The 57,671-nt window shown below is 70.1% G+C and carries 52 protein-coding genes and 1 pseudogene (1 of these 53 running past the window's edge); 36 read left to right on the plus strand and 17 right to left on the minus strand.

The annotated features are described in order from the left end of the window. The first annotated feature begins 231 nt into the window (after nt 1–231). The 6 genes from CW359_RS03425 to CW359_RS03450 all read left to right on the plus strand — a co-directional run bounded on the left by CW359_RS03425 (nt 232) and on the right by CW359_RS03450 (nt 6,976). Nucleotides 232–1,401 (plus strand): DUF4190 domain-containing protein, encoded by a 1,170-nt coding sequence (locus tag CW359_RS03425; RefSeq protein ID WP_232838206.1) that lies wholly within the window; start codon nt 232–234, stop codon nt 1,399–1,401. Between the two features lie 142 nt (nt 1,402–1,543). Beyond that, the gene (locus tag CW359_RS03430) at nt 1,544–2,296 is read left to right on the plus strand and encodes a GntR family transcriptional regulator (RefSeq protein WP_105968231.1); all 753 of its coding nucleotides are present in this window, start codon (nt 1,544–1,546) and stop codon (nt 2,294–2,296) included. Nucleotides 2,297–2,643: 347 nt separating this feature from the next. Next, nucleotides 2,644–2,826: an SPOR domain-containing protein gene (locus tag CW359_RS03435; protein ID WP_105968232.1), complete on the plus strand. Its 183-nt coding sequence runs from the start codon at nt 2,644–2,646 to the stop codon at nt 2,824–2,826. 115 nt (nt 2,827–2,941) lie between these two features. Beyond that, on the plus strand, nt 2,942–3,364 hold the full coding sequence (locus CW359_RS03440; RefSeq protein ID WP_105968233.1) for a (deoxy)nucleoside triphosphate pyrophosphohydrolase: 423 nt from the start codon (nt 2,942–2,944) through the stop codon (nt 3,362–3,364). A 157-nt stretch (nt 3,365–3,521) separates the two neighbouring features. Next, on the plus strand, nt 3,522–3,929 hold the full coding sequence (locus tag CW359_RS03445) for an ATP-binding protein (RefSeq protein ID WP_232838207.1): 408 nt from the start codon (nt 3,522–3,524) through the stop codon (nt 3,927–3,929). 308 nt (nt 3,930–4,237) lie between these two features. Next, nucleotides 4,238–6,976, plus strand: a complete 2,739-nt coding sequence (locus tag CW359_RS03450) for a SpoIIE family protein phosphatase (RefSeq protein WP_105968235.1) — start codon at nt 4,238–4,240, stop codon at nt 6,974–6,976. Between the two features lie 171 nt (nt 6,977–7,147). Here CW359_RS03450 and CW359_RS03455 read toward each other — a convergent pair whose 3' ends face one another. Beyond that, complete coding sequence (locus tag CW359_RS03455) at nt 7,148–8,647, minus strand: coiled-coil domain-containing protein (RefSeq protein ID WP_105968236.1); 1,500 nt, start codon at nt 8,645–8,647, stop codon at nt 7,148–7,150. Between the two features lie 110 nt (nt 8,648–8,757). Between CW359_RS03455 and CW359_RS03460 the strand changes: the two genes are divergently transcribed. Together CW359_RS03460 and CW359_RS03465 are read left to right on the plus strand one after the other, a co-directional pair. Continuing rightward, the gene (locus CW359_RS03460) at nt 8,758–9,063 is read left to right on the plus strand and encodes a hypothetical protein (protein WP_105968237.1); all 306 of its coding nucleotides are present in this window, start codon (nt 8,758–8,760) and stop codon (nt 9,061–9,063) included. Further along, complete coding sequence (locus CW359_RS03465) at nt 9,060–10,085, plus strand: phosphotransferase family protein (RefSeq protein ID WP_105968238.1); 1,026 nt, start codon at nt 9,060–9,062, stop codon at nt 10,083–10,085. Before CW359_RS03460 ends, CW359_RS03465 begins: the two co-directional genes overlap by 4 nt. Here CW359_RS03465 and CW359_RS03470 read toward each other — a convergent pair. From CW359_RS03470 to CW359_RS03485, 4 genes are read right to left on the minus strand one after another with little or no spacing between them, the layout of a single operon-like run. Next, complete coding sequence (locus CW359_RS03470; protein WP_105968239.1) at nt 10,060–10,836, minus strand: succinate dehydrogenase/fumarate reductase iron-sulfur subunit; 777 nt, start codon at nt 10,834–10,836, stop codon at nt 10,060–10,062. The genes CW359_RS03465 and CW359_RS03470 overlap by 26 nt on opposite strands. Beyond that, a complete protein-coding gene (locus CW359_RS03475) occupies nt 10,833–12,761 on the minus strand; it encodes a fumarate reductase/succinate dehydrogenase flavoprotein subunit (protein WP_105968240.1) in 1,929 nt (642 codons plus the stop codon). The genes CW359_RS03470 and CW359_RS03475 overlap by 4 nt, the downstream gene beginning before the upstream one ends. Beyond that, nucleotides 12,761–13,603, minus strand: coding sequence for a hypothetical protein (locus CW359_RS03480; protein ID WP_105968241.1), 843 nt, complete (start codon nt 13,601–13,603; stop codon nt 12,761–12,763). The genes CW359_RS03475 and CW359_RS03480 overlap by 1 nt, the downstream gene beginning before the upstream one ends. Before the next feature lie 20 nt (nt 13,604–13,623). Then, nucleotides 13,624–13,914: a hypothetical protein gene (locus tag CW359_RS03485; protein WP_105968242.1), complete on the minus strand. Its 291-nt coding sequence runs from the start codon at nt 13,912–13,914 to the stop codon at nt 13,624–13,626. 281 nt (nt 13,915–14,195) lie between these two features. Between CW359_RS03485 and CW359_RS03490 the strand changes: the two genes are divergently transcribed. From CW359_RS03490 to CW359_RS03530, 9 genes are all read left to right on the plus strand, one after another. Further along, nucleotides 14,196–16,466: an ABC transporter family substrate-binding protein gene (locus tag CW359_RS03490; protein WP_105968243.1), complete on the plus strand. Its 2,271-nt coding sequence runs from the start codon at nt 14,196–14,198 to the stop codon at nt 16,464–16,466. A gap of 107 nt (nt 16,467–16,573) precedes the next feature. Further along, entirely contained in the window at nt 16,574–17,176 is a 603-nt protein-coding gene (locus CW359_RS03495; protein ID WP_232838208.1) for a hypothetical protein, read from the plus strand. Between the two features lie 153 nt (nt 17,177–17,329). Next, the gene (typA, locus tag CW359_RS03500; RefSeq protein WP_105968244.1) at nt 17,330–19,237 is read left to right on the plus strand and encodes a translational GTPase TypA; all 1,908 of its coding nucleotides are present in this window, start codon (nt 17,330–17,332) and stop codon (nt 19,235–19,237) included. 385 nt (nt 19,238–19,622) lie between these two features. Then, a complete protein-coding gene (locus tag CW359_RS03505) occupies nt 19,623–20,669 on the plus strand; it encodes an ABC transporter permease (RefSeq protein ID WP_105968245.1) in 1,047 nt (348 codons plus the stop codon). Nucleotides 20,670–20,769: 100 nt separating this feature from the next. Continuing rightward, nucleotides 20,770–22,563, plus strand: a complete 1,794-nt coding sequence (locus tag CW359_RS03510; protein ID WP_198655072.1) for an ABC transporter substrate-binding protein — start codon at nt 20,770–20,772, stop codon at nt 22,561–22,563. Nucleotides 22,564–22,674: 111 nt separating this feature from the next. Then, nucleotides 22,675–23,652, plus strand: a complete 978-nt coding sequence (locus CW359_RS03515; protein ID WP_105968246.1) for an ABC transporter permease — start codon at nt 22,675–22,677, stop codon at nt 23,650–23,652. Between the two features lie 16 nt (nt 23,653–23,668). Next, a complete protein-coding gene (locus CW359_RS03520; RefSeq protein ID WP_105968247.1) occupies nt 23,669–24,730 on the plus strand; it encodes an ABC transporter ATP-binding protein in 1,062 nt (353 codons plus the stop codon). Nucleotides 24,731–24,743: 13 nt separating this feature from the next. Further along, entirely contained in the window at nt 24,744–25,862 is a 1,119-nt protein-coding gene (locus tag CW359_RS03525) for an ABC transporter ATP-binding protein (RefSeq protein WP_105968248.1), read from the plus strand. A gap of 141 nt (nt 25,863–26,003) precedes the next feature. After that, nucleotides 26,004–26,381: a VOC family protein gene (locus CW359_RS03530; protein ID WP_105968249.1), complete on the plus strand. Its 378-nt coding sequence runs from the start codon at nt 26,004–26,006 to the stop codon at nt 26,379–26,381. 13 nt (nt 26,382–26,394) lie between these two features. Here the strand turns inward: CW359_RS03530 and CW359_RS03535 are convergent, their stop codons facing one another. The 5 genes from CW359_RS03535 to CW359_RS03555 form a co-directional block, all read right to left on the minus strand. Then, on the minus strand, nt 26,395–26,979 hold the full coding sequence (locus tag CW359_RS03535; RefSeq protein WP_105968250.1) for a Uma2 family endonuclease: 585 nt from the start codon (nt 26,977–26,979) through the stop codon (nt 26,395–26,397). 30 nt (nt 26,980–27,009) lie between these two features. After that, nucleotides 27,010–28,059 carry an ABC transporter ATP-binding protein gene (locus CW359_RS03540; protein ID WP_105968341.1) on the minus strand — a complete coding sequence of 350 codons (1,050 nt, stop codon included), beginning with the start codon at nt 28,057–28,059 and terminating at the stop codon, nt 27,010–27,012. 19 nt (nt 28,060–28,078) lie between these two features. Further along, a complete protein-coding gene (locus tag CW359_RS03545; RefSeq protein ID WP_105968251.1) occupies nt 28,079–29,062 on the minus strand; it encodes an ABC transporter permease in 984 nt (327 codons plus the stop codon). Nucleotides 29,063–29,218: 156 nt separating this feature from the next. After that, nucleotides 29,219–31,000, minus strand: a complete 1,782-nt coding sequence (locus CW359_RS03550) for an ABC transporter substrate-binding protein (RefSeq protein ID WP_105968252.1) — start codon at nt 30,998–31,000, stop codon at nt 29,219–29,221. Between the two features lie 87 nt (nt 31,001–31,087). Further along, complete coding sequence (locus tag CW359_RS03555; RefSeq protein ID WP_408647447.1) at nt 31,088–32,116, minus strand: ABC transporter permease; 1,029 nt, start codon at nt 32,114–32,116, stop codon at nt 31,088–31,090. Nucleotides 32,117–32,374: 258 nt separating this feature from the next. Here CW359_RS03555 and CW359_RS03560 point away from each other — a divergent pair, with 258 nt between their 5' ends. The 5 genes from CW359_RS03560 to CW359_RS03580 all read left to right on the plus strand — a co-directional run bounded on the left by CW359_RS03560 (nt 32,375) and on the right by CW359_RS03580 (nt 38,021). After that, nucleotides 32,375–34,024: a peptide ABC transporter substrate-binding protein gene (locus tag CW359_RS03560; RefSeq protein WP_105968254.1), complete on the plus strand. Its 1,650-nt coding sequence runs from the start codon at nt 32,375–32,377 to the stop codon at nt 34,022–34,024. A 63-nt stretch (nt 34,025–34,087) separates the two neighbouring features. Next, on the plus strand, nt 34,088–35,011 hold the full coding sequence (locus tag CW359_RS03565; protein ID WP_105968255.1) for an ABC transporter permease: 924 nt from the start codon (nt 34,088–34,090) through the stop codon (nt 35,009–35,011). Further along, entirely contained in the window at nt 35,004–35,978 is a 975-nt protein-coding gene (locus CW359_RS03570; RefSeq protein WP_105968256.1) for an ABC transporter permease, read from the plus strand. The genes CW359_RS03565 and CW359_RS03570 overlap by 8 nt, the downstream gene beginning before the upstream one ends. A gap of 8 nt (nt 35,979–35,986) precedes the next feature. Then, on the plus strand, nt 35,987–36,970 hold the full coding sequence (locus tag CW359_RS03575) for an ABC transporter ATP-binding protein (RefSeq protein ID WP_105968342.1): 984 nt from the start codon (nt 35,987–35,989) through the stop codon (nt 36,968–36,970). After that, complete coding sequence (locus CW359_RS03580; protein WP_105968257.1) at nt 36,963–38,021, plus strand: ABC transporter ATP-binding protein; 1,059 nt, start codon at nt 36,963–36,965, stop codon at nt 38,019–38,021. The genes CW359_RS03575 and CW359_RS03580 overlap by 8 nt, the downstream gene beginning before the upstream one ends. Before the next feature lie 155 nt (nt 38,022–38,176). Here CW359_RS03580 and CW359_RS03585 read toward each other — a convergent pair whose 3' ends face one another. Then, complete coding sequence (locus tag CW359_RS03585; protein ID WP_105968258.1) at nt 38,177–40,300, minus strand: S9 family peptidase; 2,124 nt, start codon at nt 40,298–40,300, stop codon at nt 38,177–38,179. A 174-nt stretch (nt 40,301–40,474) separates the two neighbouring features. Here CW359_RS03585 and CW359_RS03590 point away from each other — a divergent pair, with 174 nt between their 5' ends. Next, on the plus strand, nt 40,475–40,669 hold the full coding sequence (locus tag CW359_RS03590) for a hypothetical protein (RefSeq protein ID WP_006375723.1): 195 nt from the start codon (nt 40,475–40,477) through the stop codon (nt 40,667–40,669). Between the two features lie 85 nt (nt 40,670–40,754). Here CW359_RS03590 and CW359_RS03595 read toward each other — a convergent pair whose 3' ends face one another. Together CW359_RS03595 and CW359_RS03600 are read right to left on the minus strand one after the other, a co-directional pair. After that, nucleotides 40,755–40,967: a DUF397 domain-containing protein gene (locus tag CW359_RS03595; RefSeq protein ID WP_105968259.1), complete on the minus strand. Its 213-nt coding sequence runs from the start codon at nt 40,965–40,967 to the stop codon at nt 40,755–40,757. After that, nucleotides 40,964–41,839 carry a helix-turn-helix domain-containing protein gene (locus CW359_RS03600; protein ID WP_105968260.1) on the minus strand — a complete coding sequence of 292 codons (876 nt, stop codon included), beginning with the start codon at nt 41,837–41,839 and terminating at the stop codon, nt 40,964–40,966. Before CW359_RS03600 ends, CW359_RS03595 begins: the two co-directional genes overlap by 4 nt. A 204-nt stretch (nt 41,840–42,043) precedes the next feature. On the opposite strand from CW359_RS03600, the gene CW359_RS03605 reads away from it, so the two are divergent. The 9 genes and pseudogenes from CW359_RS03605 (at nt 42,044) to CW359_RS03645 (ending at nt 50,697) form a co-directional block, all read left to right on the plus strand. Then, nucleotides 42,044–42,259: a hypothetical protein gene (locus tag CW359_RS03605; protein ID WP_198655073.1), complete on the plus strand. Its 216-nt coding sequence runs from the start codon at nt 42,044–42,046 to the stop codon at nt 42,257–42,259. 47 nt (nt 42,260–42,306) lie between these two features. Then, nucleotides 42,307–42,909, plus strand: coding sequence for a Uma2 family endonuclease (locus CW359_RS03610; protein WP_105968261.1), 603 nt, complete (start codon nt 42,307–42,309; stop codon nt 42,907–42,909). A gap of 41 nt (nt 42,910–42,950) precedes the next feature. Next, entirely contained in the window at nt 42,951–43,844 is an 894-nt protein-coding gene (gene mshB / locus CW359_RS03615) for an N-acetyl-1-D-myo-inositol-2-amino-2-deoxy-alpha-D-glucopyranoside deacetylase (protein WP_105968262.1), read from the plus strand. Further along, nucleotides 43,841–44,344: a DUF6113 family protein gene (locus CW359_RS03620; RefSeq protein WP_232838209.1), complete on the plus strand. Its 504-nt coding sequence runs from the start codon at nt 43,841–43,843 to the stop codon at nt 44,342–44,344. Before mshB ends, CW359_RS03620 begins: the two co-directional genes overlap by 4 nt. Nucleotides 44,345–44,500: 156 nt before the next feature. Next, complete coding sequence (locus tag CW359_RS03625; RefSeq protein WP_105968264.1) at nt 44,501–47,071, plus strand: hypothetical protein; 2,571 nt, start codon at nt 44,501–44,503, stop codon at nt 47,069–47,071. Nucleotides 47,072–47,245: 174 nt separating this feature from the next. Then, nucleotides 47,246–48,157: an ABC transporter ATP-binding protein gene (locus tag CW359_RS03630; protein ID WP_105968265.1), complete on the plus strand. Its 912-nt coding sequence runs from the start codon at nt 47,246–47,248 to the stop codon at nt 48,155–48,157. Then, complete coding sequence (locus CW359_RS03635) at nt 48,154–48,915, plus strand: ABC transporter permease (RefSeq protein WP_105968266.1); 762 nt, start codon at nt 48,154–48,156, stop codon at nt 48,913–48,915. Before CW359_RS03630 ends, CW359_RS03635 begins: the two co-directional genes overlap by 4 nt. Next, nucleotides 48,912–50,083: pseudogene (locus CW359_RS03640) on the plus strand (sensor histidine kinase). Before CW359_RS03635 ends, CW359_RS03640 begins: the two are co-directional and overlap by 4 nt. Beyond that, nucleotides 50,080–50,697 carry a response regulator transcription factor gene (locus tag CW359_RS03645; RefSeq protein WP_105968267.1) on the plus strand — a complete coding sequence of 206 codons (618 nt, stop codon included), beginning with the start codon at nt 50,080–50,082 and terminating at the stop codon, nt 50,695–50,697. The pseudogene CW359_RS03640 and the gene CW359_RS03645 overlap by 4 nt, the downstream one beginning before the upstream one ends. Before the next feature lie 162 nt (nt 50,698–50,859). Here CW359_RS03645 and CW359_RS03650 read toward each other — a convergent pair whose 3' ends face one another. After that, a complete protein-coding gene (locus tag CW359_RS03650; protein ID WP_105968268.1) occupies nt 50,860–51,723 on the minus strand; it encodes a transglutaminase-like and tetratricopeptide repeat-containing protein in 864 nt (287 codons plus the stop codon). Nucleotides 51,724–51,740: 17 nt separating this feature from the next. Next, nucleotides 51,741–52,745 (minus strand): GNAT family N-acetyltransferase, encoded by a 1,005-nt coding sequence (locus CW359_RS03655; RefSeq protein ID WP_105968269.1) that lies wholly within the window; start codon nt 52,743–52,745, stop codon nt 51,741–51,743. Nucleotides 52,746–52,886: 141 nt separating this feature from the next. On the opposite strand from CW359_RS03655, the gene fdxA reads away from it, so the two are divergent. Together fdxA and CW359_RS03665 are read left to right on the plus strand one after the other, a co-directional pair. Continuing rightward, nucleotides 52,887–53,207 carry a ferredoxin gene (gene fdxA, locus CW359_RS03660; protein WP_003985062.1) on the plus strand — a complete coding sequence of 107 codons (321 nt, stop codon included), beginning with the start codon at nt 52,887–52,889 and terminating at the stop codon, nt 53,205–53,207. Nucleotides 53,208–53,320: 113 nt separating this feature from the next. Further along, complete coding sequence (locus CW359_RS03665) at nt 53,321–54,415, plus strand: bifunctional succinyldiaminopimelate transaminase/glutamate-prephenate aminotransferase (protein WP_105968270.1); 1,095 nt, start codon at nt 53,321–53,323, stop codon at nt 54,413–54,415. 104 nt (nt 54,416–54,519) lie between these two features. Here the strand turns inward: CW359_RS03665 and CW359_RS03670 are convergent, their stop codons facing one another. Both CW359_RS03670 and CW359_RS03675 read right to left on the minus strand, forming a co-directional pair. Beyond that, nucleotides 54,520–54,807, minus strand: a complete 288-nt coding sequence (locus CW359_RS03670) for an ATP-binding protein (protein ID WP_105968271.1) — start codon at nt 54,805–54,807, stop codon at nt 54,520–54,522. A gap of 319 nt (nt 54,808–55,126) precedes the next feature. Continuing rightward, nucleotides 55,127–56,089, minus strand: coding sequence for a VldE C-terminal domain-containing protein (locus tag CW359_RS03675; RefSeq protein ID WP_105968272.1), 963 nt, complete (start codon nt 56,087–56,089; stop codon nt 55,127–55,129). Between the two features lie 86 nt (nt 56,090–56,175). Between CW359_RS03675 and dapE the strand changes: the two genes are divergently transcribed. Together dapE and CW359_RS03685 are read left to right on the plus strand one after the other, a co-directional pair. Further along, complete coding sequence (dapE, locus tag CW359_RS03680) at nt 56,176–57,255, plus strand: succinyl-diaminopimelate desuccinylase (RefSeq protein ID WP_105968273.1); 1,080 nt, start codon at nt 56,176–56,178, stop codon at nt 57,253–57,255. A 105-nt stretch (nt 57,256–57,360) separates the two neighbouring features. Continuing rightward, on the plus strand, nt 57,361–57,671 hold the 5' portion of the coding sequence (locus CW359_RS03685) for an LOG family protein (protein WP_105968274.1). It continues 448 nt past the right edge of the window; only the first 311 of its 759 coding nucleotides appear in the window; the start codon lies at nt 57,361–57,363; the stop codon falls past the right edge of the window.

Raw genomic sequence — 57,671 nt, forward strand, 5'->3', positions numbered from 1 at the left:
ATCCTTCTGGGGGCAGCGCCCCCAGACCCCCGCTGGCGGCCTGACCGGCCTCGTCCTCAACCGCCGGACGGGCTGGGTATGTCAGCCCGTCCGGCGTTTGAGGACAAGCGGGGGTCCGGGGGCGGCAGCCCCCGGGGACGGGAATGGGTAGGGGCGGCGGGGGCGAAACTCCCCTACCATGCGCCAAGTCGCACGCCAGTTCTCACCACCCCGACGAGGAGCCCGCAGCTCGTGGCCATACCCCCGCCCCCTGGACCCGGCCAGCCGCCCCAGTACCCCCTGTACGCCCAAGGCCCCTACGCCACCTGGAACCAGGGCTACTCCCCGTACAACCAGCCCACCCCGGTCAACGGCGTCGCCATCGCCTCCCTCGCGCTCGGGCTCCTCTGCTTCATCCCCGCCGTCGGCCTCGTCCTCGGCGTCATCGCCCTCCTCCAGATCCGCAAGAACGGCGAGCGCGGCAAGGGCATGGCCATCGCCGGGTCCGTCGCCTCGACCCTCGGGCTCGCCCTCTGGGCGCTACTCCTCGGCACCGGCGGCCTCTCCGCCGCCTGGGACGGGTTCAAGGACGCCGCCGAGGACAGCAACAGCACCTTCTCCCTCGAAAAGGGCGACTGCTTCGACTCCCTGGACGGCTCTCTGGAGGGTTACGCGTACGACGTCGACATCGTCCCCTGCTCCCGCCCCCACGACGGCGAGGTCTTCGCCGGCTTCCAGCTCCCCGCCGGCTCCTATCCGGGCGACGACCGCGTCACCGAGGTCGCCGACGAGAAGTGCTACGCCCTTGAGGACAGTTACGCGATGGACTCCTGGGCCGTGCCCGTGGACGTCGACGTCTACTACCTCACTCCGACCCGCCAGAGCTGGCGCCTCGGCGACCGCGAGGTCACCTGCGTGTTCGGCAGCGTCGACACGGACGGCACCCTCACCGGCTCGCTGCGCGCGGACGAGACCACCCTGAACGCCGACCAGTTGGCGTACCTGAAGGCGGCCAAGGTCCTCAACACGGCGATGGACGCGGAGCCCTTGGACGAGTACGTCGAGGACGACCTGCCGGGGAACAAGGCGTGGGCGGGACAGGTCACGGACGCGCTCGACGAGCAGATCGAGCTGCTCACCGCACACCCGTTCACCGGCACCGCCGCGTCACGCGTCGACGCCCTCCTGAAGGAACTCCGCAGCGCCCGCACGGAGTGGGCCAAGGCGGCCGTGGCCCCCGACGTGGACACCTTCTACGACCACTACGACACCGGCTACACCCTGCTCGACCCCGACCACACGGTCAGCGTGCGCAGGGCCCTGGGCCTTGAGACGATCCGTCCCGAGTACGAATCGGAGGGCACCGGCGGCGAGGGCGACAGCGGCGAGAGCGGCAGCGAGGACGCCGACATCCAGGTGTGACGGCGGCCCCGGCGGTAGCCGTTCGCGGTATGCCCCCGCCACCGTAAGTCATCACATCGAGTGATTCCCTGGCCTTCGCTTGCATGTCGCAACCCATGGTTGCCAGGCTGTTGCTGTCTGTACAACCTGATGGGAGCGGCCCGTGACATTCGGTGAGCAGCCGGCCTACCTGCGTGTCGCGGGAGATCTGCGACAGAAGATCGTCGACGGTTCGCTGCCACCGCACACCCGCCTCCCCTCCCAGGCCAGGATCCGGGAGGAGTACGGCGTCTCGGACACCGTCGCGCTGGAGGCGCGCAAGGTGCTGATGGCCGAGGGGCTCGTCGAGGGCCGCTCCGGCTCGGGCACATATGTGCGAGAGCGCCCCGTGCCGCGCCGTATCGCCCGCTCCGGCTTCCGGCCGCACGGCGGTGCGACGCCCTTCCGGCAGGAGCAGTCCGACGCGGAGGCGCGCGGCACCTGGGAGTCCAGCAGCGCGCAGACCGCCGCCGGCGGCGCCATCGCCGAGCGGCTCTCCCTGCTCCCCGGCGACCGCGTGATGTGCACGAAGTACGTCTTCAGAGACGCCGGCGAGGTGATGATGCTGTCCACCTCCTGGGAGCCCCTCGCCGTCACCGGCCGTACGCCGGTGATGCTGCCCGAGGAGGGCCCGCTCGGCGGCATGGGCGTCGTCGAGCGCATGGCGGCCATCGACGTGATCGTGGACAACGTGACGGAGGAGGTCGGCGCCCGCCCCGGCCTCGCCGAGGAACTGCAGGCCCTGGGCGGCGTCCCCGGTCACGTGGTGCTCGTCGTGCACCGCACGTACTACGCCTCGGGGCGCCCGGTCGAGACGGCCGACGTCGTGATCCCCGCGGACCGCTACCAGGTGGCGTACCACCTGCCCGTGAAGTAACCCGTACGCGGGGGCGGTTGACCTTTCGAACGCTCCCCCTCCGCACCGCCGCCCCGCCTGCCGCCGCCAACCGCCGCCGCCCGCCCGGCCGTTGGATTCTGGCCGTTCTCGCAGGTCGCCCCGAGGGGTGCGGCGGGGCGCGTTGTGCCGCTGACCGGACACACCATGCCCTTTCGACGGCGCGTTCGATGCCGTGCGCCCCCTGAGTGCTGGCCGGTTGCGTACCTCTTTGTGAAATTCCGTGTTCGCTGCGTAAAGGTTAGGCGTAGGCTCGGGCATATGCGGATTGCGGTTTCCTTAGCGGGCGGGGCGCGGCGCAAGCCGGGGGCGGGAAGTGGAGGGGCTCCATGAGCGACGGGACGATCACTCTTCCCTGGCTCGTCATAAGGCAGGACGACAACGGCAATCGCTACCGCGTGGGCAGGTACGCGACCCGCGCGGAGGCCCAGAAGATCGCCGACAGCCTCGACGACCGCGGCCACAAACAGCTCTACTGGGTCGAGCGGATCGGGCAGAACGGAACCAGGTGAGCCGACGGCCTCGGCGGCCCGGCAGGCCGGCGGGCAGGTTGGCTGGCCGGACGGTCGGGCGGGCGGGCCGGACGACCCCGCTCCCGTAGGCTCCCGCTCCCGTAGGCTCCCGCCCATGACCGAACGGACACGGCCGGCCACGCGGATCGTCGTGGTCGGCGCCGCCCTGCTGCGCGACGGACACCTCCTCGCCGCCCGCCGCAGCGCGCCCCCCGAGCTGGCCGGCCGCTGGGAACTGCCCGGCGGCAAGGTCGAACCCGGCGAGGCTCCCGAGGACGCCCTCGTACGCGAACTGCGCGAGGAGTTGGGCGTGGACGCGGAACCCGTCGAGCGCGTCCCGGGGGAGTGGCCCGTCAGGGCGCCGTACGTCCTCCAGGTCTGGACGGCGCGGCTGGCGGCCGGTTCGCCCGAGCCCAAGTCCCTCCAGGATCATGACGAACTGCGCTGGCTGACCCCGGCCGAGGTCTGGGACGTGGACTGGCTGGATCAGGACGTACCGGCGGTCCGGGAGGCGGTCGCCCGGCTGGGCGGCTCGTGAGGCGTGGGAGGCGCCCGGTGTGCGCGCTCCCTACGCCGTTCGTGCCACAGTGCGCCCTCGGAGGCGGTACTCGGCGCCGAATATCGGGTATGTGCCCATTAACCCCACGAAACCGGACACCCCATCAAGCCGGACATGGGTGGGTCGCTGCTGGGAAGTGATCGGCGTGATCGACACCGAAGGCGACTGTGCCGAGTGGAGCTTTCCCGCGGAGCCCGGCGCCGTGCGCGGAGCCCGTACGGTCGTGCGCGGGCAGCTGCGCGGCTGGGGGCTCGACGACCTCGGCGACATCGCCGCCCTGCTGGTCAGCGAGCTGGTCACCAACTCCCTGCGGCACGCCACGGGACCCATCGGCGTACGCCTGGTGCGGCCCGACGAGACCTCCGCCACGCTCCTCGTCGAGGTCTCCGATCCGCTGCCCGACCCGCCCTGCGAGCGCGTCGCCCGGCCCGACGAGGAGGGTGGCCGGGGGCTCCAGCTGGTCGCCGGCTCCGCCTGCCGCTGGGGCACCCGCCCCGCCGTCGCGGGCAAGACGGTGTGGTTCGAGCTGTCGGTGCCGGGCTGAACCCTGGCCCGGATGAACCCCGCGCACGGACGGTGACAGTGCGTGCGCCGTGGTGAACAACCCCTGTACGTCCGCCCCCGCGCTGTCGACCATGTGGTTCAGGCCACTGGCAGTTGTCGTCGATCGGGGTTCGACCGGTGTTCCCCTGGTTAGAAGACTGGGAGTGTTGTCGCGGGCCGGTCCGAAAAGCATCGGGATCGTCCCGTGATCGTGAACACCGTGTTGTGGGGCGCCGTAGTGCTGGATACTGCGGGCAGCCGCCCCCGGTGACCGGTGCCGGACGCGGTGAGCTGGAGGGGACGGTTCGCGTGAGCGAGATACCAGCGAAGGCCACGGAGTCCAAGGACCCGTCGGGCGGCGCGAGTGCGAGTGTCGTGGGTGATGCCGCGGCCGGTGCGCCACGTCGTGCGACGGGCGTCGGGGGTCCGGTCGACGGTGACGCGATACGCGATGCGACACGTGAAACCACGCGTGACACCATGGGCGGGCCGGTGCGCGACGCGACACGTGACACCGTGCTGGACCACGCGCGTGACGTGACAGGTGACCCCATGTGGCAGAGCAGCCCACCCGGCTCGATCTACGACTACATCAAGGTGGCGTCGTTCTCCATCGGCCCCGACGGCCTCGTCGACCAGTGGAGCCTGCGCGCCGAGAAGATCTTCGGCATCCCCGCCGCGCGGGCCGTGGGCATGGACCCCATCGAGGCCTTCATCGACCCCGATCTGCGTGAGCGCGGCCAGCGGAAGATGGCGGAGATCCTCGACGGCCGCGAGTGGACCGGGGTCGTGCCCTTCCGGGTCCGCGAGCCCGCGCCGGACGCGGAGGGACCCCGGGAGGGGCTCGCCGAGGTCTATGTGATGCCGACGCGGACCGAGGAGGGCGAGAAGGCCGCCGTCTGCATCGTCGTCGACGTCCGGACGCTGCGTCAGATCGAGACCGACCTGGCCGCCTCGCAGGCGATATTCGGACAATCTCCGTTCGGCTTCCTGCTCATCGACACCGACCTCCGCATCCGCCGCGCCAACCAGCGCTTCGCCTCGATCTACGGCGGCACGGTCGACGACCACCGGGGACGTGGCGTCTACGACTACCTGCGCTCTCCCGAGGCCGAGCGGGTCTCCGCGACTCTCCGTCGCGTCCTGGAGACCGGCGACTCGATCACCGACATGCACATCACCGGCCTGGTGCCCGGTTCCGACGAGCGCCGGCACTGGTCGGTCAACCTGTATCGCGTGCACAGCGGCACCGGCCGCCCCATCGGTGTCGCCTGGCTCGCCCTCGACATCACCGCCCGCCGCGCCGCCGCCCGCGAGGCCGCCGCGGCACGGCGCAATCTCGCCCTTCTGAACGAGGCAGGCTCCCGCATCGGGAACTCCCTGGACCTGGAGACGACCGCACGCGAACTCCTCGACGTCGTCGTCCCCGGCTTCTGCGACCTCGCGACCGTCGACCTGTACCAGGGGCTGCTGGCCGGCGACGAGACCCCGCCCGGGCTCGCCGACGGCAGCGCCGAACTGCGCCGCGTCGCCTACGCGAGCGCCGTCTCCGACGCGCCCTTCGCGAGCGGCAAGGCACCCGTCGCCGTCGGCGCGGTCCACCACTTCGCGTTCAACTCGCCCTGGGCGGACGCCCTGCGCACCGCCCGCCCGCAACTCGTCCCCGCCGAGGACAACGGCGCCATCCAGTCCACCCTGGCCGTCCCGATGGTCGCCCACGACACCGTCGTCGGCCTCGCCCAGTTCTCCCGTACGAAGGGCAGCGAGCCGTTCGGGGAGCGGGACCGGGCGCTGGCCTGGGAGTTGGCGGCGCGGGCCGCTGTCTGTATCGACAACGCCCGCCTGTACCGGCGCGAGCACGAACGCGCCCTGATCCTCCAGCGCTCCCTGCTCCCCCCGGGCGACCCGGAGGCCTCGGGCCTGGACATCGCCTGCCGCTACCTCCCCGGTAACGCGGCGACCGAGGTGGGCGGCGACTGGTTCGACGTCATCGAACTCCCCGGACACCGCACCGCGTTGGTGGTCGGCGACGTGATGGGCCGGGGCCTGCGCGCAGCCGTGGCGATGGGCGAACTCCGTACGGCGGTCCGCACCCTGGCCCTCCTGGACCTCGAACCGGCGGAGGTTCTGTCGGCGTTGGACGAGATCGCGCGCGGCCTCGGCACCCCCGGCGGCGTCCAGCAGGCCACCCGCACCGCCCGCCAGCCCCGCGACGCCGACCTCTCCGAGGTGTACCTCGCGACCTGCATCTACGCCGTCTACGACTCGGTGACCCGCAGGTGCACCTTCGCCAACGCGGGCCATCTGCCGCCGGTCCTGCTCGAACCGGGCGAGGACGCGATGATGCTCGACGTCCCGCCGGGCATGCCGCTCGGCGTCGGCGGGGAGCCCTTCGAGGAGGTGGAGGTCGAACTACCCGAAGGCTCGCTGTTGGCGCTCTACACGGATGGACTGGTCGAATCGCGCGACCACCCGCTGGACGAGGGCCTGCAAGCGTTCGTCGGCGCGCTCAGCGACCCCTCGCAGCCGCTGGAGGACGTCTGCGACCACGTCCTGAGCACCCTCGACACCCACCACGGCGAGGACGACATCGCCCTGCTGATGGCACGTGTACAGGGTCTGCCCGCCGAGTCGGTGGGCGACTGGGTCCTGCCGCGCGAGCCGCGCAGCGTGGGCCGGGCGCGTGAGCACACCCGTACCCAGCTCACCGCCTGGGGCCTCGAACCCCTCATCGACACCACGGAGTTGCTGGTCAGCGAGCTGGTCACCAACGCTTTGCGGTACGGCGAGGGCGAGATCAGGCTCCGCCTCCTCCTGGACCGGATGCTGGTGTGCGAGGTCTGGGACGCGGGGCTCGTCCAGCCGCGCCGGCGTCGCGCGCGCGACACGGACGAGGGTGGGCGGGGCCTCCAGTTGGTCGGCCTCCTGAGCGCGGCGTGGGGCTCCCGCAGGACCCCCCGGGGGAAGACGGTGTGGTTCGAGCTGCCGCTGCCCGACGCGGGGACTGTCCTCACGGACCCGGCGGAGGCGTTGCTGAGCCTGTTCTGATCTGACGGACGGGCTCTTACGGAGTTCACGGAGAGTTCTTACCGGGGCGTCGGCGCCTGCTGTCCTGCCCCTGTGGGTTGTTGTGCGGCTGCCGGTCGGTGGGGGCTTGTCGCGCAGTTCCTCGCGCCCCTGGAGGGCAGCGCCCCTTTCGGGGCGCTGCCCTCCAGGGCGTCAGCCTCGCCTTGCTCGTGTTGCCGGGCCGCCGTACGAGCCCGGGGCGCCGCCTGTCAGGGCCTCGCCCTGGGCGTCCGGGAGGTCGCCCAGGAGGATGCCGCCGAGGACCGCTCCGGCTACGCCGTTCGTGTGTTCGGGGCGGCCTCCGTAGGGGTTGCCGTGGGCGCGGATGTCCTGTTCGGCCAGTTCCCGGGACCGCCGGGCGAACGTGTCGGCCTCCGCCGGGGTCCGGTCCAGCAGTCGGCGGGCCTCCGCCAGCCGGGTGCGGGCCTCGGCGCCCACCGCGCCCCGGTGGGTGCCGACGACACCGTCCGCGTCGGCGGTGGCGGCGCGCGCGACGAGGCGGACGGCGTCGGGTACCGACCCGAGCGGTGCACACACCTCGGCGACCCGGCGCAGCGCCTCCAGCGGGTCGTGGGGCCCGGCGGCGGCCTCTTCCCGTACGGCGGCCAGCGGGCCGGCGGCCACCCCCGGAGCCGTGCTCTCCACGACCGCCGCCTCCGCCTCGTCCAGCGCCTCCGGCAGTGCCTGCGCGGCGGCGGCCAGCGCGGACGCGAGCCGGTCGACGCCGTCCACGAAGACCTCGGCCTGGGCGATGGCGCCCTCGGCGGCCCGCAGTTGCCGTACGGCCTTGTCCGTCTCGCCCGTGTCGGCGTACTGGCGGGCCCTGTTGAGGCCGGTCGTGGCGAACACCAGTCTGTCCTTGGCCTGTTCGACGTTTCCGGCGGCGGCGAGGGACGCGCTGGGCGCGTATCGCTCGGCCAGGTCCGTCAGGGTCGCCCCGGCACTCGCCGTACGGCCGGTCAGTTCCCGGAAGCGCACCTCGGCGTGTCTGAGCGCGCCGCTCATGTCCCGTTCCAGCGCGCGGAGTTGGTCGAAACCGGCGGCCTCCGCGTCCAGGCGGCGGCCCGCGTCCACGCACCGCGCGACGATCTCGTCGAGGGTGTCCCGGGAGGCCGCCGCCGGGTTGTCGTCGTAGGTCTGGCGCAGTTGGAAGGCGGTCGTCAGCTCGGCCTCCGCGTATCGCAGGGCCGCCGTGAAGGGCGCGACCGCATCGGTCCCGAACAGGCCCTCCACGAAAGCGAGTTCCTCACGGCTGGTGCGTACGCAGTCGTCGGTGGTGACCAGCGACTTGCGGGCCTGCCGGTCGAGTTCGGGGGCGGGCGGCGCCGTCCCGTCCGTCACGGGGGCGGGCTGGGCCGCCGTACCGCTGCGGCGTCTGCGGCGGGTGTAGCCGTACGCGGCCACGGCGGTCGCCGCGCCCGCCGCGACGAGGGGCAGGACCAGATCGCCGCTGGAGGTCTCGTCCTCCGGAGCCGCGGCGGGCGCGCTGTCGGCCGCGGACACGGTCACCTCGTGGTCCTGGTGCCCGGCCGTCACTCCGGGCAGCACCAGCCACATCACGCCGATCGCCCCGCCCAGCGCGGCATGCGCCAGACGCACGGGTATGTGGGAGGCGGCTCGCAGCGGCCTGGCCCGGGAGCGGGAGGGCGTCACATTTGCGAGCGTATGGGGGTGATCGCGCTACCGCGACCGGGATGGGGCAGGAGTGGCCGGAGAGGGAGAGTGGGTAGGGTTTCGCGGATACGTGTTCGAAGGGGGCGGGGATGCACGGGTACCTGTCGGTGGCTGTGGTGCTGATCGCGGGCAGTCTGTTCGTGAGCGGTGGGGTGGCTGTGCGAACCGGCCGGCTTCTGCCCTGGCTGCGGCGCCGTTGCGTGCGCCCCGCGATGTGGGGCTACGGAGCGATGTTCACCAGTGCCGGCCTCGCCGCGCAGACGACGTACGGGGTCTGGGACGTGCTCGGCGGCTCGCCGATCCTCGAAACCGCCGTCCCCCTGGCCTGCGTGCTGCTGATGATCGCGGGCTTCTGGTTCCAGCTGCTCGCCACCCGCCCGCCCCTCGACACGTGACCACCACGCCCCGCAGACCGCTCACCACCACCGACCTCGCCCCCCTCACCCGCGCCGCCCTCGGCCCGTCCCGGCGCCTCGCCGGGGTCACCCGGCTGCGCGGCGGCAGCAAGAAGGGCGTCTACCGGCTCGCCCTCGACGACGGTACGACGGCGATCGCGTACGTCTGGTCGCCGGACGAGGACCTCTGGGACGCGGGCCCGGTCGACCACCGCGACCCCTTCGCCCACGCCACCGGCCTCGACCTCTTCACGACCTGCCACGACCGCCTCGCCACCGTCGGCGTCCGCACCCCGCGCCTCCTGTACGCCGACCCCGACCGCACCCACCTCCCGGCGGACGCGGCAGTCGTCGAGGACGTAAGGGGCCACCCGGGCGGCGGCGACCTGGAGACCCTCCTGGAGCGCGACCCGGAGACCGGCACCCGCGTCCTGGACCGGCTCGGCGACCTCCTCGGCGTCCTGCACGCCACCACCGGACCCCGCCTCGGCAAGGTCGGCCTGGTCGACAAGGGCGGGGTGTCGTACGGGAGTTCGTGCGAGCGGATCATCACCGACCGCGCGCTGCACGACCTCGACGACCTCGTCGTACGACAGCCACGAGCCGCCGCCCTGCACGGCGAACTGGCCGCCCTCGTACGGCACTTGGCGGCCGAGGTCCGCCCCCGCACCGGCCCGCTCCCCCTCGTCCACGGCGAACTCGGCCCCGACCACGTCCTGGTGACCCCGGACGGCGAACCGGCGCTCATCGACATCGAGGGCCTGCTGTACTTCGACGCGGAGTGGGAGCACGTGTTCCTGCGCCAGCGGTTCGGGACGCTGTACGGGGCTCTCGCCGCCCCTGACCTCGACCCGAACCGTCTGCGCCTCTACCGGCTAGCCATGCACCTCTCCCTGGTCACCGGCCCGCTGCGGCTCCTTGACGTGGGTGCGTTCCCCGACCCCGCCTTCATGCGCGGGATCGCCGAGCACAGCCTCGAACAGGTGCTCAGCCTGCTCATGAGTCCGCGCCACGCCTCCTGATCTTCGAGCCCAGCCACACCAGCGGGTCGTACTTGCGGTCAACTGCCCGCTCTTTCAAGGGGATCAGCGCGTTGTCCGTGATGTGGATGCCCTCCGGGCACACCTCGCTGCAGCACTTGGTGATGTTGCAGTAGCCCAGGCCGTGTTCCTCCTGGGCCGTGCGCTTGCGGTCGAGGCCGCTCGCCTCCGCCGCGTCCAGCGGGTGCATGTCGAGTTCGGCGACCCGCATCAGGAAACGCGGCCCGGCGAAGGCGGACTTGTTCTCCTCGTGGTCACGGACCACATGGCAGGTGTCCTGGCACAGGAAGCACTCGATGCACTTGCGGAACTCCTGCGACCGGTCCACGTCCTCCTGCATCATCCGGTACTCGCCGGGGGCCAGGTCGGCGGGCGGCACGAAGGACGGCACCTCGCGGGCCTTCGTGTAGTTGAAGCCCACGTCCGTGACCAGGTCGCGGATCACCGGGAAGGCCCGCAGCGGTGTGACGGTGATCGTCTCCTCGGGCGTGAACACCGACATCCGGGTCATGCACAGCAGCCGGGGCCGCCCGTTGATCTCCGCCGAGCACGAACCGCACTTGCCCGCCTTGCAGTTCCAGCGGACGGCGAGATCGGGGGCCTGGGTGGCCTGGAGCCGGTGAATGATGTCCAGAACCACCTCGCCCTCGTTGACGTCGACCTTGAAGTCCTCCAGGCCACCGCCCTTCACATCCCCGCGCCACACCTTGAAGTGGGCCGTGTAGCCGCTCATTCGTACAGCTCCTCTTCGGCGAGGTACTTGACCAGCTCCTCCTTCTCGAAGAGGGCGAGCAGGTCGGCGCGGATGGGTTCGGTGGTCTCACGGGTCAGGTCGATCTGGCCGCTCGCCGGGTCCGTGGCCTTCTGCCCCGCCGGATCGGTCAGCGCGCACAGCAGGTTGACACGGCGCCACTCGCGATCCATCGCCGGATGGTCCTCCCGGGTGTGGCCGCCGCGCGACTCACGGCGTTCCAGCGCGGCCCGCGCCACGCACTCGCTGACCAGCAGCATGTTCCGCAGGTCCAGCGAGAGATGCCAGCCGGGGTTGAACTGCCGGTGCCCCTCGACCCCGGCCCGCCAGGCCCGTACCCGCAGATCGGCGAGCTTCTCCAGGGCCTGTTCCATCTCGCCCTCGCGGCGGATGATGCCGACGAGGTCGTTCATGGCCTGCTGGAGCTCCTGGTGCAGGGTGTACGGGTTCTCCGGGGGCCCTGCCGAAGCCTCCGTGCCCTCCGCCGAGAAGGGCCGCAGGGCCTCCGCCGCCGCCGTGTCGATCTGGACCTCGTCCACCGTCGGCCGGGCGGCGAGCGTGTTCGCGTACTCGGCCGCGTGCAGTCCCGCGCGGCGGCCGAACACCAGCAGGTCGGAGAGGGAGTTGCCGCCGAGCCGGTTGGAGCCGTGCATCCCGCCCGCGACCTCACCGGCCGCGAACAGGCCCTGTACGTTGCGTGCCGCGGCGGTGTCGGACTCGACCGCGATGCCGCCCATCACGTAGTGACAGGTGGGCCCGACCTCCATCGCCTCGGCGGTGATGTCGACGTCCGCCAGCTCCTTGAACTGGTGGTACATGGACGGCAGTCGGCGCCGGATGACGTCGGCGGGCATGCGCGTCGACACGTCGAGGAAGACGCCGCCGTGCGGGGTGCCACGGCCCGCCTTCACCTCCGAGTTGATCGCGCGGGCCACCTCGTCGCGGGGGAGCAGTTCGGGGGGCCTGCGGTTGTGGTCCGGGTCCTCGTACCAGCGGTCGCCCTCGGCCTCCGACTCGGCGTACTTCTCCTTGAAGACGTCCGGGACGTAGTCGAACATGAAGCGTTTGCCCTCGGAGTTGCGCAGGACGCCCCCGTCGCCGCGCACCGACTCCGTGACGAGGATGCCCTTGACCGACGGCGGCCAGACCATGCCCGTCGGGTGGAACTGCACGAACTCCATGTTCAGCAGCGGCGCCCCGGCGAGCAGGGCCAGCGCGTGGCCGTCGCCCGTGTACTCCCACGAGTTCGACGTCACCTTGAAGGACTTGCCGATCCCGCCGGTCGCGATCACGACGGAAGGGGCTTCCAGGACGAAGAAACGGCCCGTCTCACGCTCGTAGGCGAAGACGCCCGAGACCCGGCTGCCGTCCTTCAACACGCGGGTGACCGTGCACTCCTGGAAGACCTTCAGGCGGGACTCGTAGTCGCCGGTCTCCTTCTTGTCCTCCTGCTGGAGGGAGACGATCTTCTGCTGGAGGGTGCGGATCAGCTCCAGGCCGGTGCGGTCGCCGACGTGGGCGAGGCGCGGGTACTCGTGGCCGCCGAAGTTGCGCTGGGATATCCGGCCGTCCTTCGTACGGTCGAAGAGGGCGCCCCAGGTCTCCAACTCCCAGACCCGGTCCGGGGCTTCCCTCGCGTGCAGCTCGGCCATCCGCCACTGGTTGAGGAACTTGCCGCCGCGCATGGTGTCGCGGAAGTGGACCTGCCAGTTGTCGTGGCTGTTCACGTTGGCCATCGCGGCGGCGATCCCGCCCTCGGCCATCACCGTGTGGGCCTTGCCGAAGAGGGACTTGCAGATCACCGCCGTACGGGCGCCGCGCTCGCGGGCCTCGATGGCGGCGCGCAAACCCGCGCCGCCCGCGCCGACCACGACCACGTCCCATTCCTGCCGGTCGACGACAGACATCAGAAGAACCTCGGATCATCGAAAGCGCCGGAGGCGACCAGGTACACGTAGAAGTCGGCGAGCCCGACGCTCACCAACGACGCCCAGGCGAGCTGCATATGACGGGCGTTCAGCTTTCCGACCCACTGCCAGGCGCGGTAGCGGACGGGATGCTTGGAGAAGTGCTTGAGCTTGCCGCCGACGATGTGCCGGCAGGAGTGGCAGGAGAGCGTGTACGCCCAGATCAGCGTGATGTTGAGCAGGAAGACCAGCGAACCCAGGCCCATGTGGCCCCAGTTGTAGTGCTCGTCGCGGAAGGAGAGCACCGTGTCGTAGGTCAGGATGCCCGCGACCAGCAGGGCCGCGTAGAAGAAGTACCGGTGCAGGTTCTGGAAGACCAGCGGGAAGCGGGTCTCGCCGGTGTACTTCTTGTGCGGTTCCGCCACCGCGCAGGCGGGCGGGGAGGCCCAGAAGCCGCGGTAGTAGGCCTTGCGGTAGTAGTAGCAGGTCAGGCGGAAGCCCAGCGGGAAGACCAGGATGATGATCGCGGGGGAGATGCCCCACCAGCTGCCGAAGAGGTCGGCGTTGGGGCCGTTCCGCATCGGGGCGCAGTTGTCCGCCAGACAGGGCGAGTAGAACGGCGAGACGTAGGGGGCGGCGTAGTAGTCGGCGTTCGCGAACGCGCGCCAGGTCGAGTAGACGATGAACGCCAGCAGACCGGCGGCCGTCGCGGCGGGCGCCAGCCACCAGCGGTCGGTCCGCAGATGCGGGGCGTCGATGGCGGCGCGCGTACGGGTCCGTACGCCGCCGCGCTCATCAGGGTCGGGGTCGGTATCGCTGTCGGTACCGGTATCAGTGGCCAAGGAGAACTCCGGTCGGATTCTCAGGGGGCGTGACGGTCGCGGGCGCCGAGTCCTTCGTCGTCCGAGTCCGTCCACAGGGTGTTGTCGTACGGGGTGTCAGGGATCGTCACGAGATCGGGGCGCCGGGGCTGGACGAGCGCGGGGGCGGCCTCGCGGAGCAACGCGAGGCTTTCGCGCAGGTGGTCGGCGTCGCTGCGGAGACGGCGCATTTCCAGGCCGCCCTTGCCGAGTTGCTGTTCCAGACGGCCCATCGAGCGGAGCAGGTCGTCGAGGCAGCGCTGTACTGACGTCAGTTCGTCGTGCACGGACATGACGTGACCTCACTTCCGGGCGGTCGGGCCCTGGACGGAGACGTTCATGCGCCTGAGAGTGTTGCGCGTCACACCGGCCGGTGGGAAGCGGTGTGCATGGATTGGCTGGGGGAGGGGGGTGCGCGGGGGTGTGCCCGGGCGCGGCGCACGCCCTCCGCGTTCCGCCAAACGGTTGGGCTTCGGGAGCCCCGCCGCCGTGTCTCCCTCCGCTGCCGAACCCTTTCCTCTTCAGTGGCCGTACATCTGATCAACGGCATATCACGCCACCGGAGGTAGACCTGATGTCCCACCACGGCGTCGGACTGCGCGCGGTCACGCGCTCGGTCGCCTTCCTCACCGCCGGCGCTCTCGCCGTGACCCTGCTCACCGCGTGCGGCGGTGACGAGGACCACGCGAGCGAGCCCCTCGCCGGGCAGGACATCGCGCCCGCCGACCGCGCCCTGCTCGCCGACGGCGGCACCCTGCGCTGGGCCGTGGACTCCGTACCGGAGACCCTCAACACCTTCCAGGCGGACGCCGACGCGACGACCACCCGGATCGCGCAGGCCGTGCTGCCCTCGATGTACCGGCTCGACGCGAACGGGCGTCCGCAGCGCAACGCCGACTTCCTGGAGTCCGCGAAGGTCGTCGACACCGAGCCCCGCCAGGTGGTCCTCTACAAGCTGAACCAGCAGGCCGTCTGGAGCGACGGCAGGGAGATCGGCGCCGCCGACTTCGCCGCCCAGTGGCGTGCGCTGTCCGGCAAGGACTCCGCCTACTGGACCGCCCGCAACGCCGGGTACGACCGCATCGAGAAGGTGCAGCGCGGGGCGAACGACCTTGAGGTCAGGGTCACCTTCAGCCGCCCCTACGCCGACTGGAAGTCGCTCTTCTCGCCGCTGTACCCGAAGGAGGTCATGGGGACCCCGGACTCCTTCAACGACGGCGCGCGGAAGAAGCTCAAGGTCACCGCCGGGCCCTTCGCCCTCAAGAAGGTCGCCAAGGCGGACGGCGACGTCGTCCTCGTGCGCAACCCGCGCTGGTGGGGGCGCACCCCCCGGCTCGACGGCATCGTGCTGCACGCCGTACCGCGCGACAAGCGCGCCTGGGCGCTCGCCGCCGGGAAGGTCGACGTCGCCGAGGTCGACCCCGCCGAGGCCGAGCGGATCGTGCTCGCCGCGCGCGGCAAGTCGACCCCGCTCCAGGGCCCCGGCGCCGCGCTCACCCCGAGCCGCGCCCTGCGGTCCTGGGCCCTCGCGCACGGCTCCGACGAGGAGGCCGCCGACGAGGAGACCCTCGCGCGCCGCAAGGAGCGGGAGGCGAGCGCCAAGTACGCCGAACAGCAGGAGTCGTTGCGCGGGTTCGAGGTGCGCAAGTCCCTCGAACCGGCCTACACCCAGCTCGCCCTCAACGGCGCCGACGGCCCCCTCGCCGACGAGCGGGTGCGGCGTGCGGTGGCCCGCGCACTGGACCGCAAGGCGCTCGCCGGGCTGGTGCTGAAGCCGCTCGGGCTGCCCGCCGTACCCGTCGGCAGCCACCTCGCGCTCTCCGGCCAGGCCGCCTACGCCGACAACAGCGGCGCCCTCGGCGGCCAGAACACCGACGAGGCCGAGGCACTCCTCGCGGACGCGGGCTGGGTGCAGGGCGGTCCGCTCGGCGAGCAGCGGAAGAAGGACGGCGAGAAGGTCGCCGGGGGAGAGGGAAAGAAGGCCGGTGACAAGTCGGCCTCCCCCGAGGCATCCCCGAAGGCCGGCAAGAGCGCCGATGCCGAGGACGGCACCTACGTCGTCGGTGACGACGACAAGCCGTACGCCGAGCCCGTCCGCGAGGACCACCAGGACCCCCAGGACCACCGGGACGGGTCGGGCAAGAAGAACCTCGCCCAGGACGGCAAGCAGTCCCTCCACAAGCACCCGGACCAGGGCGGCGCCCCCGCCGGTGCCTACGCCCCCAAGGGCACGCCGGCTCCCGCCGGTGCGGCTGCCGGGGCCCTCGCCAAGGACGGCAAGCCGCTGACCCTGCGGTTCGTCCTGCCCTCGGGACCGGGCTCGGCCACCCTGCGGGCGGTGGGCGACCGGATCACGCGCATGCTGGACCGGGTCGGCATCCGCACCGCCGTCACCAAGGTGTCCGACGACAGCTACTTCAAGGACCACATCGCCTCGGGCCAGTACGACCTGGCCCTGTACTCGTGGCCCGCCTCCGCCTTCCCGGCCACCGACGCCCGCCCGATCTACGCCAAGCCGGTGCCCGCGGCCGACGGTTCGCTCAACGTCGAGCAGAACTACACCCGCGTCGGCACCGACCAGGTCGACCAGCTCTTCGACCAGGCCATCGCGACCCTGGACGAGAGCAGGTCGGCGTCCCTGGTGCGCAAGGCGGACGCCCGCATCTGGGCGTCGGGCGGCTCCATCCCCCTCTTCCAGCGCCCCCAACTGATCGCGACCCGCAAGACCACCGCCAACCTGGGCGCCTTCGGCTTCCAGACACCGGTCTACGAGGACATGGGCTTCCTGAAGAAGCCGGCACCGGCGGCCGGTTCCTCCCGTTCCTCCGGTTCCCCGAAGGAGTAGCCCGCACAGCACCGGGAGGTACCCTCCCCGCAGAGACGATCAGCACGGCTGCCGCCCCGCGGAGACTCGCGGGGCGGCAGCCGTCGTACGGGGGAACGGGGGCGGCCATGCGGGCCTGGGCCGCGGGGATCACGGCACTGATGCTGGGGACGGCCGGCTGCGGAGCCGTGGCCACCGACGACGGCAGCTCCGCCGCCGGGGCGGCCACGATCTGCGCGTACGGGACCTACACCTGGTCCGGCATCCGGCACGTGGAACTGCTGACCGGGCTGCCCGACCGGCTCACGTACACGGACGGCGCCTACCAGGGCACCGTCGAACCCGTCTCCGGCACCGTCCAGCGGCCCACGGTGACCGGCGTCCCCGAGGGCGTCGCCCCGGCCCGGGTGATCAAGGCGCTTGGCGCGCACCTGAAGACGGACGACCCGCTCGCGGGGCCGTCCGATACCGCCGGGCAGGAGGAGACGGATCTCTACTACGAAACCGGTGAGCCCCGACAGGCGTACTACACCTGGGAGTCGATCAACCTGGTCGAGGCCGACTTCACATACACCTGCGGGCTGAACGAGCCGGTCCACGGGCACGTGCACACCTGGGACACCTACGGCGGCGGGTTCCTGCCCTGTTCATCGCCCGCGGAGGGGGCCGCAGCCCGGGTCGCGGCGCTGCGGCTCTGCCCTGCCGGATCCCGTGCCGTGGCCGGTTCCTGACCGCTTCCGCGACCGCCGGAAAGGCCCTGCGGAGGCCCCTTCCCCGTACGCCCCGTACCATGGGGTAAGGCCGTGGCATGTTCAGCCCGGCAGGGTCCGCGTAACACAGACGTACGCGCAGGCCATCCACTCAAGCCGGGAGTACGCCGCAATATGGCCACGCGCCACGACATCCGCAACGTCGCCATCGTCGCCCACGTCGACCACGGGAAGACGACACTGGTCGACGCCATGCTGAAGCAGGCCGGTGCCTTCGCCGCGCACGCCGCCGAGTCGCTCGACGACCGCATGATGGACTCCAACGACCTGGAACGTGAGAAGGGCATCACGATCCTCGCCAAGAACACGGCGGTGAAGTACCACCCGAAGGACGGGGGGGACGTCATCACCATCAACATCATCGACACCCCGGGCCACGCCGACTTCGGTGGCGAGGTCGAGCGCGGTCTGTCGATGGTGGACGCCGTCGTTCTGCTCGTCGACGCCTCCGAGGGTCCGCTGCCGCAGACCCGGTTCGTGCTGCGCAAGGCGCTCCAGCAGCGGCTGCCGGTCATCCTCTGCATCAACAAGACGGACCGGCCGGACTCCCGGATCGACGAGGTCGTCAACGAGACGTACGACCTCTTCCTGGACCTGGACGCGGACGAGGAGCAGATCGAGTTCCCCATCGTCTACGCGTGTGCGCGTGACGGTGTCGCCTCGCTGACCAAGCCGGCGGACGGCAGCGTCCCGGCCGACAGCAACAGCCTGGAGCCGTTCTTCTCCACGATCCTGTCGCACGTCCCGGCCCCGCAGTACGACGAGGCCGCCCCGCTGCAGGCGCACGTCACCAACCTGGACGCCGACAACTTCCTCGGCCGTATCGCGCTGCTCCGCGTCGAGCAGGGCGAGCTGCGCAAGGGCCAGACCGTCACCTGGATCAAGCGTGACGGCTCCATGTCCAGCGTGCGCATCACCGAGCTGCTGATGACCGAGGCGCTCACCCGCAAGCCGGCCGAGATGGCCGGCCCCGGTGACATCTGTGCCGTCGCCGGTATCTCGGACATCATGATCGGCGAGACCCTCGCCGACCCCGAGAACCCGATCGCGCTGCCGCTCATCACGGTCGACGAGCCGGCGATCTCCATGACCATCGGTACGAACACCTCGCCGATGGTCGGCCGCGGCGGCACGGGCAAGGGCGCCGAGAACAAGGCCGTGGTCAAGGACCGCAAGGTCACGGCCCGTCAGGTCAAGGACCGCCTCGACCGCGAGCTGGTCGGTAACGTCTCGCTGCGCGTCCTCGACACCGAGCGTCCCGACGCCTGGGAGGTCCAGGGCCGTGGTGAGCTGGCGCTCGCCATCCTGGTCGAGCAGATGCGCCGCGAGGGCTTCGAGCTGACCATCGGCAAGCCGCAGGTGGTCACCCAGGAGATCGACGGCAAGCTCCACGAGCCCGTCGAGCGCATGACGATCGACGTGCCCGAGGAGCACATGGGCGCGGTCACGCAGCTCATGGGCGTCCGCAAGGGCCGGATGGACAACATGTCCAACCACGGCTCCGGTTGGGTTCGGATGGAGTTCGTCGTGCCCTCCCGCGGGCTCATCGGCTTCCGTACCGAGTTCCTCACCGGCACGCGCGGCACCGGTATCGCGCACTCCATCCACGAGGGCCACGAGCCCTGGTTCGGCGTCCTGGCGACCCGTAACAACGGTTCCCTGGTGGCCGACCGGGCCGGCGCCGTCACCGCGTTCGCGATGACGAACCTCCAGGAGCGCGGTGTGCTGTTCACCGACCCCGGCACCGAGGTGTACGAGGGCATGATCGTCGGCGAGAACTCGCGCTCCGACGACATGGACGTGAACATCACCAAGGAGAAGAAGCTCACGAACATGCGGTCGTCCTCGGCCGACTCGTTCGAGGCGATCGTCCCGCCGCGCAAGCTCTCCCTGGAGCAGTCCCTGGAGTTCTGCCGCGACGACGAGTGCGTCGAGGTCACCCCGGAGGCGGTTCGCATCCGCAAGGTGAACCTGGACGCCCGCGAGCGCGCCCGCTCCGCCAGCCGCGCCAAGCACGGCTGATCAGACGTCACGAAGACCCGGTCCCCACCTCTGGGGGCCGGGCCTTCGGCGTGTCCGCGTACGGCTCGTCGGCAGCCCTCTCGTCCGACCTGTCCGTGGGCTGTGCAAGGCTGTTCGGATACCGGTGAACCAACGATCAAGTTTCGGACATGTAAACAGAAAACGATCCCTTTATGTCCGTTTGGTGGATTTACCGTTCAAGGTGTCAAGCGCGCGCAGGTGTCAATCTTTGCAATTTTTGCTCAAAATTTCGACGGTAGGGAGATCCCTATGCCTTCCGGCCTTGACGCGCGTTGACTTACTTGGCGAAAGTTCCCCACAACCACAGAACCCGCCGGTATCTGTGCTGCGCTCAGCTCTCCAACCCCCCGGGGGAAGAACACACATGACCAGTCCAGCCAAGGCCGATGGCTCCGGGCCCTCGATCGCCTTGGACCCCGAGCTCGATACGAAGCCCGAGCCCGTCAAGGCCGAGAAGAGCCTCGAGGGTCGTTCCCCCGGGCAGTTGATGTGGCAGCGCTTCAAGCGTGACCGTACCGGTGTGATCTGTGCCGTGGTAGTGATTTTCTACTTCGTGATCGCCCTCGCGGCACCCCTGCTGGTCAAGCTGAGCGGGACCAACCCCTACACGCTGTACGGCCAGGACCCCACGTACGCGGACAGCCCGGTCCTTGACGACTTCGGGCTGCCCCTCGGCTACTTCGGCGGTGTCTCGGGGGATCACTGGTTCGGTGTGGAGCCGCAACTGGGCCGCGACCTGTTCGCCATGCTGATGTACGGCATGCGCACCTCGCTGTTCATGGCGGTGGCCGTGACCGTGCTGGTGATGGTCACCGGTGTGCTCATCGGTCTGATCGGCGGCTACTTCGGCGGCCGGGTCGACTACTGGGTCGGCCGCGTCACCGACTTCTTCCTCTCCTTCCCCTCACAGCTGTTCTTCATCGCGTTCATGCCGGTCGTCACGGCGTTCTTCGTCGACCCTCGGGAAGAGACCCCCACCTACTTCCGGGCACTGGCGATCCTCATCGTGCTGTGGGTGCTGGGCTGGATGGGCATGGCCCGTCTGGTCCGTTCGACCGTGCTGTCACTGCGTGAGCGCGAGTTCGTGGAGGCCGCCAAGGTCTCCGGGGCCTCGCCGTGGCGGATCGTCCGCAAGGAGATCCTGCCCAACGTGGTCTCGCCGATCCTGGTGCAGTTCACGTACCAGCTCCCCAGCACCATTCTCACCATCGCGTTCCTCTCCTTCGCCGGCGTCGGGTTCGTCGAACCGACCCCCGACTGGGGACGGCTCTTCGCCGCCGCCGCCGGCTACGCCAAGCAGGATCCGGCGTTCATGTTCTTCCCGGGCACGGCACTGGTGATCTTCATCCTGTGCTTCAACCTCCTCGGAGACTCCGTTCGGGATGCGTTCGACCCCAAGTCCGGGCGCTGATCGTCCATTGGTGGGGGGTGGCTGCCGCCCCCGCGTCGGCCTACCAGCCGCGTCAGGCAGTACTCATGGATAACAACCGACAGGTAGGTGCTTTAGCCACATGAAGTCGTTCACCTCGCGCAGAACGCGGGCCATCCTGGTCGCCATCGCGGCCGGCTCTCTTGCGCTCACCGGCTGCTCCGAGAACAAGGGCGGCAGCTCCGGCAAGGACTCCAAGGAAGACCAGGCGGAGGCCTCCGAGCAGTCGAAGGCGGTCGTCTACGGCGACGCCGCCGCGTCTACCGGTCCCGCCGAGGAGGTGCCCGGCGCCAAGAGCGGCGGCACCATCGAGGTCTACCAGGAGGCGGGCCTCTCGCACCTGGACCCGGGCCAGATCTACGTCTCGGACGCCGGCCAGGTCGCCAACCTGCTCTACCGCGGTCTGACCAACTTCGAGGAGGACGGCAAGGGCAACGTCTCCGTCGTCGGTGACCTCGCGACCGACTCGGGCAAGTCCTCGGACGGCGGCAAGACCTGGACGTACACGCTGAAGGACGGCGTGAAGGACCAGAACGGCAACGTGATCACGTCCGCCGACATCCGTCACACCGTCGAGCGCCAGTACGCCGAGTTCATCTTCGACGGCCCGACCTACCTGCAGACCTGGCTGAGCGGTCCGAAGTACCGCGAGGCGCTGCCGGACGGCGGCTTCGGCTCCAAGCACCTGCCTGACACGGTTCTCGAGACCCCGGACGCCAAGACGGTCGTCTTCCACTTCGACACCGCGCGTCCGGACCTTCCGCAGACGCTCGCGATGCCGGGCTACTCCGTCGTTCCGGAGAAGACCGACACCAAGGCGAAGTACGACACGGCCCCCGTCTCGCTCGGCCCGTACAAGATCGCCGACTACAAGGCCGGCAAGTCCATGAAGCTCGTCAAGAACGAGAACTGGGACCCGAAGACCGACTCGGTCCGGCACCAGTACGTGGACGGCTTCAACGTCGACTTCGGTGTCACCGAGTCCACCCAGACCAGCCGGCTGATCGCCGACCAGGGTGCCTCCAAGAACGCCATCCAGCTCACCGGCTCGGTCGAGGCCACCCAGATCCAGGACGTCATCGGCGACCCCGCCGTCAACAAGCGCACGATCAAGGGCTACCAGCCCTACGTCATGACGCTGGTGTTCAACCTGGACCGCGTGAAGAACAAGGCCGTCCGTGACGCCGTCACCTACGGCGTCAACTCGAAGTCGCTCATCGCGGGTGAGGGTGGCGCCTACGGTGGCGACCCGGCCCCGAACCTGTTCGCCCCGACCCTCCCGGGCTACGAGGCCAGCTACGACCCGTACGGCCGTCTGAAGACGCCGCAGGGCAACATCGCGAAGGCCAAGGAACTCCTCAAGGACGTTCCGGCCGCCGAGAAGAAGCTCGTCTTCGCGTACTCCAACAGCGAGGCCGGCCAGAAGCGCAAGGTCGCGATCGAGGACGCGCTGACCAAGATCGGCATCGACGTGGTGGCCAAGGAGGTCGACTCCGCGAGCTACTACGAGCAGATCGGCAAGGTCAAGAACCCGTACGACATCTACATCTCCGGCTGGGGCCAGGACTGGCCGTCCCCGGCCACCGTCGTCACGCCCATCTACGACGGTGACCAGGTCGCCGACGGTGCGCCGAACTACTCGCACATCAACGACCCCAAGGTCCAGGAGCTGATCAAGAAGGCCCTGACCCAGGAGCCGACCGAGGCCGCCGCGACCTGGAAGGAAGCGCACCACTACATCCTGGAGAAGGTCAACCCGGCCGCTCCGCTGTGGTACACGAAGCAGCTCCAGCTCTTCGGTTCGAACATCGGCGGTGCCCGCTACAGCACCGAGTCCAGCTACATCGACATCACGCGACTGTTCCTGAAGTCGTAACTCGATACGGCTGATCGCGGGGGTGCGCACCAGGCGGAGCGCACCCCCGCGGTTCCGTGAACCCGGTCCCATCCCGACTCCGCACGTCTCCGCAGAGAGCAGCCCCCCGCCATGTTTCAGTTCATCCTCCGGCGCACGGTCGGTGCCGTCGTCACCCTGTTCCTGATCGGCGCCGCCACGTTCCTCCTGTTCGTCGCAGCGCCCTCCGACTACGCCTCACTGGCCTGTGGCAAGGACTGCTCGCCCGCGAGACTCGAGGACATCCGCCAGGCACTCGGCCTCAACCTGCCGATCGCACAGCAGTTCTGGGACTTCATGTCCGGCATCGTGACGGGGCGCGACTTCCCGCAGGGCCACTGCGACGCACCCTGCCTCGGCCAGTCGTTCTACTACAACGAAATGGTCTGGAGCCTCATCAAGGACCGCTTCCCGCTGACCCTGTCGCTGACCATCGGGGCGCTGGTCGTCTTCCTGGTCGTGGGTCTCGGCGCGGGCATGATCTCCGCCTACAAGCGCGGCTCACTGGTCGACAAGGTCGCCACCGGCACGTCCATGGTGCTCAGCTCGTTCCAGATCTACTTCCTCGGCCCGATCGCGCTGATCGTCCTCGTCTACCAGACCGGCTGGATGGAAGACCCCAAGTACGTGCCGTTCACCGAGGACCCGATCGGCTGGCTCGTCGGACTGTCCATCCCGATGGCCGTCATGGCCACCATCTTCACCGCGCAGTACACGCGTATGGCGCGCGCCTCGATGATCGAGCAGCTCGCGGAGGAGCACGTCCGCACCGCCCGCGCCAAGGGCATGTCACAGAAGTACGTCTTCTTCCGCTACGCCTGGCGCGGTTCCCTGATCCCGATCGTCACCGTGCTCGGCATCGACATCAGCGCCCTGCTCGGCGGCGGTGTCGTCACCGAACTCACCTTCTCCCTCCAGGGAATCGGCCGCCTCGCCGTGGACGGCGCGAGCCAAAAGGACCTCCCGCTCACGATGGGCATCATGTTGTTCGGGGCCTTCTTCATCCTGATCCTGAACATCCTTACCGACATCGTGTACGCCTATATCGACCCGCGCGTCCGGCTCTCCTAGGAAGAAACGAACCACCGTGACCACACTGACCAAGCCCGAGGGCGCACCGGCCCCGACCGGTCCGGACAGCTTCCTCTCGGTCCGCGATCTCAAGGTGCAGTTCTCCACCGAGGACGGCATCGTCAAGGCGGTCGACGGACTCTCCTTCGACGTCGAGCGCGGCAAGACCCTGGGCATCGTGGGCGAGTCCGGATCGGGCAAGTCCGTCACGAACCTGACGATCCTCGGTCTGCACAACCCGATGAGCACCACCGTCGACGGCGAGATCGTCCTCGACGGCAAGGAACTCGTCACCGCCACGGAGAAGGAGCTTGAGCAGCTCCGCGGCAACAAGATGGCGATGATCTTCCAGGACCCGCTGACCGCGCTCTCCCCGTACTACACGGTGGGCCGCCAGCTGTCCGAGCCGTTCATGAAGCACACCGGGGCCTCCAAGAAGGAGGCGAAGGTCCGGGCCGTGCAGATGCTGGAGAAGGTCGGCATCCCGCAGCCCAAGACGCGCTTCGACGACTACCCCCACCAGTTCTCCGGCGGTATGCGCCAGCGCGCGATGATCGCCATGGCGCTGATGTGCGACCCCGACCTGCTGATCGCCGACGAGCCCACCACCGCGCTGGATGTGACGGTGCAGGCCCAGATCCTGGACCTGCTCAAGGACCTCCAGCAGGAGTTCGGCTCCGCGATCATCTTCATCACGCACGACCTCGGCGTCATCTCGAACATGGCCGACGACCTGCTGGTGATGTACGCGGGCCGGGCCGTGGAACGCGGCACCGTCAAGGAAGTCCTGCGCACCCCGCAGCACCCGTACGCCTGGGGCCTGCTCAGCTCGATGCCCCGGCTGGACGGCGACATCGACGAGGCGCTCACGCCGATCCCCGGCTCGCCGCCCTCGCTGCTCAACCCGCCCTCGGGCTGCCCCTTCCACCCGCGCTGCGCCTTCACCGGCGAGGTGTCGGGGAGCCTCTGCACCGACGTACGGCCGTCTCTCGGGGACGGGCGCGGCTCCGCGTGCCATCTGTCGGCGGAGCAGAAGCAGACCATCTTCATCGACAAGATCCAGCCCCGGCTGCGCTAGGGAGCACCGAGACATGAGCGAGAACCTCACCCTCCCCGCACAGCAGGGTTCCACCGGTACGTCGACCGAGGAACTGCTCAGGGTCGAGGGCCTGACGAAGCACTTCCCGATCTACGGTGGCTTCCCGATCAAACGAAAAGTCGGCGCCGTGCAGGCGGTCGACGGCATCGACCTGAGCATCGGGGTCGCCGAGAGCGTCGGCATGGTGGGCGAGTCCGGCTGCGGCAAGTCGACCGCGGGCCGGCTCATCACCCGCCTCCTGGAGCCGACCGGCGGCAAGATCACCTACTCCGGCCAGGACATCAGTCACGCCTCGCGCAAGCAGCTGGCGCCGGTCCGCTCCGAGATCCAGATGATCTTCCAGGACCCGTACAGCTCGCTGAACCCGCGGCAGACCGTCGGTACGATCATCAAGTCGCCGATGGAGGTCAACGGGATCGAGCCGTCGGGCGGCCGGGAGAAGCGGGTACGGGAGCTGCTGGAGCTGGTCGGGCTCAACCCCGAGCACTACAACCGCTTCCCGCACGAGTTCTCCGGCGGCCAGCGCCAGCGCATCGGGGTGGCCCGCGCGCTCGCCCTGAAGCCGAAGCTGATCGTGGCCGACGAGCCGGTCTCCGCGCTGGACGTGTCCATCCAGGCCCAGGTGGTGAACCTCCTCAAGAAGGTCCAGGAGGAGATGGGCATCGCGTTCCTGTTCATCGCCCACGACCTGGCGATCGTCCGGCACTTCTCGCAGCGCGTCGCGGTGATGTACCTGGGCAAGATCGTCGAGGTGGGCGACCGGGACTCGATCTACAACCGCCCGCGCCACCCGTACACGCACGCCCTGCTCTCGGCCGTGCCCGAGGTGGCGATGGACGACGAGACGGAGGCCCGCGAGCGCATCCGCCTCGCCGGTGACGTCCCGTCGCCGATCCACCCGCCGTCCGGCTGCCGCTTCCGCACCCGCTGCTGGAAGGCGCAGGACAAGTGCGCGAGCGAGGAGCCCCCGCTGCTCCAGATCTCCGGCAACCGCGAGAACCACCTGACGGCCTGCCACTTCCCGGAGGACCCGACGACGGAGGCACGCGACGAGGACGTGGTCCTGGACCCGGCGCTGAAGGCGCTGGAGGCGGACGCCAAGCAGGACTGAGGTTCCGGGACTCCGGGACGTGGGTTCGGCGGGGGGCGAGGAGCAACAGCTCCTCGCCCCCCGGCTTTTATTCGTTCGACACGCGCCCGCCCGGTCCGGGACCCTCACACGCGGTATCCCTCACATGGCCTGGAGGCCTCGTTGTCCTTCCCGACGATCCACAACATCACCTTCGACAGCACCGGTGACCCCTACGATCTCGGCCTGTTCTGGAGCGCGGTGTTCGGCCGCCCGCTGGCCGACGACGACAAGCCCGGCGACCCGGAGGCGGTGCTCAGGGACCCGGCCGGCGGGCCCACGCTGCTGTTCATCCGGGTCCCGGAAGGCAAGTCGGTGAAGAACCGCGTACACCTCGACCTGCGCCCGCACGGGCGCACCCGGGACGAGGAGGTCGAGCGGCTGATCTCCCTGGGCGCCCGCCTCGTCGCGGACCACCGCAGGCCCGACGGCGGCGGCTGGGCCCTCATGGCCGACCCCGAGGGCAACGAGTTCTGCGTGGAGCGCGGGGAGTTGGGCTGACCGCCGGCGGCCCTCAGTTCGGGTCGTTCCCGGCCTTCCCGTAACGGCGGAACGCCCGGGTCTCCACCGTCCAGGGACCGACCGGCACCGAGTCGCCGAAGATGTAGGGGTCCTTCTGCAGGTAACGCCCCTTGCACGGGTCCGAGTGCACCTCGATGGTGCCCGTGCGGGGATCGACGATCACGTAGTGGGCGATACCCATGGCGGGGTACTCGGCCAGCTTCTCGCCGTACTCGTGGGCAGGGCCGGACGGCGAGACGATCTCGACGACCGCCAGCACCCGGGCCGCGTCGACGGCCAGTCCCTCCTCGTCCAGGACGTCCTCGGGGATGACGACGGCATCCGGGCGACGCATGCGGCCCAAGGCCGGGTGCTCGATCTCGGGGCCGTTCGCGCAGCTGTGGCCGGGGTGCGTGGTGAGGAGCTGTTCGTCCAGCTGCGTGCGGATACGGCGGACCGTACCCGCGTGCCGCTTCGACGGGCTCACCATGGCCAGCACGGGGCCCGAAGGGCCGATCTCGACGATCCAGCTCCCTTCGAGCCCCTCGGCGCGGGCCATGAGCTTCTCGGCGATCGCGCGCATCCTCGTGTAGTCCATACCTGGAGGGTAGGGATCAGGACCTCCCTGTCATCCCGGGTTCGCGCCCACATAGTCGGCGTGGTACTCCACCCGCTGCGCCGCCGTCAGATGGCAGGCCGCGCCATGTCCCGCCGTACGGGGCAGATGGGGGCGTCTGCTCGCACAGCGCCCCGCCGGCACCTGTTCCCGGAACGCGCAGCGCGGCTCGAAACGGCAGCCCGCGGGCGGGTCCAGGAGCGACGGGGGAGTGCCCGGGATCGGGGACAACGGGACGTCCACGGGGGCGTTCAGGGTCGGCATCGAGCCCAGCAGGCCCCAGGTGTACGGGTGTTGGGGCGTCCTCAGCACCTCGCGCCGGGTGCCGCGCTCCACCGCCCGGCCCGCGTACATCACCAGGATGTCGTCCGCCATACGGGAGATGACGCCCAGGTCGTGCGTGATGAAGACGATCGACGTGCCGAACTCCTGCTGCAGATCCCCCAGCAGGTCCAGGATCTGGGCCTGCACTGTCACATCCAGCGCGGTCGTCGGTTCGTCGGCGATCAGGAGCTGTGGGTCGCACGCCAACGCCATGGCGATCATGACCCGTTGGCGCATACCGCCGGAGAACTGGTGGGGGTAGTCGTCCGCCCGTGCCGTCGGCTGCGGGATGCCGACCCGCCTGAGCATCTCCACCGCCCGTGCCCTGGACTCCCGCCTGGACGCCCCGGTGTGCTTGGCGTACGTCTCCGCGATCTGTCTGCCGACCGTGTGGTACGGCGACAGCGACGCCAGCGCGTCCTGGAAGATCATCGCCATCTTGCTGCCCCGCAGCCTCTCCAGCTCGCGTTCCCGCGCGGTCAGCAACTCCTGCCCGTCCAGCACGATCTCCCCGGCCAGCGTCGTGCGCGTACGGTCGTGCAGGCCCAGGATCGCCAGGTTCGTCACCGACTTGCCCGAGCCGGACTCCCCGACGATGCCCAGGGTCCGGCCGCGCCCCACGTCGAAGGAGAGCCCGTCGACGGCACGTACGACACCGTCGTCGGTGGCGAAGTGGACGCGCAGATCCCGTACGGAGAGGAAGGGATCGGCCGTCGAGGGGCCGGACGCTTCAGACACCAGGGTCACCAAGTCCCCTCTACGCCAGCCTGATCCGCGGGTCGATCAGCGCGTACACCGCGTCCACCACGATGTTGGCGACGACGATCGCGGCGGCGGCGACGAGCACGACCCCCAGCAGCAGCGGGAGGTCGTTGTCGCGTACCGCCTTGATGGACAGGGCGCCGATGCCGTGCAGGCCGAACGTCTCCTCGGTGATGATCGCGCCGCCGAGCAGATAGCCGATGTCGAGGCCCAGGATCGTGACGATCGGGCCCATCGCGCCCCGCCAGGCGAACCGGAAGAACACCGTGCGCCGGGACAGGCCCTTGGCGCGGGCGGTACGGACGTAGTCCTCGGCGAGGGACTCCACGAGCTGGGAGCGGGTCATCCGGGTGTAGTTGGCGGTGAAGATGATCGCGAGGACGAACCATGGCAGCAGCAGGCCCTTGAACCAGGCCACCGGGTCCTGGGAGAAGCCCACGCTGTCCTGCGGGCGCGGCAGGATGCCCCACTGGTCGGAGAGGTAGTACATGGCGACCACGCCGACGATGTAGATCTGGAGGGAGGAGCCCACCAACGATATCGACGACGCGATCTTGTCCAGGGCCCGGCCCTGCTTCACCGCCGCCAGCATGCCCGTACCGACGCCGAGGACCACGAAGACCACCGCGCTGCCCAGGGTGAGGGAGAGGGTGGTGGGGAAGCGGTTGGTGATCAGGCCGAGGACCGGCTCGTGGTTGGTGAAGGAGTAGCCGAGGCAGGGTGCCGAGCAGTGGCCGAGACCGGCGTAGTCGCGGCCCACGAACACCCCCGCCAGCCAGTGCCAGTACTGCAGCGGCAGCGGATCGTCGATCCCCAGGTTGCGCCGCACGAGCGCGAGCGTCTCCGGCGTGCAGAGCTTGCCGCAGGCACTGCGCGCCGGGTCGCGCGGGGCGACGTAGAAGAGGACGAAGGTGATCGCGCTGATGACGAGGAGGATCATCAGCGCACTGAACGTCCGACGAAGAATGAAGCGGAACATGGCGATCGGTTTCCCTGGCGAAACCCCCGGCACCGTTCCCTGGTGGGCGGGACAGGTGCCGGGGGTGGTCGGTGAGGCGCCCCGTCAGGGGGCGCCCCGAAAGGGGCGCGGGGAACTGCGCGACCAGCCCCCACGGGCCCGCAGTAGAAAGACGGCCTACGACTTCGCGTACAGCTTGTAAAGCACGAACGACGAGTTCAGGGGGTCGTACTCGGCGCCGCCGACCTTGCTCCCGTACAGATAGAACCGCCGCTGGTACATCTCCGGAATGATCGGCGCCTCCTTCTCCATCAGCTGCCTGTCCAGCGCGGCCCACGCCGCGTTCGCCTGTGTCGCGTCGGTCAGGGCCGCCGCCTTGTCGATGGCCGCGTCGACCCAACTCACCTTCAGCTGCGAGACGTTGTTCGCCCCGTTGGCGATCACCCGGCCGTCGAAGAGGGGCTGGATCATGGTGAAGCCGGTGGGCCAGTCCGGGGACCAGCCGAACCACATCACGTCGAAGGAGTTGTCGATCTGCTGGACCTGGTCGTAGTAGCTGGTCGCCTCCACCGGCTTCACGACCGGGTCGAAGCCCGCCTCCTTCAGGGCGTTGGCGATGACCACCTTCGTCTTCTCGAAGGCGTCGTTGGAGCCCTGCGGGTAGGTGTAGACGATCTTCTGGCCGAGCTTGCCGGCCTCCTTGAGCAGCGCCTTCGCCTTCGCGGTGTCACCCTGCGGCTTCGCCAGCTTGCCGTAGATGTCGAACTTGACCCGGCCGGCCATGTCGGGGCCGAGGATCGTGGTCGCGTAGTCGCCGGAGGACGGGCCGCCGTAGATGGTCCGGATCTGCTGCAACGGCCAGGCGTAGTTGAGCGCCTGACGGACCTTCAGGTCGGGGATGCGCTTGCAGTTGATGGCGTAGTAGTACAGGCCGGTCAGCAGCCCGTCGACGGTACGGCTCTTCAGCGCGGGTGTCGTCAGCACCTTCTGGATGCGCTCGGCGGGCACCCCGCTGTACGCCATCACCGCGTACTGGTCGGTCCCGGAGTCCGCGATCAGCCGGTCGGAGGTCTGCAGCGCCTCGGGGCCGAACTCGAAGGTGAACGAGTCCGGGTAGGCGTTGCGGATCGGGTCGGTCGCCGGGTCCCAGTGGGTGTTGCGGACCATCGTCAGCGACTTGTCCACGGAGTGCGCGGAGAGCCGGTAGGGCCCGCAGGAGAACGGGTCCTTGTCGTACTTCTCCTTGGTGTCGTGCTTCGCGGACACCGCCCCGTACGACTGCATGGCCAGCGTCCAGTTGAGGTCCGGGCGGGCCGTCTTGAGGTGGAAGGTGATCGTCTTCTTCGCGGTGTCCGTGACGACCGAGTCGAGGTGCTTGCCGTCGTACGGGCCCTTGTAGACCGAGCGGAAGTCGTTCGTGCCGGTCAGCGCGGCCTGGAGGTAGGTCGCGCCCTCGGTGGTGAAGCTGGCGAAGCCGCGCTCGATGCCGTGCCGTACGTCCTCGACGGTCAGCTCGCTGCCGTCCTCCCACTTCAGCCCGTCCTTCAGGGTGTACGTCCAGGTCTTGCCGCCGTCCGACATGGTGCCGGTGTCGGTGGCGAGGTCGCCGACGAGCTTCATCGCGCCGCCGTCGATGCGGTAGCCGGTCAGACAGCGGATGTAGAGGTTGCCGACCTCGGAGTTCCACGAGTAGTAGATGCGCTGTGGGTCGAGGTGGGAGAAGTCCTGCGGGCTGATCGGCCGGATCGTGCCGCCCTTCTTCGCGCCCGGGATCTCCGGCGCGGGCCCGGTGGAGTCCTCCTTGGTGCCGATGCTGACCGACGAGTACTTCCCGGCCGACACCCCGCCCCCCGACGTACCGCCACCGCCTCCCCCACCGCTGCTGCACGCGGACAGGACCATCGAGCCGCCGGCGGCTACCGAGGTGGCGATGACGAAGTTTCTGCGGGAGAGAGACATGGGGTGTGTCCTGCCTGAATCAGGGAGATGGGTTGTTTTCCGGGGTTTCCGGATGTCCCGTGCGGGGAGAGGGGTGGGCGCCGCTGTTCAGCGTTTGGTCTTCGGGTCCAGCGCGTCGCGCACGGAGTCGCCGAGGAGGTTGAAGGCGATCACGAAGATCACCATCGCCAGGCCGGGGAAGAGCATGTAGGTGATGTCGTTCTGGTAGACCTGCGCCCCGCGCTGGATCATCACGCCCCAGTCGGGCGTGGGGTCGCTGAGCCCGACCCCGAGGAAGGCGAGCGCCGCCTCGGTGGTCACGTACATGGGCAGCGCGAGGGTGGCCTGGATGAGGATCGGGGTCCACAGGTTGGGCAGCAGCTCCCGGAAGATGATCCGGGCCGGGGAGGCGCCGGTGACCTTCGCGGACTCCACGAACTCCCGCTCGCGCAGGGCGAGTACCTCACCGCGCAGCAGCCGGGCGATGGGCGCCCAGCCGAACGCGGTCATCACGGAGATGAGACTGACGACGGTCAGCCAGGTCGGGGTGTTCTCCTCCGGCGACACGAAGATCGAGATCATCACCGGCCAGAACGCGATGAAGAAGAGGGTGGAGGGGAAGGCGAGGAGGATGTCGATGACCCGGCCGACGAAGCCGTCGATCCGGCCGCCGAGATAGCCGGCGGTGAGTCCGACGACGATGCCGAACAGGGTGACCAGCAGGGTCGTCACCGTGGCGATGAGCAGTGAGTTGCGGATGCCGTAGAGCAGCAGGGTGAAGACGTCCCGGCCGAGCTGCGGTTCGACCCCGAACCAGAAGTCGCCGCTGATGCCGCCGTTGGGCCGGATCGGGAAACCGAACTCGTTGAGCAGTCCGGTGCCGTTCTGGCCGTAGGTCGTGTACGGGTCCTTGCCGTAGACCTTGGCGATCAGCGGGGCGGCGATGCCCGCCACGAAGAAGAGCACGACGACGACGGCCGAGACGAGCCCGGTGCGGTCGCGTCGGAAGCGCAGCCAGGCGATCCGGCCCGGTGAGCGGCCGGTGCCGCCGCGGACCGGCGCGGTGGGCGTCGGTGGTGCGGCACCGGAATCGGCCGCCACCAGGGGTGCGGTGGCGGAAGGCGTAGACGAGGTCACATTGGGGACCTTTCAGCGCCGGTTCAGGTGCCGTCAATGCTTCGTTGACGCCTTTGATCTGGACTTTTGCCCTTTGACCCGACGCTGGGTCAGCACTTGGGTCGGCTTTGGACGGCCATGACCAAAGAGGGACCTAAGAGCGGACCGAGGGGGAGGGGGACCCGTACGGGCCGCCAAGAGGTGCGTTACGTGCGCTATCGGCTGATATTGACCGGTAACGGTATGGAACTGTATGGCGCACTGAACAGGAGGCACTCCATGCGTGGAGCCACGCACGTCCGATGGGCCGCATGCGCGGTGGCGGTGGCCCTCGCGGCGACCGCCTGCGGGGGCGACGACGGCGACAGCGACGGCGGCGGCAGTGGCAGCGGCGACGGCTCCGGAGTCCTCAGCTCCTCCTGGGGCGACCCGCAGAACCCGCTGGAGCCCGCCAACACCAACGAGGTGCAGGGCGGCAAGGTCCTGGACATGGTCTTCCGGGGCCTGAAGCGCTACGACGCCAAGACCGGCAAGGCCAACGACATGATGGCCGAGAAGATCGAGACGACCGACTCGCAGAACTTCACGATCACCATCAAGGACGGCTGGAAGTTCAGCAACGGCGAGGCCGTCACCGCCAAGTCGTTCGTCGACGCCTGGAACTACGGCGCCAGCCTGAAGAACAACCAGAAGAACGCGTACTTCTTCGGCTACATCGACGGCTACGACAAGGCCCACCCCGAGGACGGCAGCAAGCAGACCGCCGACACCCTCTCCGGGCTCAAGGTGACCGGCACGAACACCTTCACCGTCAAGCTCAACCAGAAGTTCTCGACCTTCCCCGACACCCTCGGCTACGCGGCCTTCTCGCCGCTGCCCCAGGCCTTCTTCACCGACCACGCGGCCTGGCTGAGCAAGCCCGTCGGCAACGGCCCGTACGCGATCAAGGCGTACACCAAGGGCTCCCAGATGTCCCTGCGCAAGTGGGACGCCTACTCCGGCACCGACAAGGCGCAGAACGGCGGCGTCGACCTCAAGGTCTACACCGACAACAACACCGCCTACACCGACCTGATGGCCGGCAACCTCGACCTCGTCGACGACGTGCCCGCCTCCCAGCTCACCAACGTCAAGGCGGACCTCGGCGACCGGTACATCAACACGCCCGCCGGGATCATCCAGACCCTCGCCTTCCCGTTCTACGACAAGGACTGGGACAAGCCCGGCATGGAGAAGGTCCGCACCGGACTCTCCCGGGCCATCAACCGCGAGCAGATCACCGAGACGATCTTCCAGAAGACCCGCACCCCCGCCACCGACTGGACCTCGCCCGTCCTCGGCGAGGAGGGCGGCTACAAGGAAGGCCTGTGCGGCGACGCCTGCGAGTACGACCCCGAAGAGGCCAAGAAGCTCATCGAGGAGGGCGGCGGCTTCCCCGGCGGCCAGGTCAAGATCTCGTACAACGCGGACACCGGCTCGCACAAGCAGTGGGTCGACGCCGTCTGCAACAGCGTCAACAACGTCCTCGACAACGACAAGGCCTGCGTCGGCAACCCGATCGGCACCTTCGCCGACTTCCGCAACCAGATCACCCAGTCCAAGATGTCCGGCCCCTTCCGCGCCGGCTGGCAGATGGACTACCCCCTCATCCAGAACTTCCTCCAGCCGCTCTACTACACCAACGCCTCCTCCAACGACGGCAAGTGGACCAACAAGGAGTTCGACAAGCTCGTCGACGAGGCCAACGCGGAGACCGACCAGAGCAAGGCCGTCGAGCTGTTCCAGCAGGCCGAGGAGGTCCTGCGGGACGACATGGGCGCCATCCCGCTCTGGTACCAGAACGGCAGCGCCGGCTACTCGGAGCGCCTCTCGAACGTGGCTCTTAACCCGTTCAGCCTGCCCGTGTACAGCGAGATCAAGGTCAGCTGACCGTCCGAGCCGCCGGGACAGCCGTGCACGTACGGCGGCTGTCCCACTACCTCCGGAGCCCTCATGGGACGGTACGTGATCCGGCGTCTGCTGCAGATGATCCCGGTCTTCATCGGCGCCACCCTGCTGATCTTCCTCATGGTGAACGTGATGGGCGACCCCATCGCGGGCCTCTGCGGCGACCGGCAGTGCGACCCGGCCACGGCCGCCCAGCTCCGCAGGGAGTTCGGCCTCGACAAGCCCGTCTGGCAGCAATACCTGACCTACATGGGCAACGTCTTCACCGGCGACTTCGGCACCGCCTTCAACGGCCAGAAGGTCACCGAGCTGATGTCGACGGCGTTCCCCGTCACCATCCGGCTGACCATCGTGGCCGTCCTCTTCGAGATCGTCATCGGCATCACCCTGGGCGTGGTGACCGGCCTGCGCCGCGGCAAGCCGATCGACACCGCCGTCCTCCTCGTCACCCTGGTCGTCATCTCGGTCCCGACCTTCGTGACGGGCCTCCTCCTCCAACTCCTCCTGGGCGTCGAGTGGGGCTGGATCAAGCCGTCGGTGTCGACGGACGCCAACTTCGACGAACTGATCGTCCCCGGCCTGGTGCTGGCCTCGGTCTCACTCGCCTACGTCACCCGCCTCACCCGCACCTCGATCGCGGAGAACAGACGCTCCGACTACGTCCGTACAGCGGTCGCCAAGGGCCTCCCGAGACGCCGGGTGATCACCCGCCACCTGCTGCGCAACTCCCTGATCCCCGTGGTCACCTTCATCGGCACGGACGTCGGGGCGCTGATGGGCGGCGCGATCGTCACCGAGCGGATCTTCAACATCCACGGCGTCGGCTACCAGCTCTACCAGGGCATCCTCCGCCAGAACACCCAGACGGTCGTCGGCTTCGTGACCGTCCTCGTCCTCGTCTTCCTGGTCGCCAACCTGCTCGTCGACCTCCTGTACGCCGTACTCGACCCGAGGATCCGCTATGCCTGAGCAGCCGTACGAACCGGAGGGCGCCATCGCCGCGACCGGCATGGGCGGCGCCATGGACCTCGCGATGAGCGAGGCGGAGACCCTGGAGAAGGGCCCGGGGGACGGCAACGGCCCTTCCGACAAGCCCCGTTCACTCTGGTCGGACGCCTGGCTGGACCTGCGCCGCAACCCGGTCTTCATCATCTCCTCCCTGGTCATCCTCTTCCTGGTCGTCATCTCCATCTGGCCCTCGGCGATCGCCTCCGGCAACCCCCTCAAGTGCGACCTCGCCAACGCCCAGAAGGGCTCGGCCCCCGGCCACCCCTTCGGCTACGACGGCCAGGGCTGCGACGTCTACACGCGCACGGTCTACGGCGCCCGTACGTCCGTCACGGTCGGCGTCTGCGCCACGCTCGGGGTCGCGATCCTCGGGTCGGTCCTCGGCGGGCTCGCCGGTTTCTTCGGCGGAATCTGGGACTCGGTGCTCTCCCGCATCACCGACGTGTTCTTCGCGATCCCGGTCGTCCTCGGCGGTCTGGTCCTGCTCTCCGTGGTGACCAGTTCGACGGTCTGGCCGGTCATCGGCTTCATGGTGCTGCTGGGCTGGCCGCAGATCTCCCGTATCGCCCGCGGCTCGGTCATCACCGCCAAACAGAACGACTACGTCCAGGCCGCCCGCGCCCTCGGCGCCTCCAACTCCCGCATGCTGCTACGGCACATCACGCCCAACGCGGTGGCCCCGGTGATCGTCGTCGCGACGATCGCGCTCGGTACGTACATCGCCCTGGAGGCCACCCTGTCCTACCTGGGCGTCGGCCTGAAGCCCCCGACGGTCAGCTGGGGCATCGACATCAGCTCGGCCTCCGTCTACGTCCGCAACGCCCCGCACGCCCTCCTGTGGCCCTCCGGAGCGCTCGCGGTCACCGTGCTCGCGTTCATCATGCTCGGCGACGCGGTGCGCGACGCCCTCGACCCGAAGCTGAGGTGACCGGCGCCATGCTCCTCGAAGTACGCGACCTGCACGTGGAGTTCAGAACCCGGGACGGGGTCGCCAAGGCCGTCAACGGCGTCACCTACAGCGTGGACGCGGGCGAGACGCTGGCCGTGCTCGGCGAGTCCGGCTCCGGCAAGTCGGTGACCGCCCAGGCGGTCATGGGCATCCTGGACACCCCGCCCGGGAAGATCACCGGCGGCGAGATCCTGTTCCAGGGCAAGGACCTGCTCACCTTCAAGGAGGAGGAGCGCAGGAAGGTCCGGGGCGCCCAGATGGCGATGATCTTCCAGGACGCGCTGTCGTCGCTCAACCCGGTGCTCAGCGTGGGCGACCAGCTCGGCGAGATGTTCACGGTCCACCGGGGACTGTCCCGAAAGGACGCCAGAACCAAGGCGGTTGAGCTGATGGACCGGGTCCGCATCCCGGCCGCCTCCCAGCGCGTCCGGGACTATCCGCACCAGTTCTCCGGCGGTATGCGCCAGCGCATCATGATCGCCATGGCGCTGGCCCTGGAACCGGCCCTGATCATCGCCGACGAACCGACGACGGCCCTCGACGTGACCGTCCAGGCCCAAGTCATGGACCTCCTCGCGGAGTTGCAGCGCGAGCTGAACATGGGCCTGATCCTCATCACCCACGACCTCGGAGTCGTCGCGGACGTCGCCGACAAGATCGCCGTGATGTACGCGGGCCGGATCGTCGAGTCGGCGCCGGTCCACGACATCTACAAGGCGCCCGCACACCCGTACACCAAGGGCCTGTTGGAGTCGATCCCGCGCCTCGACCAGAAGGGCCGCGAGCTGTACGCCATCAAGGGCCTCCCGCCCAACCTGATGAACATCCCACCGGGCTGCGCCTTCAACCCGCGCTGCCCGATGGCCCAGGACATCTGCCGTACGGACGTACCGCCGTTGGCGGAAGTGGACGAGGACAGGCGGAGCGCCTGCTACTTCTGGAGGGAGACGCTCGATGCCCGCAATGACTAAGACCGCGGAGCCGATCCTCGAAGTGACCGGGCTGGTCAAGCACTACCCGCTCACCCAGGGCATCCTCTTCAAGAAGCAGGTGGGCGCGGTCCGGGCCGTCGACGGCGTCGACTTCGCGCTCGGCGCGGGCGAAACCCTGGGCATCGTGGGGGAGTCGGGCTGCGGCAAGTCGACGGTCGCCAAGATGCTGGTCAACCTGGAGAAGCCGACGGCAGGCACGATCAAGTACAAGGGCGAGGACATCACCAAGATGTCGGGGCGGGCCCTCAAGGCCGTACGCCGCAACATCCAGATGGTCTTCCAGGACCCGTACACCTCCCTCAACCCCCGGATGACGGTCGGCGACATCATCGGGGAGCCGTACGAGATCCACCCCGAGGTCGCGCCCAAGGGTGACCGCCGCCAGAAGGTCCAGGACCTGCTGGACGTGGTCGGCCTCAACCCGGAGTACATCAACCGCTATCCGCACCAGTTCTCCGGCGGCCAGCGCCAGCGCATCGGCATCGCACGGGGGTTGGCGCTGCGCCCCGAGATCATCGTCGCCGACGAACCGGTGTCGGCGCTCGACGTCTCGGTCCAGGCCCAGGTGATCAACCTCCTGGACCGCCTCCAGAGCGAGTTCGACCTCTCCTACGTGTTCATCGCGCACGACCTGTCGATCGTGCGGCACATCTCGGACCGGGTCGGGGTGATGTACCTCGGCCGGATCGTGGAGATCGGCCGGGACGCCGAGATCTACGACCACCCGACGCACCCGTACACCCAGGCGCTCCTCTCGGCGGTGCCCGTCCCCGACCCCGAGGCCCGCGAACACCGCGAGCGCATCATCCTCACCGGGGACGTGCCCTCCCCGGCGAACCCGCCCTCCGGCTGCCGCTTCCGCACCCGCTGCTGGAAGGCGCAGGAGCGGTGCGAGTTGGAGGTGCCGCTGCTGGCGGTCCCGGCGGAGTTCCGGCTGACGACCGATCCGACGGCGCACGACTCGGCGTGCCATTTCGCGGAGGAGAAGCACGTCGTACCGACGGACGATCTTGACGACGGGGTGAAATAAGCGCATAAATGCGCGCGAACCTCGTTAACACGCAGGCAACTTGGCCGACCCGGTCTCGATATATGGACGGTCCACTCTAATGAATGTACGGCCGTGCGGGTGCCGTAAACGGGCCGGGGCTCGCCATGTAGCCCCGGCCCGTTGCCGTGCCAGGACTACTCCTGGCCGAGCCCCAACGCCCGCTTCAGGAAGTCCACTTGAAGCAGCAGCAGGTTCTCCGCGACCTGCTCCTGAGGGGTCATGTGCGTGACGCCCGACAGGGGGAGCACCTCGTGCGGGCGGCCGGCGGCCAGTAGTGCCGAGGACAGTCGCAGGGCGTGAGCGAATACGACGTTGTCGTCGGCGGTGCCGTGGACGACCATCAGCGGCCGGTGCGGCTCGGCGGGGGACGACAGCCCCTCGTCCGTCACGAGCGAGCTGTCGGCGTACGCCTCCGGGGCCGCCGCCGGGTCGCCGAGGTACCGCTCCGTGTAGTGCGTGTCGTACAGCCGCCAGTCCGTCACCGGGGCGCCCGCGATACCGGCGTGGAAGACATCGGGCCGCCGCAGCACGGCCAGCCCCGCGAGCCAACCGCCGTACGACCAGCCCCGGATGGCCACCCGGGAGAGGTCGAGCGGGTGGCGCTCGGCGAGGTCGTGCAGGGCCTCGATCTGGTCGTCCAGCGAGACGGTGAAGTCCCCGCGGACCGCCTTCTCCCAGGCGGGCGAACGCCCAGGAGTCCCCCGCCCGTCCGCCACGACGACCGCGAACCCCTGGTCGGCGAACCACTGCGAGGTGAGGTGCGCGTTGTGCGCGGCGACCACGCGGGGGCCGTGCGGACCGCCGTAGGGGTCCATGAGGACAGGGAGGGGAGTGACGCCGTCGTAGTCGGTCGGCATAAGCAGGGCGCATGGAATTCTCCGTGCGCCCCCCTGGGTGAAGGTGATGCGCGGGGACAAACCGGGATCTTCGGCGTACGAGACGACAGTCGCGGCAGGCTTGCCGTCGCGCAGCACCTGCACCTGGGCCCCCGGCCGGCCCGGCACCGCCGACACGAGGACGGTCACGCCCCCGGCGCGAACAGCCGAGTGCACGCCGGGCTCTTGCGAGACGCGCTCCAGCCCGAGTTCGTTCACTCGATAGACGTGCACTTCGCCGATCTCGGTACCGGCGGCCTCCGCACCTGCGGACGCGGACACCAGCACGTCATCGGCAGAGACATCGAGCACGGCCCGTACATGCAACTGCGCCCCGGTGAGCGGCCGTTCGCCCACGGCCAGCACCCGGGCGCCACCCTCGTCGGCGATCCGGACGAGCTGTCCGGAGGGGCTCCAGCAGGGCACCCCAGGGAAAAGATCAAGCCAATGTGGATCTTCCTCCGCGTGCACCATCCGGGTCGCCCCGGTGTCCGGGTCGACGGCCAGGAAGAGCTGCCCGCGCTGGTCCCGGGACTGCACGAGGATCAGCGGCGCACCGGCCGCTGACCAGTGCACACGAGCCAGATACGGATACTTCTTGCGGTCCCAGACGACCTCGGTCCGTACGCCGTCGAGGGTGAGGACGAAGAGCCGTACGTCGGCGTTCGGGGTGCCGGCGGCCGGGTAGGCGACCTGCTGCGGCTCCCGTTCCGGATGGGCCGGATCGGAGATCCACCAGCGACCGACAGGCGAGTCGTCGGCCCGCGCGACGAGCAACCGATCCGACTCAGGGGACCACCAGAAGCCGCGCGAACGGTCCATCTCCTCGGCCGCGATGAACTCGGCGAGCCCGTACGTCACCGTCTCCGACTCCGGCTCGGCGACTGTGCCTGCCCGCTCACCGGCGAGTTCCGCGAAGCGCAGGGCGCCACCGACGACGTAGGCGACGAGGCGCCCGTCGGGGGAGGGCCGGGGATCGACGACGGGTCCGGGGACGGGGATCTCGCGCACGGTCCCGGCTTGCAGCTCGGCCACGAACAGCCGCCCGGACAGGGCGAAGGAGGCCAGTTCGACGGCGGAGTCGGTGGCGTAGGAGACGATCCCGGCACCCCCCTCGCGGCTCCGCTCCCGACGCGCCCGCTCCTCGGCGGACAGCCGCTCGTCGGCCCCGCCGAGAAGGGCGAACGGGTCGGCGACGACCCGCTCGGCACCCTCGGGCAGATCGAGCACCCACAACATGTTGGCCCGGTCGGTACCGGAGGAGGACCGCAGGTAGGCGACCCGCGAACCGTCGGGCGCCACGGCGAAAGCGCGGGGCGCCCCGAGCGTGAACCGCTGGGTGCGGGCGTGCCGGCGGGGGAAGGAGACAGGCTCGGTCGTCATGCCCCGACCATATTGGCCATGCGCCCCCTTGTGCGGCCGTGCGCCGACCGATGCGCGCGGGCGAATAGTTATGATCACTGGCGGCGAGTGGGTATGAACCTGCTGGCCACTGTATGGATTTACTGCCCCCATAGTCCGACCCCCGGTCCCTGGGCCCTTTGGAGGTGAACCGCCGTGGCACTCTCGATTTCGGCGGTCGTGCTGCTGGCGATCATCGTCTTCTTGCTGATCAAGAAGTCAGGACTCAAGGGAGGGCATGCGGTGGTGTGCATGCTCCTGGGGTTCTACATGGCCTCGTCGACCTTCGCCCCGACGATCAGCGACCTGACGACGAGCATCGCGGGCATGATCGGCGACCTCAAGTTCTGACCGCGCCTGCCGGAGGGCTCCGGGTCCGTGCGTGACCGGAGCCGCCCGACGCTGCTTCCGCATGCGCTCTGAGACGTGAGCCCGGTCAGTTGTGGGACACGTGCGGGACGAAGGTGGCCCAGGTGGTGGCGGTGAAGGTGAGGCAGGGTCCGGCTTCTATGTTCTTGGAGTCGCGGACGTGGATGGTGCCGGGGGCTGTGGCGACCTCGACACACGAATCGCCCTCGCTGCCGCTGCTGTAGCTGCTCTTGAACCATGCCAGGCCGGAGTCGCCCTCGGTCGAGGTGGTGCGGTTCATGTATCCCCCAGCAGTTGTTCGATGAAGGCCGCGGATTCACGCGGGGTGAGGGCCTGGCCTCGGATGATGCCATAGCGCAGTTCAAGGATACGGAGCTGCTTCGCGTCGGAGACCGGGCGGCCGTTGGCCACCACCGGCGACCGGCCCACTGCCGAGCCGTCCGCGAACTTCAACACCTCGATGCTGCCGTCCACCCCTGCGTGCTCCTCGCGATCCAACGGCATCACCTGAAGCTCGACGCTGCGCAACTCTCCGATCTCCAGGAGGTGTTCGAGCTGGCGACGCAACATCGCCTTCCCTCCCAGTGGGCGCCGCAGCGTCCACTCCTCGACGACGAAGCCGAGTTCGGGTGTCGGATCTCGTTCGAAGACGGACTTGCGGGCCACCCGTGCCTCGAAGAAGCGCTCCACCTCGCTCGCGGTGTACGCGGGGCGCCGCATCATGAGCAGCCTGCGTGAGTACTCCGGTGTCTGCAACAACCCATGGATGTTCAGCGGATCGTAGAGCTGAAGCTCGACCGCCTTGGCCTCCATCTGCGCGATCTCCCGAACCTTCTTCGGGTACCGCACCTTCTCCAGATCCTCGTTCATCGCCGTGAGGAGGCCCGCCGCCTTCAGGACCTTGTCCGACTTGACCATGTACTCGGGGCGGGCGATCCGTTTCCCGCCCTCGATCTTGTAGACCATGTCCTCGCCATACCCCACCTTCCTGCCGAACTCGCCGGCCCGCATCCCCGACGCCTCCCGGCGAAGCCGCAGTTGGCGGCCGACCGCCTCCACGACAGCCACCCCCCACTCGTCGTCCGGGTCCACCTCCCAACCCGGCTCGTCCGCCTCACCCTTGAGCTGTCCCGCCTCGTCATCCACAGTCATGCCTCCGTCCTTACCCACATGCCCCGCCCCGACAGCCCGGCCCTTGGGGTTCTGGATACAAAGAACCCCAACCAAGCCCCACCCCTCCCTCCCGCCGAGCAAACTCACTCGCGCGAGTGAACATCGCCAACTTCGCCGGATTCGCGGTCGGTTGCCTGGCCTACGCTCGGGGCAACACCACCGCCGACGAGAGGTGACTTCCCGGTGATCGACAAGCGTCTCGGCCAACACCCCGAGCTGTCCTTGATCGCCATCGGGCTGGGCAGGTACATCCAGTCGCTGCCCACTGGTGCCCCCGTCGACGTCGAGACCCTCGCCCGGCGGTTCTCCTCCGACAACCCGGACGAGATCGCCGCCGCCCTGCGCGAGCTGGAGACACACGGCTTCCTCCAGGGGCCCGGAGAAGCGCACCCCAAGTAGGCCCCTGCCCGCACTGCCCCGGGCACAGACGACGAGGAGCGAGCGCCATGACCATCGCCCCGGACGACGCGCGACAGGGCGGGTCTCACCTGTACCGGGCCATGCGGGACCTCGTTCGGACGATGGACGACACCCTTCCCGGGAAGTTCGAGGTCACCAAGGAAGGAATCGTCCACGACTTGTTGTCGCCGGGAGGGCTCCACGAGGTGACGGCGGCGCACGTCAGTCGCCGTCTGGAGAAGGTCATGCCGGACGAGCTGCTGGCTCACAACGGCAAGCCCGATGTGGAGGACGAGCCGGAGGGCATCATGCGTCACCCCGACGTCATGGTGATCGCGTGGGCCGATCTCGACGTCGAGGGCTCCATCGACCCCCGTACCGTCGTTGCCGCCGTCGAAGTGGTCTCCAAGTCCAACCCCGAGAACGACTGGGTCACCAAGACACGCGACTACCCCCTGATCGGCATCCCGGTCTACGCGATCTTCGACCCCCGCACCGGCACCGGCGCCGTCTTCACCGACATCCACCCCACCCCCGGCGGCCCCCGCTACGCCACCCGAAAGGACTTCGTCTACGGCGAGGACGTCACCATCGCCGACTGGACGATCCCGACGACCGGCCTGCCGCGTTACCGGGACGAGGAATCCTAGGGCGCCGCAGACCAGAGCCCCGCGCCTCGTAGGCTGGCCCCATGAAGGAACTGCCCGACCGGCGTCTGCTTCTGGTGCACGCGCATCCGGACGACGAGTCGATCAACAACGGCGTCACCATGGCCAGGTACGCGGCCGAGGGGGCCCTCGTGACTCTGGTCACCTGCACTCTCGGGGAGCGCGGGGAGGTCATTCCGGCCGAGCTGGCTCATCTCAGCGGGGCCGCCCTCGGTGCGCATCGGCTCGGGGAGCTGGGGGCCGCCATGCGTGCCCTTGGTGTCCATGACCACCGGCTGCTCGGCGGGGCCGGGCGGTTCGGGGACTCCGGGATGATGGGGCTTGCCGACAATGACGATCCCGGGTGTTTCTGGCAGGCGGATGTCGACCAGGCCGCCCGGTATCTCGTCGACGTGATTCTCGAGGTCCGGCCGCAGGTTCTGGTGACCTACGACCCCGACGGCGGCTACGGGCACCCCGATCACATCCAGGCCCACCGCGTCGCCATGCGCGCCGTCGAGCTGGCCGACGAGGCCGGCTGGAGCGTCGCCAAGGTCTACTGGAACCGGGTGCCCCGGACGGTCGTCGAGGACGGGTTCGCCCGGCTGCGGGAGGCGCTGCCCGGGCTGGCCTTCGCCGCGGCCGGTGCCGTCGACGACGTACCCGGGGTCGTCGACGACGAGAGCCGGATCAGTGCCGTCATCCACGGCGCCGACCATGTCTCCGCCAAGGCCGCCGCCATGCGTGCCCATGCCACCCAGGTCGAGGTGGACGAGCCCTGGTTCGTTCTCTCCAACCAGCTGGCCCAGCCGCTCCTCACCGATGAGTACTACGAGTTGGTGCGCGATGAGCGCGCCGGGGACGGTGAGCGTACTTCTGTGCGTGAGACCGATCTGTTCGACGGGATCGCAGTGACTGCGGAGGGTGGTGCGCGATGAGTGCGAACGGGAAGAAGCCCGCGGGCGGAGCCCGTGGAAGGGCGGCGGCTGCCGGGGTGGGTGCGGGAGTCGCGGGAAGCGGTGGGGGCGGTGCGGGGGGCGGGAGTCTGCTGGCCCAGCCGCTCGCCGGGCCGTCCCTCGGGCGTTCCCTGGCCTGTCTGGGGCTCTTCGTCCTCGGGGCCGTCGTGGGAGCCGCGGGCGGGCTCGTGCAGGCCGCCTGGTTCCCGGGCGGGTTGCTGCTCGCGCTGGGCGGAGCGGCCGGGCTGTTCCTCGGCGGGGCGCGTGCCGCCGGGAGTCGCGCCGGGGCGGTCGCGCCGGCGGCCGGGTGGATGGTCTCCGTCATCCTCCTCACCGCCAGCCGCCCGGAAGGGGACTTCCTGTTCGCCGCGGGAGTCGGCTCGTATCTCTTCCTCCTCGGCGGGATGGCCGTCGCTGTGATGTGCGCCACCCTCGGTCAGGGGCGGCAACCGGACGGGTCCGCCGTCCGACTTGGCAAGTGACGTACTACTTCGCCACCGCGATCGCGTGGGGGTCCCGTGACGGTTTCCTCGGCGGTCGTGGGATACGCGCCGGACGTGGCCAGTATGGTGGTGCGCGCCGCCGAGCTGCCCGCGTGAGGTCGCGTCGGGCGGCGGAGCCAACCGGGAGAACCTGCCTTGAGTCGTGAAACTGACAGTCCGTCCTCCGGGCCCAACGGGCGCGGGGGTGCCGCCTACCCCTCGGGGACACCGCCGTACGGCACGCCCATGGCGTCCGACGGCGGTCCGGACGCGGGCCGTTCGGCCGCGGAGCCCGACGGGCCCAAGACCGAGACCACGCTGACGACCCGGATCCGGATCAACATCCCCGGGTCCCGGCCCATTCCGCCGGTCGTCGTACGGACACCCGTCGCGGACGCTGAGTCCTCGTCGTCTCCGTCGTCTCCGTCGGCCTCGTCGTCCCCGTCCGCTCCGTCGTACTCCTCCGAGGAGACCGGGTCCCACGCGCTGCCCAGGAGAGGCGGCGCGGGCGACAGCAGAACGCCGGCCGCCGACGCCCCGGCCCAGCCCGGGGAGAAGACCAGCGACTGGTTCGCGCCGCGCAAGTCCGGTGCCCCCAAGGGCGGTCCGGGCGGTGGCCCGAGCAACGGCGCCGGTCTGCCCGGCGGTTCGGGCCCCGCGCCCGCCGCACCCCGCCCCGGCAGCCCCAACGGCGGTGGCCCGACGCCCGCTTCCCGACCCGGTGGCCCCAACGGCGGCGGTCCCACGGGCACTTCGCGCCCCGGCCTCGGCGTCATGGGCGCCGCGGGCAACGCGGGCGGCCCACGCGCCGCGGGCGGCGGTACGAAGGGTGCCGGGCTCCCCGGTGCCACCGGCGCCGGTCCTGTCGCGCCGGGGCACGGCGGCGGCACCGGTTCCTTCGACGTGTCCGCGCTGGCTGCCGGGGCGGGCCCGCTGAGCACCTCCCCGTACCCGTCCGGCAATGGCCCCCGTGGCGCGGGTGGTCCTGGAACGGGTCCCGTGGCCCGGCAGAGCGCCGCTCCCGGCGCCACCGACGGCCGCGGTGAACCGCGCCGCGACGACCTGCCGTACTTCGCCGAGAACGGCCAGGGCGGCCCCAACCCGCAGGGCGGCGCCGGCAACGGCCGTGGCCCCCAGGTCGGGCCGGGCGGCCAGGCCGGTGGATTCGGCCCGCAGAACGACTTCGCCCCCCAGAACGACTTCACGGCGGCCAACGACTTCGGCGCTGCCCAGACCGACTTCGGCGGCCCGAACCGGCCGAACGGCCCTGGCGGACCCGGCGGACCCGGCGATCCGGGTGGTCAGAACGGCTTCGGGCCCGGTGGTCCGGGCGGTCCCGGCGGACGCGGTCCCGCGGGCCCGACCGGCGGTCCCGTCACCGGCGACGGCCCGGTCGTCCCGCCCGTCGGCGGCGGCGCCCCCGGCGGACAGGGCATTCCGGGCGGCCCGGGTGCCCAGGGCGCCCCGGGCGTCTCCGGCACCGGCCGTCTCGCCGTCGGCCTCAGCGACGACACCGCGGTCCTCACCCCGCAGAAGCAGGTCCCTCAACCGGGCGCCGACGGCTACGACGCCTACGGCGGCTACGGCGGGTCCGTGGACAACGTCTCCAGCTCCACCCTCACCAGCGGTATGCCCGTCGTCCCGGCCGCCGACCGGAACTCCCCGTTCGGCCCCGGCACCCACTCCGACGGCCCCCTTCCGCACACCCCGCCGAAGCTGCCCGAACCGGTGTCGCCGAGCACGCCCGCCGCCGCCGCGCCCAAGGGCAAGAAGGCGAAGAAGAAGGGCCGCAGCAAGCTCACGCTGCTCGTCGTCGCCGTCTTCTTCATCGCCGGTGCCGTCTACGGCGCCGGACTGCTGATGAACCACTCCGACGTGCCCAAGGGCACCACCGTCCTCGGCGTCGACATCGGCGGCGGCACCAGGGACGACGCCGTCAAGAAGCTCGACGACGCCTTCGACCAGCGGATGACGCAGGCCCTGAAGCTGTCGGTCGGCGGCAAGACGGTCGAGCTGCGGCCCGACCAGGCAGGACTCCAGTTCGACACCCAGGCCACGGTCCGGGCAGCCGCCGTCAGCGACTACAACCCGGTGTCGGTGATCGGCTCGCTCTTCGGCCAGCAGCGCGTCGTCGAGCCGGTCATGCCGGTCGACGAGGAGAAGCTGACCGCCGCGCTCCAGCGACTGGCGGGCGGGGCGGGGTCGGCCACCGACGGCACGATCAAGTTCGAGTCCGGCAAGGCCGTCGCCGTCTACGGCAAGGCGGGCAAGGGCATCGACGCCGCCGCAGCCACCGAGTCGGTCGAGAACGCCTACCGCAGCCAGGTGGAGAGCGGCACGAGCACCCCGGTCCAGGTCCCCACCAAGACCCAGGAACCGACGGTCTCGAACGCCGAGGTCGACCGCATGATGAAGGCCTTCGCCACCCCGGCGATGTCCGCCAACGTCACCGTCCGCCCGGACACCGGCGCCCCCGAGCTGGAGTTCAGCCCGAAGAACTCCCTGTGGAGGTTCCTCGGGGTGAAGGCCCTCAACGGCAAGCTCGTCGAGTCCTACGACAAGGCCGCGCTGAAGGAGCTGTACGGCGGCACCTTCGACGAGGTCCTGATCGCCCGCGGCAACGGCACCAAGACGCCGGTCACGGTCGAGGACGTCATCAGCGCGTTGCGCTCCGCGTTGGTCAGCAGCACTGATCGGGTCGGCGTGATCGAGACGAACCCCAGCTGAGTGCTCCGCCGGGCGCGCGGCTCTTCGGCTGCCGCCCGGTGGGGGCTGGTCGCGCAGTTCCCCGCGCCCCTTCAGGGCGCGGGGAACTCACCCTCGTACCCATGACATCTGTCATCCGCGACTCAGGACCCCCGGCACTGCCCGCCGCACCACCCCCGCGGCCAAGCTGGACGCATGGAAACCACCCCAGTGGTCGAGTTCGACCAGGTCACCAAGAGCTACGGCGACGTACGGGCCGTCGACGGGCTCGCGCTCACCCTCCGCCCCGGTGAGACCGTGGCCCTGCTCGGGCCCAACGGCGCCGGCAAGTCGACCACCCTCGATCTGCTCCTCGGCCTCAAGCAGCCCGACAGCGGTACGGTCCGGGTGCTCGGCCGCAGCCCCCGCGAGGCCATCGTCGGCGGGCACGTCGGGGCCATGCTGCAGAGCGGCGGGCTCATGGACGAGGTCACCGTCCGTGAGCTGGTCGCGCTGGCCTGCGCCCTGCACCCCCGGCCCTTCCCGGTCGGCGAGGTGCTCTCCAGGGCCGGGATCACCCAGTTGGCCGACCGCAAGGTCAACAAGCTGTCCGGCGGCCAGGAGCAGCGCGTCCGGTTCGCCCTCGCCACCGCCGGGGACAGCGCCCTGATCGTCCTGGACGAGCCCACCACCGGCATGGACGTCACCGCCCGCCAGGCCTTCTGGGCGACCATGCGCGAGCAGGCGGACCAGGGCCGTACGGTCCTGTTCGCCACCCACTACCTGGAGGAGGCGGACGCGACCGCCGACCGCGTCCTCGTCCTGCACCGGGGCCGCCTGCTGGCCGACGGCACCGCCGCCGAGATCAAGGCGAAGGCGGGCGCACGCCGGATCTCCTTCGACCTGGAGGCCGTCGCGGAAGAGGCCGTACTGAGGGCCCTGCCCTTCCTGACCTCGCTCGACATATCCGGCCGGACGGTCCGCATCCAGTCCTCCGACGCCGACGCGACCGTCCACGCCCTCTACGGCCTCGGCCTCTACCCCCGCAACCTCGAAGTGGCCGGCCTCGGCCTCGAACAGGCCTTCGTCACCCTCACCGCGGCAGCCGAGGAGGCGCGCACCTCATGACGACCACCACCTTCGCCTCACGGGCCCTCATCCAGCTCGAAGTGACCCGGGCCCTGCGCAACCGCAAGTTTCTGTTCTTCTCGGTGATCTACCCGTCGGCGCTGTTCCTGCTGATAGCGGGCAGCGCGGACAGCGTCACGAAGGTCACGGGCACGGAACTCACCCTCCCGACCTTCTACATGGTCGCCATGGCCTCCTTCGGCGCCCTGACGGCCGTCCTGATGGGCAACAGCGAGCGCATCGCCAAGGAGCGCGAGAGCGGCTGGGTACGACAGCTGCGGCTCACCACGCTCCCGGGGCGCGGCTATGTCTTCGCCAAGACGGCGAGCGCGGCCGTGATCAGCCTGCCGTCGATCGTGGTCGTCTTCGTCGTCGCGGCGGCCGTGAAGGACGTACGCCTCGACGCCTGGCAGTGGCTGGCCCTCACCGGCACGATCTGGGCCGGCAGCCTGGTCTTCGCCGCACTCGGAGTCGCCCTCGGCTATCTCGCGAGCGGCGACTCGGTCCGCCCGATCACGATGATCGTCTACTTCGGCCTCTCCATGCTCGGCGGTCTGTGGATGCCGACGACGACCTTCCCCCAGTGGCTGCAGGACATCGCGAAGTGGCTGCCCACGCACGCGTACGCTGCCCTCGGACAGTCCATCGAGCTGGGCGACGCCCCGCAGCTGAAGGACGTGGCGATCCTGGCCGTCTCCTTCGTCCTCTTCGCGGGCGGCGCGGCCTGGCTGTACCGGAAGGACACGCTGAAGGCGTGAGCGGCGTCGGCATCGGACAACGCCCCACCACCCGCAGACAGCGGGTGGTGAAGTCCCTGTGGATCGGCGTCTGGCTGGTCTACCTGGGCGCCCCGGTGGGCGACCTGCTCCACGGCGGCCACAGCACGGGCGTACGGCTCCTCGGCTGGCTGGGCCTGGCCGCCTTCGTCGCCTGGTACTGGGCCCTGGTCTTCCGCACCGGCCGCGGCGAGACGACCCGCCTGGTCGGCGGCTCCCTGGTGGTACTCGCCGCCCAGTCGGCCCTCCTGTCCCTCACCCTGGGCCGCGAGTGGCTCGTCCTGTTCGTGTACGTGTCCACCGCGTCCGGCGCCGCCCTGCCGACGCGCCTGGCCCGCTGGACGATCCCGGCCACGGCGGCCCTGATGACCGCCGTCGCCCTGGCGGTCCCCGGCGGCCACGCCTACCTCGCCGGACTCCTCGTCCCGGCCCTCCTCGGCGGCGCCGCGATGGCAGGGGTACGACAACTCGTGCGTACGACCATCGAGTTGCGCGAGGCCAGGGCCACCGTCGCCCAGCTGGCCGCGAACGAGGAACGCCTGCGGCTGGCCCGGGACCTGCACGACCTGCTGGGCCACTCCCTCTCCCTGATCACCCTGAATGCGAACTGGCCGGCCGGATGCTCCCCGACCACCCCGACAAGGCCGCCCTCCAGGTCGCCGACATCGAGCAGGTGAGCCGCCAGGCCCTGGTGGACGTACGCGAGGCGGTGAGCGGCTACCGTCGTCCGCGCCTGACCGGCGAACTGGCGGGCGCGAAGGCGGCGTTGACGGCGGCCGGCATCACGGCCGCCCTGCCCGCCGACCCGGTCCCTGCCGACGCCGACGAGGACGCGGAGTCCGCCCTCGCCTGGGCCCTGCGCGAGGCGGTGACCAACGTCGTACGGCACAGCGGCGCCCGGCGCTGCACGGTCGAGGTGCTGACCAGGCAGACCCTGGACGGCCCCGTCCTCGAACTCTCGGTGGAGGACGACGGCACGGGCGGCTCCTCCTCCGGCGTCCCCGGCAACGGCCTCACCGGCCTCGCGGAACGCCTGGCGAAGACGGGCGGCTCCCTGGAGGCGGGCCGCACGAAGCGGGGCTTCCGCCTGGTGGCCAGGGTGCCCGCGAACCCGGCGCCGACCGCGCCGGACGTAGGATCCGGTCCATGAACCGCGTGATCAAGGTCCTGCTGGCGGAGGACCAGTCGATGGTCCGCGAGGCACTGGCCGCACTGCTGGGCCTGGAGCCCGACATCGAGGTCGTCGCCCAGGCGGCGCGCGGCGACGAGGTGTTGGGGGTGGCCCGGGCCCACCCCGACCTGGACGTGGCCCTCCTGGACATCGAGATGCCGGGCGCGACGGGCATCGAGGCGGCGGCGCAGCTCCACCGGGAGTTCCCGGCCCTGAAGCTCGTCATCCTCACCACCTTCGGCCGCCCCGGCTACCTCCGCACCGCCATGGAGTCGGGCGCGGACGCCTTCCTGGTCAAGGACGCCCCGGCGGCCCAACTGGCGGAAGCGGTACGCAAGGTACTGGCGGGCGAGCGGGTCATCGACCCGACGCTCGCGGCAGCGGCCCTGGCGGACGGCGCGAACCCGTTGACGGACCGTGAGCGAGAGGTTTTGAGGGCGGCGGAGAACGGCGCGACGAACGCGGAGTTGGCGTCCAGGCTGCATTTGTCCCAGGGGACGGTTCGCAACTACCTGTCGACGGCCATCCAGAAGCTGACGGCGAGGAACAGGGCGGAAGCGGTACGGATAGCGAGAGAGAAGGGCTGGCTGTAAGGGGGTGGCTGGACTTCGAGGGCCACTGCGGGGCGGTTGTGGCTGGCCGCGCAGGTCCCCCCCCCCCCCCAAGGGCGGGGCCCCCCCCCCCCCCCCCCCCCCCGGGGGCCGCGCCCCCAGCCCCCACGGATCCGCACCCGAACGACTACCCCCGTACCCCCGTCAGTTCAAACGGGCCCGGGCCGCCCGAGCCTGCCCCCGCACCCGCTCAGCCCCGACCTCGTCGACAACCCCCAGCACCTCCGCATACCCCTCCAACTCATCCGCTCCCACCAAGAACTCCCCCCGCCCCACAAGCAATTGCGCCCGCTCATACCGCAACCGCGCCGGATGCGAAGGCAACAGCAGCGCCAACTCCACCGCCCACAAAGACACTTCCGACCGCTCCGGCCGCGCCGCCCCCCACGCCCGCACATTGTTCAGCACCCGCAACATCACATCCAGCGGATCAGCGGGCCCCAGCATCGAAGGATCCAACGCCTCCCCGGTCGCCCCCGCGACCAGCAACTCCGCGTCGCCCCCGGTCAACACCCGCCCCCCGTCGAAGGGATCGGCGAGCACCTGCTGGTCGACGGGACCGAAGCCCACGACGAAGTGCCCGGGCAGCGCGACCCCGTACACCGGCGCCCCCGCCCGCCGCGCGACCTCCATCCACAGCACGGACAGCAGGATCGGCAACCCCCGCCGCCGTACCACCACTTCGTGCAGCAGTGAGGACTCCAGCCGCTGGTAGTCGGCCGGGCTGCCCCGGAAGCCGAGGCGTTCGCCGAGGAGTTCGTGCAGGGCCGTCGCCCAGGAGTGCGGCCCGCCCGGGCGGAAGGGCAACTGCCCGGCCAGCCGGTCGAGTTCCATCTGGACGGCGTCGACGCCGGCCTCGTCGAGGGCCCGGTCCGCGACCGCGCCCATCAGCAGGCACAGCGTCGTGAGGTCGGGCCGCTCGGAGCGGGCTTCCTCGGCGAACAACGCCCGTAGTTCGGCGGACCGTTCGGGTCCCGGCGGATACGGCGGGGGATGAGGGAGACGCATACCAGGCCCGTGCCCTCTCACGCCGATCGATAGTGGTGGTAGGAGTGATGCGTTCCGAATCCCATCCCGGTGTACAGCGCCCGCGCCCCCGCGTTGTCCTCCTCCACCTGCAGCCAGGCGGCCGACGCGCCCTCCTCCAGCGCCCGCCCGGCCAGCGCGGCCATGACGGCCGTGGCCAGCCCGCGTCGCCGCTGACCGGGGTCCACCTCGACGGCCGCGAACCCGGCCCACCGCCCGTCCACGACACACCGCCCGATGGCGGCGGGCGGCTCACCCGGGGCGTCCCCCGGCACGGTCGCGAACCACACCGAGGGCCCGCTGCCCAGCACGGCGAGGGCCACCTCGCTCACGCCCTTGCGCTGATACCGCGAGAGCCACGCCTCGTCGGCCTCCCGCGCCAGCACCACCCCACCGCCGCCGTCCCCCAGATCGGCGACGGGCGCCAGCCCCCCGACCCACAGCCCGGCCGTCACCTCACGCGTCCACCCGCGCTCCGCCAGCTCCGCGCACAGCACCTCCTGGGTGCCCTCGGCGCCGGTCGCGGTCTGGACGTACGCGGGCAGGCCCCGATCGGCGTACCAGCGGCTCACGGCGGTCAGCGCCTCGTCGAGCGGCACGCCCGGGTCGCCGAGCGGCAGCACGGAATTCGCCCGCCGGGTGAACCCGGAGGCCGCCCGCAGCTCCCACTCGCCCAGCCGCTCGCTCTCCACCGGCTGCCAGGACCGCGCGGAGACCCGCGCCAGCTCCTCGTACGAGGCGGCGGGGCCGCGCCGACGGGCGGGGGCCGCGGGGACCACTTTGCCCGCCACCAGGGACGCCGCAGCGACCCGTACGCGCTCGCCGTCACGTCGTGTGATCAGGAGCACACCCGTGTCTTCGTCCCATGATGTGAGAACACCTACCGTGTCGGTGAACTTCTCACTATCCGGGGCTTCTTCGTTCAGCCGTCGAACAGAGACACGTTTGCCCACGTCAGCAGCGGTGATTCGGACGACGAGCCGGCCGGCCGCAGAGATTTCCACAGGTCAGTTCGCCCCTCCTGTATGGATCATGCCCGGGAACGGAGATACTAGGTGCGGGCATCGACGACGCCGCGCTCCCGCGCGCCAGGTGGCGGGGCCTGAAGACGGCCCGCCAGCGCCCTATCGAGGAGGAACGACAGCGTGACCTACGTCATCGCGCAGCCTTGTGTCGACGTCAAGGACAAGGCGTGCATTGAAGAGTGCCCGGTCGACTGCATCTACGAGGGCTCCCGGTCCTTGTACATCCACCCGGACGAATGCGTCGACTGTGGAGCCTGTGAGCCGGTCTGCCCGGTCGAGGCGATCTTCTACGAGGACGACACTCCGGAGGAGTGGAAGGACTACTACAAGGCGAACGTCGAGTTCTTCGACGAACTCGGCTCGCCCGGCGGCGCCAGCAAGCTGGGACTGATCGAGCGCGATCACCCCTTCATCGCCGCGCTGCCGCCGCAGAACGGCTGACGGCGGCCCGCAGAGCCCGCGCCGCCTCGGTCCCGTACGCCCCGATCGCCCAGGTCGTGGTCGCCGTACGGGACCGAGGCGTTTGCCGTACGTACGAAAGTGAGCCAGTAATCGTGTCCTCCGCAGTCTCCGACCGCCTTCCCGCCTTCCCCTGGGACAAGCTGGAGCCGTACAAGAAGACGGCCGCCGCGCACCCGGACGGCATCGTCGACCTGTCGGTCGGCACGCCGGTCGACCCGGTCCCCGAGCTGATCCAGAAAGCGCTGGTCGCGGCGGCCGACTCACCGGGCTACCCGACCGTCTGGGGCACGCCCGAACTGCGCGACGCGCTCACCGCCTGGGTCGAACGCCGCCTCGGCGCCCGGGACATCACCCACCGCCACGTCCTGCCGATCGTCGGCTCCAAGGAACTGGTCGCCTGGCTCCCCACCCAGCTGGGCCTCGGCCCCGGCGACAGGGTCGCCTACCCGCGCCTGGCCTACCCGACGTACGAGGTCGGCGCCCGCCTGGCCCGCGCCGAGTACGAGGTCTACGACGACCCGACGGAGCTGGACCCGACCAACCTCAAGCTGCTCTGGCTCAACTCGCCCTCGAACCCCACGGGCCGGGTACTGACCAAGGACGAGCTGACCCGGGCGGTCGCCTGGGCCCGAGAGCACGGCGTGCTGGTCTTCTCCGACGAGTGCTACCTGGAGCTGGGCTGGGAGGCCGACCCGGTCTCGGTCCTTCACCCGGACGTGTGCGGCGGCTCGTACGAGGGGATCGTGGCCGTCCACTCCCTCTCCAAGCGCTCCAACCTCGCGGGCTACCGGGCGGCCTTCCTGGCCGGTGACCCGGCCGTCCTCGGCCCGCTCCTGGAGATCCGCAAGCACGGCGGCATGATGACCTCGGCGCCCACCCAGGCGGCCGTCGTGGCCGCCCTCGGCGACGACACCCACGTGCGCGAACAGCGCGAGCGGTACGTGGCCCGTCGTACGGCCCTGCGCGAGGCCCTGGTCCGCCACGGCTTCCGCATCGAGCACAGCGAGGCCAGCCTCTACCTGTGGGCGACCCGCGAGGAGTCCTGCTGGGACACCGTCGCCCACCTCGCCGACCTGGGCATCCTGGTCGCGCCGGGCGACTTCTACGGCACGGCGGGCGAGACCTTCGTCCGCGTGGCCCTCACGGCGACGGACGAGCGGGTGGCGGCGGCGGTCGCCCGCCTGTAGCCGACTTCGGCGGCAGCGGTCGTACGACAGATACGCGAGATACGACAGAGGGGCCCGGGGAAGATCCCCGGGCCCCTCCGCCATCACCTGGTCCCGCGGTCGGGTCAGCCCAGCGGCAGGCCCTGCAGGGGCAGCTGACCGGCGCCCGGCAGGCCCTTCGTCGGCAGCGCGTCCGTCGGGAGGCCGCCCTTCGTCGCGGTCTCCGTGGTGCTGCCGAGGAGGTCACCGGCGCCGCCGGCCGCGTCCAGGGCGGTCAGGGCGCCCAGGTTGGGGGTGGCCGGCAGGGCGGCGGGGGCCGCGCTGGCGGAGCCGGCCGCACCGACCCCGGCTGCCGCTCCCGCTGCGACGAGCAGCGCGGCACGGGCGATCCGGCGGGTCAGGGGGAGGGACATGATGCTCCTGAGTTTCGGTTGACTGTTGATCGTCCGGACTCGGACGCAGTGAATACCGCTCCAGGACCCCTGAAGGTTGCGGCGCACGAATGCAAAGAGTTGGCAATGTGTCGCATAATCGCCTGCGGATAAAAGCGGGCAAAGGTCACCCGGTCCGAAAGTCGGGTGAATCCTTGCGACGCGTTGCGGCCCTTTGTCCGCAAGGGTTCTGCCGGACAGTGGGCGGATCTCGGAGGCACTCGGCGAAAACCCGCGCAGACTCCCGCCGGGACCCGGCAGGAGTAACCCTTACGAGCGACGTCCCGTACTCCTGCCCGTACTACGGAGTGGTGACGATCCGGACCGCTTCCGCGCTCGCCCGGGTGCCCGTCGGACGCCACTCGCTGTCGGTGTTGCCGGCCGTCCAGCGGCGGCCCGCGTAGGTGACGTTCTCGATGTGCAGCGCCGAGGCGTTGGCCACGGCCCAGTGCGCGAGCTGCCAGCCGCGCTGCGCGCGCGTCGTCCCGGCGGCGGTGTCGGTGTCCTCGGGCACCGGGAGCGTGACGGTGGAGGGCGCGGTGGAGGAGGGTGAGGGCGTAGGGGTGTCGGCGGCGCCCTTGCGGCTCACCTCCGCGCCCGCCACGGCGAGCACGTCGCGGCCGAAGTCCCGTACGAGCGCGGCCCGTACGGCGTCCGGACCGCCGCCGGTCGTGCTGGCGTCCCGGCGGCCCTCGCAGGTCAGGGTGGCCGCCGCGTGCCCGGTCAGGGCCGCCGCCAGCAGGGTGGCGTCCGGCTCGTGCTTGGCGTACGCCTCCGGGAAGCCGCTGCGCTGCACGCGCTGGGCGGCCACGGTGAGGGGGAGGGTCTCGTAGTCGGAGACCTTGACGAGATGGTCGTAGAACTCGCCCGCCGAGTAGGTCGGGTCGAGGATCTCCTTCTCGGTTCCCCAGCCCTGCGAGGGCCGTTGCTGGAACAGGCCCAGTGAATCCCGGTCGCCGTGGGTGATGTTGCGCAGCCCCGACTCCTGGAGCGCGGTCGCCAGCGCGATGGCGACGGCCCGTTCGGGCAGCCCGCGCGCGGTGCCGACCGCGGTGATCGTCGCCGCGTTGACGGCCTGCTCGGGGGTGAACTCGTACGAGGGGCCGCGGCCGTCGGCCGAGACGACCTCGCAGGCCGGATCCCCGGTGCCGCCGGTGACGTACTGCACCACGAGATAGCCCGCGACGGCGAGCAGCACGAGGAAGGACGCCCCACGACGGAGGAGACGGCCACGACGCTTGTGAGTGGGGGACTGCTCCGGCATCCGTACAAGGTACTGGAGAGTAGGGTCCGTGACTTCCGAGTCGGGTGAGGAAGGGGGCGAATCGGCGGCGCGTTAGGGTCGTCGGTATGGCCGACACACCGCTTGACCTCACCTTGGACGCCGCTCGACTGACCGCGTGGCTCGTCGACTTCCCCTCGGAGAGCGGCGGCGAGAAGCCGCTCGCGGACGCGATCGAGATGGCCCTGCGCGGCCTGCCGCACCTCGCGGTCGAGCGGTACGGCAACAACGTCGTCGCCCGGACGAACCTGGGCCGCGCGGAACGCGTGATCCTGGCCGGCCACATCGACACGGTCCCGATCGCGGACAACGTGCCCTCACGGCTGGACGAGGACGGGGTGCTGTGGGGCTGCGGGACCTGCGACATGAAGTCGGGGGTCGCGGTGCAGCTGCGGATCGCGGCGACGGTCCCGGAGCCGAACAGGGACCTGACGTTCGTCTTCTACGACCAGGAAGAGGTCGCGGCCGAGCTGAACGGGCTCAGGCATGTGGCCGAGGCCCACCCGGAGTGGCTGGAGGGCGACTTCGCGGTGCTGCTGGAGCCGTCCGACGGCCAGGTGGAGGGCGGCTGCCAGGGCACGCTGCGGGTGCTGCTGAAGACGGCGGGGGAGCGGGCGCACTCCGCGCGCAGCTGGATGGGCTCCAACGCGATCCACGCGGCGGCCCCGATCCTCGCCAAGCTCGCCTCGTACCAGCCGCGTTACCCGGTGATCGACGGCCTGGAGTACCGGGAGGGCCTCAACGCGGTCCGGATCGGCGGCGGGGTGGCGGGCAACGTGATCCCCGACGAGTGCGTGGTGACGGTCAACTTCCGCTACGCGCCGGACCGTTCGGAGGAGGAGGCGCTCGCACACGTGCGGGAGGTCTTCGCGGACTGTGGGGTGACGGAGTTCGTGGTCGACGACCACAGCGGAGCGGCGCTGCCGGGCCTCTCCCATCCGGCCGCCGCGGCCTTCATCGAGGCGGTGGGCGGCACCCCGCAGCCCAAGTACGGCTGGACGGACGTGTCGCGCTTCAGCGCGCTCGGCGTCCCGGCGGTCAACTACGGCCCCGGGAACCCGCACTTGGCGCACAAGCGGGACGAACGGGTGGAAACCGAAAAGATCCTTGCGGGCGAGCAACGGCTGAGGGCCTGGCTGACGTCATGACCCGACAAGCGCCGCTTTACGGCGGACATGCTCACGTCCCCCGCCCGTAACCGGCGGAGATCTACGCTGAGGTGGAACCACAGCAAGCGGAGGAAGGGAGCGGCCATGGCTACCGGCAACCCCGAGGGCAGCAAGCAGCCACCTGAGGAGCAGCGGCTCGGACCGGTGCTGCGCAGGCGCGGGCAGGTCCAGGCGAGCACCACCGACCAGCGTCTCCTCGACGCGGGCGGCCCCTCCGACTGGGTCCACACGGACCCGTGGAGGGTGCTGCGCATCCAGTCAGAGTTCATCGAGGGCTTCGGCACACTCGCCGAACTCCCGCCCGCGATCAGCGTGTTCGGCTCGGCGCGGACGCCGCGGGAGTCGCCGGAGTACGAGGCGGGTGTGCGGCTCGGGCGGGGCCTGGTGGAGGCCGG

Origin of the sequence: Streptomyces geranii, assembly GCF_002954775.1 — a bacterium.
GTDB lineage: Bacteria > Actinomycetota > Actinomycetes > Streptomycetales > Streptomycetaceae > Streptomyces > Streptomyces geranii.

Bases quoted from the DNA above. Each gene is read 5' to 3' on its own strand.
- CW359_RS03650 (WP_105968268.1), bottom strand. From the start codon at position 51,723: ATGCGTCTCCCTCATCCCCCGCCGTATCCGCCGGGACCCGAACGGTCC.
- CW359_RS03580 (WP_105968257.1), top strand. From the start codon at position 36,963: ATGACTAAGACCGCGGAGCCGATCCTCGAAGTGACCGGGCTGGTCAAG.
- mshB (WP_105968262.1), top strand. From the start codon at position 42,951: ATGAAGGAACTGCCCGACCGGCGTCTGCTTCTGGTGCACGCGCATCCG.
- CW359_RS03535 (WP_105968250.1), bottom strand. From the start codon at position 26,979: ATGGACTACACGAGGATGCGCGCGATCGCCGAGAAGCTCATGGCCCGC.
- CW359_RS03620 (WP_232838209.1), top strand. From the start codon at position 43,841: ATGAGTGCGAACGGGAAGAAGCCCGCGGGCGGAGCCCGTGGAAGGGCG.
- CW359_RS03610 (WP_105968261.1), top strand. From the start codon at position 42,307: ATGACCATCGCCCCGGACGACGCGCGACAGGGCGGGTCTCACCTGTAC.
- CW359_RS03645 (WP_105968267.1), top strand. From the start codon at position 50,080: ATGAACCGCGTGATCAAGGTCCTGCTGGCGGAGGACCAGTCGATGGTC.
- CW359_RS03570 (WP_105968256.1), top strand. From the start codon at position 35,004: ATGCCTGAGCAGCCGTACGAACCGGAGGGCGCCATCGCCGCGACCGGC.
- CW359_RS03635 (WP_105968266.1), top strand. From the start codon at position 48,154: ATGACGACCACCACCTTCGCCTCACGGGCCCTCATCCAGCTCGAAGTG.
- CW359_RS03495 (WP_232838208.1), top strand. From the start codon at position 16,574: ATGCGGGCCTGGGCCGCGGGGATCACGGCACTGATGCTGGGGACGGCC.
- CW359_RS03485 (WP_105968242.1), bottom strand. From the start codon at position 13,914: ATGTCCGTGCACGACGAACTGACGTCAGTACAGCGCTGCCTCGACGAC.
- CW359_RS03595 (WP_105968259.1), bottom strand. From the start codon at position 40,967: ATGAACCGCACCACCTCGACCGAGGGCGACTCCGGCCTGGCATGGTTC.
- CW359_RS03460 (WP_105968237.1), top strand. From the start codon at position 8,758: ATGCACGGGTACCTGTCGGTGGCTGTGGTGCTGATCGCGGGCAGTCTG.
- CW359_RS03525 (WP_105968248.1), top strand. From the start codon at position 24,744: ATGAGCGAGAACCTCACCCTCCCCGCACAGCAGGGTTCCACCGGTACG.
- CW359_RS03565 (WP_105968255.1), top strand. From the start codon at position 34,088: ATGGGACGGTACGTGATCCGGCGTCTGCTGCAGATGATCCCGGTCTTC.
- typA (WP_105968244.1), top strand. From the start codon at position 17,330: ATGGCCACGCGCCACGACATCCGCAACGTCGCCATCGTCGCCCACGTC.
- CW359_RS03505 (WP_105968245.1), top strand. From the start codon at position 19,623: ATGACCAGTCCAGCCAAGGCCGATGGCTCCGGGCCCTCGATCGCCTTG.
- CW359_RS03510 (WP_198655072.1), top strand. From the start codon at position 20,770: ATGAAGTCGTTCACCTCGCGCAGAACGCGGGCCATCCTGGTCGCCATC.
- CW359_RS03575 (WP_105968342.1), top strand. From the start codon at position 35,987: ATGCTCCTCGAAGTACGCGACCTGCACGTGGAGTTCAGAACCCGGGAC.
- CW359_RS03490 (WP_105968243.1), top strand. From the start codon at position 14,196: ATGTCCCACCACGGCGTCGGACTGCGCGCGGTCACGCGCTCGGTCGCC.
- CW359_RS03585 (WP_105968258.1), bottom strand. From the start codon at position 40,300: ATGACGACCGAGCCTGTCTCCTTCCCCCGCCGGCACGCCCGCACCCAG.
- CW359_RS03515 (WP_105968246.1), top strand. From the start codon at position 22,675: ATGTTTCAGTTCATCCTCCGGCGCACGGTCGGTGCCGTCGTCACCCTG.
- CW359_RS03630 (WP_105968265.1), top strand. From the start codon at position 47,246: ATGGAAACCACCCCAGTGGTCGAGTTCGACCAGGTCACCAAGAGCTAC.
- CW359_RS03675 (WP_105968272.1), bottom strand. From the start codon at position 56,089: ATGCCGGAGCAGTCCCCCACTCACAAGCGTCGTGGCCGTCTCCTCCGT.
- CW359_RS03475 (WP_105968240.1), bottom strand. From the start codon at position 12,761: ATGTCTGTCGTCGACCGGCAGGAATGGGACGTGGTCGTGGTCGGCGCG.
- CW359_RS03545 (WP_105968251.1), bottom strand. From the start codon at position 29,062: ATGTTCCGCTTCATTCTTCGTCGGACGTTCAGTGCGCTGATGATCCTC.
- CW359_RS03470 (WP_105968239.1), bottom strand. From the start codon at position 10,836: ATGAGCGGCTACACGGCCCACTTCAAGGTGTGGCGCGGGGATGTGAAG.
- CW359_RS03560 (WP_105968254.1), top strand. From the start codon at position 32,375: ATGCGTGGAGCCACGCACGTCCGATGGGCCGCATGCGCGGTGGCGGTG.
- CW359_RS03440 (WP_105968233.1), top strand. From the start codon at position 2,942: ATGACCGAACGGACACGGCCGGCCACGCGGATCGTCGTGGTCGGCGCC.
- dapE (WP_105968273.1), top strand. From the start codon at position 56,176: ATGGCCGACACACCGCTTGACCTCACCTTGGACGCCGCTCGACTGACC.
- CW359_RS03435 (WP_105968232.1), top strand. From the start codon at position 2,644: ATGAGCGACGGGACGATCACTCTTCCCTGGCTCGTCATAAGGCAGGAC.
- CW359_RS03600 (WP_105968260.1), bottom strand. From the start codon at position 41,839: ATGACTGTGGATGACGAGGCGGGACAGCTCAAGGGTGAGGCGGACGAG.
- CW359_RS03670 (WP_105968271.1), bottom strand. From the start codon at position 54,807: ATGTCCCTCCCCCTGACCCGCCGGATCGCCCGTGCCGCGCTGCTCGTC.
- CW359_RS03550 (WP_105968252.1), bottom strand. From the start codon at position 31,000: ATGTCTCTCTCCCGCAGAAACTTCGTCATCGCCACCTCGGTAGCCGCC.